We start from the raw sequence: 57,671 nt of genomic DNA, 5'->3' as shown, positions 1-57,671 counted from the left end.
AGGAAGATTTCGGCAAACCGTTCATTGCGGTATGTAACTCCTATATTGATATTATTCCAGGTCATGTTCATTTGCAGGAATTCGGTAAACTTGTGAAGGAAGCAATTCGCGAAGCGGGTGGGGTTCCTTTTGAATTCAATACAATTGGTGTCGATGATGGCATTGCGATGGGACACATTGGTATGCGTTACTCGCTTCCAAGCCGTGAGATTATTGCAGATTCTGTCGAAACGGTAGTGAATGCTCACTGGTTCGATGGTATGGTCTGTATCCCGAACTGTGACAAGATTACACCGGGAATGATCATGGGTGCACTTCGTGTGAACATCCCAACAATGCTTGTGTCTGGTGGTCCCATGAAAGCAGGTAAGACGAAAGACGGTCGTTCAATTTCTCTATCCTCCGTATTCGAAGGCGTTGGCGCGCACCAAGCAGGTAAAATCGATGATGATGCGTTACTTGAACTTGAACAATTTGGTTGTCCGACGTGCGGTTCTTGCTCCGGTATGTTCACAGCGAACTCGATGAACTGTTTGGCAGAAGGTCTTGGTCTTGCACTACCTGGTAATGGTACAATTCTAGCTGTATCTGAAGAGCGCAAAGAGTTCGTGAAGCGTGCAGCAAGACAATTAATTGAATTGATAGAAAAAGACATCAAGCCACGTGATATCGTGACGATGGAAGCGATTGATAATGCCTTCGCACTCGACATGGCTATGGGTGGTTCGACAAATACTGTGCTTCACACGCTTGCGATTGCACATGAAGCTGGTCTTGAATATCCGATTGAGCGCATTAATGAAATTGCTTCTCGCGTACCGCATTTGGCGAAAATTGCACCAGCTTCCGACTATCACATTGAAGATGTTCACGACGCAGGCGGCGTGAGCGCAGTAATCCATGAGCTTTTGAAAAAGCCAGGTGCATTCGATGGCAGCCGTATTACAGTAACAGGTAAGACTCTTAGTGAGAATGTTGCGGGTTGCGAGATTCAGAATAAGGACGTCATTCGTCCAATTGATAACCCACATAGTGAACGTGGTGGTCTAGCGGTTCTATTCGGTAACTTGGCACCAGAAGGCTCGATCATTAAAGTAGGAGCTGTTGATGCTTCTGTAGGTGGTCGCCATGTGGGTCCAGCAATCTGCTTCGACTCTCAAGATGAGGCACTTTATGGCATTGCTAACGGGAAAGTAAAAGAAGGACACGTTGTGGTCATTCGTTACGAAGGACCTAAGGGTGGTCCTGGTATGCCAGAGATGCTTGCTCCTACTTCACAAATCGTAGGTATGGGCCTAGGTGCTAAGGTTGGACTCATTACAGATGGTCGTTTCTCCGGTGCATCCCGTGGTATTTCCATCGGTCATATTTCTCCAGAGGCAGCAGAAGGTGGTCCTCTTGCTTTCGTAGAAGATGGGGACATTATCGATCTTGACCTAGAGAATCGCAAGATTGAACTTCAAATTTCCGATGAGGAAATGGAGCGTCGTCGCGCGAACTTTAAAGGTTTCGAACCGAAAATTAAGTCTGGGTACCTAGCTCGTTATTCCAAATTGGTAACGAATGCGTCTATGGGTGGAATTTTAAAAATTTAACCATTTTTTTCAAATATTACAAAAAAGCCTTTACCTTGATGGTAAAGGCTTTTTTGTATGTTTGGAGTCAAAAATCAAACAGGTAATGTCCATAATCGGACAATAAGACGATTTCTGTCTAACAAATAAGCGTTTACACTCCCTATTAGTTGGCGGTAAGTTGATGATAGTTACACATCTGAAAGACGAAAGGGAGAATAGGATGCAAGCGAATAAGAAATGGCTTAAACCGTTTACCGTAACATTCTCAAGCCTATGTTTACTTTGCAGCTCAGTGGCACCTGTGTTCGCAGCTGAAGAACAAGTCACATATGCAAATGTGCTATCGTCTACTGCAAGAATGGTTCAAGGACTTGACCCGGCAGGTAAGCAAGGTGGTCAAGACACGACCGAAAACCATGTAAGTGCATCACAGGATACTTCGAACCCGTTTAAAAATCTTCAGCATGTTGTGAATCCTCCATGGATGAAACAAGAAACAACAGAAATTCACTCTGCTCAAGCTTCGCGCTCAGTTAGTACACTCGCAGACCAGACCTATACGATGGCTTACCTAAACACATTAAGCTATCCAGCACTTATCGATCTTATTTCCAGTGTAAATTGGTGGCAAATCCCGGAACTTTTTAATTACAATAACGATACGTATGCCTTTTACAATGATCAGAACCGGATGCAAGCCTTGATTAATGCTCTCGCAACTAAAGGCGCTCAGTATACGGCAAATGACGACAAAGGTATTCCGACACTTGTTGAAGTACTGCGTTCTGCATTCTACTTGGGCTATTACAATACACAGCTTAATTATTTGAACAATAACACTTACAAAGCCAAGCTCTTCCCAGCACTTAAAGCAATTGCTAGTAACTCCGCATTCAAATTCGGTACGACGAAACAAGAAGGGGTAATTGCATCGTTTGGAATGATGGTTGGTAACTCCTCTGTTAACACAGAAATCATTCAATTGTCTGTTCCGATTCTCGTGAATTATAACCAGAACATTGCACAATACGCACAAGATCGCAATAAGAGTGGAGCTTTCTATGAAGTAATTAAAGGAATTGGCTACGATCTCATGTGGACATTCAATAACACAGAGAAGGCAGCTTTTAAGAAAAAGATCGATCCGTACTTGGCTGAAATTGAGAAGCTCGCACTACTTGGAAATCCGAATGCCAACAATAGCTGGCTCATTAATAACGGCTTGTATTACATGGGTTATCTAGGTGAGTATCATACTAATCCGCAAAAAGGAAATGTTGTCCTCACCCAAGCGATGAGTTTGTATCCTTACCTCAGTGAGCAGCATTTAACTGCGGCGAGCTTTATTGATTACTTGTTTGGTGGTGTGAATGCCAATGGCGTGAACATTAACTTCCAGCAATTGATTGCAGCAGGTAAGGCAAAATATTTGCCGAACACGTACTCCTTCGATGATGGAGCTTACATTTTCCGAACGGGTAGTAACGTAACAACAGAGAAAATTCAGCGTCTATATTGGGCTTCCAAGGAAGTGAAAGCGCAATTCCATCGGATGAATGGTTCTGATCGTGAGCTTGAATTAGGTAATCCAGATGATATCTTGACAGTTGTGATCTACAATAGTCCTGCTGAATATACGATGAATAGCATCTTGTACGGCTATGACACGAACAATGGCGGTATGTATATCGAGGGTGATGGCACTTTCTTTACATACGAACGGACAACACAGGAGAGCATCTACAGCTTAGAGGAATTGTTCAGACATGAGTACACGCACTATTTGCAAGGACGTTATGCGGTGCCTGGACCTTGGGGTAGTGGACCGATTTATCAGAACGAGCGTCTGACTTGGTTTGAAGAAGGGAATGCGGAGCTGATGGCAGGGGCTACGCGTTTAACGAATATTTTGCCAAGAAAATCGGTTGTAAGCAACATCGCGAACACGCCATCAAGCAGCTGGTATACGGCCAATCAGACGTTGCATTCCAAATACGGTTCATTCGATTTCTACCACTACTCCTTCGCATTGCAATACATGATGCATGGGAAGAAGTGGGATAAGTACAACAATTTATTCAAAGCTTTACGTAGCAACAATGTAACTGGATATGATAGCTTGATCAGTGCTTGGAGCAATGATACTCAGTTCAATACGGATTATCAAAGTGAGATTCAATCGCTTGTAAATGCATATCCGAACTTAACGACACCGCAAGTGGCAGATGATTATTTGTTACAGCCAGAAGCGAAGAACAACTCGGAGATTTATAGTGAGATTACGACGGCTACAGGACTTACGAATGTGGAGACGGCTACACATAAATCCCCTTATTTCGATACGTTTACTCTGCATGGAACTTACACAGGTTCCGCATCTCAGGGAGAAGTGGCAGACTGGAAAACGATGAATAACATTGCGAACGGCTTCTTAACGACGATGAATGGGTATGCGTGGAGCGGGTACAAGACATTAACTAGCTACTTTACGAATTATCGCGTGAATGCTGCAGGCAAGTTCGAGTATGATGTGGTGTTCCACGGTAAATCAAGTACGGCTAATGCTGTGAATCAACCTCCTGTATCGAAAGTGAATGGTCCATACAGCGGTCAAGCGGGGCAAACAATCAATTTCAGCAGTCAAGGTTCGACTGACCCAGATGGTACGATTACATCCTATTTATGGGATTTCGGTGATGGCACTACAAGCACAGCTGCAAATCCAACTCACGCTTATCAAGCAGCAGGCAATTTCAATGTGAAATTGACCGTGACAGATAACGGTGGGCTGACGAATGTACAGCAGACGACAGCAACGATTACAACTGTTCCTGTTAACCAGCCACCGCAAGCGAATGTGAATGGACCTTACTCAGGTAAGGCAGGTACTGCAATTGCATTCAGCAGTCAAGGTTCCGTTGATCCTGATGGTACAATTGCATCTTACTCTTGGAATTTTGGAGATGGAACGCCGACGAATAGTAATGCGAATCCAAATCATACGTATCAACAAGCAGGTACGTATACAGTGACCTTAACCGTGACAGATAATAAAGGATTGACGAATTCGCAAAGTGTTGCAGTTACTGTAGCGCCACCAGATCCAGTAGGTGACATTACGACTGAGAGTGAGCCGAATAATTCGTTTAATCAAGCCAATGGGCCAGTCGCGATGCATAAGCTTGTATCTGGAACAAGTGCAAATGGTAGTGATGTCGATATCTTCTACTTTGATGTGACGACAGCAGCTAACTTAACGATTACGTTAGATGAGTTCGGCAAGCAAGGTCTGAACTGGCTTCTTTACAAAGATAGTGACCTGCAAAATTATGTTTCTTATCCGAATGTAAGCTCACCTGATAAATTAGTCGGAACGTACAATGCAGGCGTCGGCAGATACTATATCTACATTTATAATTTCTCATCACTGCAGATTCCTTATACAATTCAAATTGATTAATTCTACGGTGTGAAAAAGAAAAGAGGATCGCCTAGCTGTACATTAAGCGGCGATCCTCTTTTTGCATGAAAAAGTTAATTACTTGTGTTCAATATTTAGCAATACATCAAGCTCAAGCGTTTGGTTAGGCTTAATGGATTGTAGACCAGTAACCTCAGGCGGTAGGTTGAGATTAGGTGCGTTCGTTACCCAAGTATAAGGTTCTAGGCAGACAAAGTTGTCAGCAACCCCTTGTGTGTAAAGAACCCAGTGCTTCATAAGCGGGGATTCTGATGAATATGTGAGCTTACAAGTATTGTTCTCAAGTACCGCGATACAAGGGTTGTCCCCGATCTGGAATACACCGTCAATATCAAAGCCTTCAAGAGTCGAACCATTTAAGAGGGATTCATATTTACCTAGTGGTACGATTTCACCCGTCGGCAATGCATTCTCAAGTTCCCATAGACCGATCATCGGTATCGTAAGATTCCAATCTCCTGGCTTGTTATCTAGCAGGAACCAAGTATGAAGACCATAACCGAATGGAGCGTTTAACTCGCTATGATTCGTAAACTTGTATTTGTGATTCACTTTGGAACCGATTAATTCGTACGTAATCTCCATTTCCACATCGTGTGGATACTGCTCCATCACCTCAGGGAAGTCAGTTGAACGGAATGTAGAAGTAATGGAAATTACGCCATTATCTTCACTTGTGGATTTCACTGTCCAAGGTAGATTCTGTAAAATACCATGATTATGCATGTTATTCGCACGATTTACAGCGAATTGGTATGGACGACCCTCGAATGTAAATTGACCTCCACCAATACGGTTTGGTGGCATAAGCACGGGTGTGCCAAAGTGTGCAGGCTTTTCCTTCAGAATATCTGGATTTTCTGGTACACGAAGTACTTCACGGTTTAATTTTTTGTCCCAAATTCGAATGAGGTTATTATTAATCGATGGACATAAGCTAATGCTTAAATGTTCATTTTCCAAAATATATAACGTTTCGCCTTGCCATTCTTGTTGTGTAATCAATCCTATCCATCCTCTCTGACTGGAAAAATATTATTATGCATTAATTGTAACAAACAGGGTGGGGCTTGTCACATTTCTGTCAATTGAGTATAATATGTTCCAAATAGTTAATTGCAATGAGAGGAATTAGTAGTTCGCACACGTGATTTCAGAGAGCCGGTGGTTGGTGTGAATCGGTAGAACAGGCGAATGAATGGATCCTTGAGCTTGAGGTGGAACGCGTGAGTGCGTAAGAGTACTCATGTTCAGTATACGGATCGGCAGCTCACCGTTATCAGAGCTTATGAAGGTCTTACTTGAAAAAGGCATTGTTGTCTATTCATGCAAGACGAATTAGGGTGGCACCACGGTCTCTCGTCCCTTTGCGGAGAGAGGCCTTTTTTGCGTTCAATCAGCGCGCTCGAAAAGTAGGTAACTGCAGATAAAAGAAGCACTTCCGGTCTCCGGTGAAATCGTGAAATTTGAATTGATTTTAAGGTGTTTTCACTCTTTCAAAGTCGAACGCTCCGCTCCTCCAGTGCTTCTTTTCTCCTTCGTTCACTTTTCGTTCACGCTTCATTTCATTTACAATAGGAGGTAATAACAATGGCAACTGTACTTTCAGGTATTCAATCAAGTGGTCAATTAACAATTGGGAACTACATCGGGGCTTTGCGTAACTATACGAAGCTTCAGCATGTGCATGACTGTCACTTCATGGTGGTGGACTTGCATTCCATTACAGTACCGCAAGATCCAGCAACACTTCGCGAGAATATAGAGTCCGCGGTAGCGCTATTCATTGCATCCGGTATTGATCCAAACAAAGCGGCAGTGTTCTTGCAATCTCATGTACCTGCGCACGCTGAGCTTGGCTGGTTGATGACGACACTCACATATATGGGTGAGCTAGAGCGTATGACACAGTTCAAAGATAAATCCGAAGGAAAAGATTCCATCGGTGCGGGTTTATTCACATACCCTTCACTAATGGCAGCAGACATTTTACTATATAAAGCAACGATGGTTCCTGTTGGAGATGATCAGAAGCAGCACTTGGAGCTGACTCGTGACTTAGCGAATCGCTTTAACAATCGATTTGGCGAAACGTTCCCAATTCCACAGCCTTACATCCCAGAAGTGGGTGCACGCATTATGTCTCTTGATGATGCATCTAAGAAAATGAGCAAGAGCAGCACGAACGCAGCAAGCTTCATTCTTATGTTGGATGAGCCAGCAGTTATTCGCAAGAAAATCTCTCGTGCCGTAACGGATTCAGGTCGCGAAGTGAAATATGATCCACAGAACAAACCGGAAGTGAGCAACTTGATGAGCATCTATTCCGAGTGCTCCAATATGACAATCGCTGAGATCGAAGCGAAGTATGAAGGTCAAGGTTATGGTCCATTTAAGAAGGATCTAGCAGAGGTTGTAGTCGCACTACTTGAGCCAATTCAAGAGCGTTATCGTCAAATTCGGGCTTCTGGTGAAATTGCGAAGATTTTACGTGAGGGTGCGGAGCGGGCATCTGCTACAGCAAATGCCACACTACGTGAAGTGAAAGAGAAGATGGGCTTCATTCTAGATTAAGTGATTCAGGACTGTGCTTGTTCAGCTTGACGACGTTTACGAGCTTTGTAGGCGAAGCTGAATCCAAGAAAGCCAATATTAACGAGGATGGCAAGCACTAACAACCAAGGCTCTCGTGCAGCGATAAAGTAAGCAATGGATGCGAGTAGTAAGGTTCCGATAACTGCGAAAAGTAAAGCCATGGATTTTTTCAAAAAGTTCATCTCCTAGCATGAATATTATTTAATCTGTTTCACATACTATGTTTGCAAGCTTGCAAAATACATCAAAACAATCATGAGTTGAAAGGATGTTGATTTATTATGGCAGGTCGCAATACACTAGTAGTACCACAGGCAAACAAAGCACTTGATCAAATGAAGTATGAAGTAGCACAAGAGCTTGGTATTTCATTCTCTAAAGACGGATACCACGGCAACATGACTTCCCGTGATACTGGTTCGATCGGTGGAGGAATTACAAAGCGTTTGGTTCAAATGGCTGAACAATCACTTTCCGGTGGTCAAGGCCGCTAGTCATTTTTGAATACCAGATATTAAAGCTCAAGGGAATATTCCCTTGAGCTTTGTTTGTGTATAAATTTAACGAGGTTCGGGATGCAATCTTTTCTCTAGCTTAGAGTCGCTTAGCCAACCTACATAGGAGCTGATTGTCTGATATTCCTTGTCCATCAATAATACAGCAACGAAAGGATATTGCTTGCGGTGACGATAGCGAATATCTGCCCATCGTACTTCATATCCCCACGGGTGGACGGTTAGCTCAGCAGCCGTGTATGATGAGAAATAAAGCAATGCCTGTACATCTGGATGCTGTTTCGATACTTCAACAGCTTTGTGGGTATCAGACTCCACTTTCTCAATCCAGCGCAGTAAACCACCACGAAGTTCACCAACTTCATATGTACCATCCATTAGAATCTTAACGATATTCCAGTGAGCGGGATGGATCGTTGGAATCGCTATATAACGATCACCTTGCCCAAATGAAAGGTCTTTGCGCGGCAATGATTTCATGACGTCAGCGTGTACATACGTACGCCATATATAGTATAACGCAATCAGCGCGTAAAGTGTCGGAAAAATTAGTTTAGGGTCAATTAGGTGAAATGCCCATAACCCAATTGCAATCACGTGACTTGTAAAAATAAACACGTCGAAGATGTGGATGATGTTCCACGAAATCCACTTGTTGGATAAAGGCCATACACCTTGCGTACCATAGGTGTTAAACAGATCCATGAACACGTGCAAAAAGACGGCGATACTGACCCATAGTAGCACATGTCCTAGCGGTAGAGGTCCAAATAACACCGTGAGGAGCAAAGTAATGGAGCTAATCCAAAAAGCGATAAACGGCAGAGAGTGGGAAATTCCGCGATGGTTGCGGACGTACAGCGCATTGCCTTTTAATCGGGTTAACGTATCCAGATCAGGTGCTTGTGAACCAAGCACAGTGCCGATAAGGACAGCTGTCATAACAGTAGGATCAGATGCTACGACTGGATCGATATGAGCAAGTCCGGCAAGTCCGAATCCAACGACAAGATGGGTGCCTGTATCCAATGGAGTACCTCCTCATGCTGGTAGTAGAGTTCTGAAAGCTTAGATGCTTGGACAACAGATTGACTAGCTTTAGTTTACCATGTTTAATCGATTTCATTAAATTTTGAGCGGGGGCTAATTGTACATGTATAAAGTATGGGTTGAATATCACATTATGCCGGAGAGCCGAGAAAGTTACTTGCGCTTTATGGAAAAAAAGCTGAGAGACTATAAGCATCTCGAATTGTACGAAGGAACGGATCAACCCGGTTTGTTCGTCGAACAATGGGATGCGCTGGACCATGAAGAATATTTGCTTTTAAAAGGAAGAAGAAAAGATGAAGACGAGGAAGAATGGGCTGAATTTACGGGATATGTAAAAGGTGGTATTTCCAAAATAAATATTTGGCATTTCACCCAGATTTAAACCAGCTAGTAATCGACAATATCATGACATCTAGTGCCATTTTATTGTCAAACATGAATTGCATTGATATGATGAGGAAATAGATTTTTTATAAGGGGGTTTCAAAGTGGATAAGCAACTAAGCTTTGAGGAATCCGCGACTATTTCCCATCAATCTGAACATATTGCAATTTCAGATGATACTGTAAAAAGACGTGCGACGATCAAAGATTATTTTAGACTCATAAAGCCAGGTATTATTTATTCTAATTCTCTAGCAACATTAGCAGGTTTCTGGGTTGCTTCGGGTTGGGATATTAATTGGATATTACTTTTCTACACGTTAATCGGTACAGCGTTCGTCATGGCATCAGGTACTGTAATTAATAACTACTTGGACCGTGATATGGATGCGAAGATGGAACGTACGGCTAAACGTGCGCTGCCAAGTGGGCTTATGACGCCGGCTACTGTTATGACGTTCGGGATAATCTTGGGTGTGATCGGGATCGCGATTCTTGCTTTTGGTACAACACACGTAGCAGCTTTGCTCGGCGTACTTGGATTTGTCCTATACGTTGGTTTGTACACAGCATGGTTTAAGCGTACATCCGTATGGAGCACATTCGTAGGTGCATTCTCAGGTGCGGTTCCTCCGGTTATCGGCTTCTGCGCGGTAGAGACTACGGATGCAATCGGTGCACTCATCCTATTCGGATTCATGTTCCTATGGCAGCCGCCGCACTTCTGGGCACTTGGTATTCGTCGTAGAGAAGATTATGCAGCAGCAGGATTCCCACTACTACCTGTCGTTAAAGGTGTGGAAGTAACCAAGCACGCGATGATGCGTTATGTCGTTCTGCTTGTTCCAGTATCGATCTTACTTTCTGTATTCGGTTATGTAGGTAAGATTTATTTGATCGGGGCAACGGTACTTGGTCTTATATGGGTATACCAATGCTTCAAAGGCTTCAGTACGAAAGATGATATGAAGTGGGCGAAGGGGAACTTTATGTTCTCGATTAACTACTTGATGATCCTTCTAATCCTTATGATTATTGATACGGTGCACAAAGGGAGCTAAGTAATTATGGCGTCATTGTCGAAGAATTGGTTTAAAATTGCAACAGTCGTTATTTTATTAGCTATTATTGGAACTTTTGCTTATAAATTATGGTTCAAAGATGAGACAGCAAGCGCACTTAAAGTGCTGCAACAAGCACCAGAGTTCGAATTGCAAAGCACAGATAGCAAGCAAATGAAGTTTTCAGAGTATGATGATAAAGTTAGACTTGTGTATTTCTTCTTCGCATCTTGTCCGGATGTATGTCCGCCCACCACTCAATATTTGAGCAAAGTGCAGTTAGCACTGAAAGATAAAGATTTGTTTGGAACGAAGGCGCACATGTTCTCCATTACGATGGATCCAGAGAAAGACACACTAGCTAAATTAACTCAATATTCACAAGGGTATGGTGTTGATCCAACGGGTTGGTCGTTCCTTCGCGGTGATGAAGAGGGGACACGTGTAATCGGGGAAAAGTTCGGAGTGGCGATCATTCATGATAAGAAGAAAGATACGTTCATTCATACGAATGTCATTGTTCTTGTCGATAAGAAAGGTCAAGTACGTAATTACTATGACCCGAACGATGAGAAAAACACACCAGAGCAAATTGCTAAGGATGTAGCGGCGTTGGCTAAAGAAAAGTAAGACGAATGAAGCAGGATCTCGGGTTATGGATACATGATGTATTCATCGAGACCTGCTTTTTCTAATTGAGTTAGCAAATATTCATCAGGGGTTCCTTCAACGCCTGCATATCCTTTGCGTGTATACATGTGTACGGCATCTGAGAAAATGTCGCGCAGGAGTGAGCGGATCTTTTTGCCAGCAGGATCATTGTCCATAAAAAGATACACTTCATCGTGAAAGCAAGTTCGACGTAATTGATCTAGGGTTTCATTACTTGGAGTTCCGTATGTACAGTGAATATGGACTTCTGGATGAAGAAGTCGCTTTAGCCTAGCACGATCATTCTTTCCTTCAACAATTATAGAGATTGTCATGTAACGGCTTGTCCACCTTATATGTAGGAATTAATATCTTCATTAAACAAACCACAATTGCCCGGGAAATGTCAAATCATGACGAAAAGGAGGCAGACTGCATAGAGCAGCTGCCTCGTCTATCATGCCTAAATATTAATTCCAGCCTCTGCAAAAAGTACATGAAATAATTACTAATAGAATAAATAATACGAGTACTGTACTAGTTGTCGAACGACGGCCTTCGCCACAACCTAGTCCTCCTTCAATTACTCCCATTCCCAGTCACTCCTTTTTTATCGATGTCATTGACACTAGTTATACTATGTCTAATGAAGATAAATGTCTCTGCATGTACCTATAAGAAAGTGGAAATGGGTTATAAATTACAATTTATTAATGTAAAATTGGGCTGAGTTTCGATGTGCGAGGTGGAAGTAATGCAAGTGCCAACATCAAGATGAAGAACGCGATGAAATATGGAGAGATGATCCCGCGGACTTGTCCGGCAACAATTGGCCCAATGAATGAACCGATTGAATAGGCAATGGACAGTACGGAGAAGGATCGACCATAACGGGTACTTGGTGTGATCGATGCTAATAATGAAGCGATAGCAGGGAATATGATCCCTTTGGCCATTCCAATTAAGAATAAAGAGACATGGATGGATAGTCCCCAATGGACAGCAATTCCAAAAAATATGATTGCAAGCGCTAAAGAACCGAATAATGTTCGAATATAAGGCGATACTCGATTAATAAAGAGTAAGGAAAGACTGACTAAAGCTCCGATTGATACGAGTGTAAATAGAATCCCCGACGTAAGCACAGCATCTTTTCCCGTATTCATCAGCGGAAGTTCAAAGAATAAGATCCCTTGGGAGCATGAAATGGCAAGTGGAATAAGGTAGAATAGCCATGGGATCGATGGAGTAGATTCCTCGCTGCTAGTGGATTGGACTTTAAGATTAACTGACGTAAATAAAGGGACACGCTGATCTTTGATCCCAAAAATTGCAATGATCCCCGTAAGAATTAGGATCCAGCCTAGTATCTCGAAGGACCGACTAAACCCAACTTGCAAAACCAAATAGGCACCAGCAGCAGGAGAAACAACAGAAGCTAAAGTGTGCATAAGACCGTTACCAGCCATTAGTTTACTTTGGTGCGTTCGATCTCTAGCGAGTTTAGCAAGCAGTGCTAGACAAGCAGGGGATAGGAATGCGAGAACGAAACCGGAGATGGATCGTATGATGAGAAGCTCCCAAGGATCATCTACCTGAGATTGGAAAATGAGTACAATTCCTGCTACAATCAAGGAGCAAATAATGAAGATCTTGCTGCCGAACTTGTCTACGCCATATCCTGCTAACAGGTTTCCTGGTAGATGAGTGAGTGCATACATGCCCATGATATAGCCGATAAAAGAAGGAGCAGCACCGAGGGAAAGTGCAAAAGGAGATAAAATGGGATATTGGGCATGTAAATCAAAAAAAGCGATAAACATGAACAAATAGAGCCAAAGTGTTGTTTTCATTCTCACCACCGCCTTTATATGTACATACTCTACATGGTTACGCGACTTGTCCCTCACATATGCCACATTTGCATACAGGAAGGAGTGTAAGTGATGGACTACCTTTGGATGGTAATGGCCTTATTAATTGTTATGATTCTACTTCGTGTACGCCACGCACGCAGGAAAACTCGTATGAACTGGAACAAAGGGGAAGAAATACAACATAAATTAAAACAATTACGTCAAAAAAGGGATGATGATAACGAAGGTGTATAGTATGATGAGAGATGAATTGGGAAAATTGGGGGAGTGGAACATGGATCAGTGGATTTCTTTCTTACAAGACCGATGGTTGTTATTGTTAGCAGCAGTGATTATCTTGATCATTGTGATTAATATTGTCAAAACGGTCTTGAAATGGGTGATCGTATTTGCTGTCATTGCAGGTGTTGTCATCTATGGCGTACAATATACCGATACACTCACCACAGTCGGTACAAGTGTAGTGAATGAGATTAAATCCCAAGCGGTTAAAGCACTTGGTGATGATTTAAAAGATGCGAAGTATGTAGCGAACAAAGACGGATCGTTTGAAGTTTCCACGAAAAATTTGAAAATAGAGGGTAAAGCTGGTTCCAATGAGCTCCAGGTTACTTTTCTAGGACAAACCTTTAAAATGGAAGCAGATACTGCCGTTAAAGCTCTAATTGAACAAGCGCAAGCTAACGCTAAATAATGAACTCAAGGAAGGATTGATGAGCAATGGCACCTTATTTAAATGTCGTATCGCTGTTGCTTATTGCAATCCTTGTTTTCTCTGCGATACAAGGAGGAAGGCGAGGGGCAACTGGATCTGTCCGTCATCTAGCTGTAATGATGAGCTCGGGCGTACTCTCGATCCTTGCAATTGTAGCGTCGTGGTACATCGTACAGGCTATCTCTCCATGGTTTTATGGGTGGTTAGTGGCTAAGAACGTGCAAATTCCAGTTGGCGAAGTTGGTGTATGGAAGCAAGTTTACTATACATTCGTTACAGGACTACGGGATTTCTCGCTGTTCCGATTCTCGATCTTATTTATTATTTCGTATTTGATTATAAAGCAAATTCTGTTCTTTATAGCAGGTCCGATGCTGGAACGTTGGCATCATAGCAGAGGGCGTTCGATACAAGGTTCACCGACTACTTTCAGTACAATGACGGGTGGTTTGGTAGGTATACTTGGTGGCGCTGTACGTGCGCTGATCGTACTTTTTGTTCTATTTATGTTCGTCACACTTTTCCCTCAGAATCAAGTGACAAGTTACATCCAAAGCTCGACTTTGTATCAAAAAGGTGCAGAGCAGATCATTCAGCCTTTTACAGGAAAAATGATTACGGAAAGACTACCTGTGATTACAAGGGCGATGGAGCAAGACTTTAAAGGACTGTTACAGCGTAAGTATGAAGTACTCGATGCAAACATTTCACCGGATATTGTGCAGGCGGCTAAAGATGTAACATCCAAGGGCGATACCGATGAGGAAAAAGCGAAGCTTTTGTATCAGTGGGTAGGTTCGCGTGTACAGTATGACTGGGACAAAGTGAAGCTGTATGAGGATCAGAAGATATGGAAAGAGCAGACACCGGAAGATACATTCAGTTCCCGCAAAGGAGTTTGTATCGACTATTCGAGACTGTATGCAGCCATGGCAAGAGTCGTTGGACTTGATGCGAAGGTGATCACAGGGCTTGGTTCGGATGGTAAAGGCGGTTATGGCGCACACGCGTGGAATGAAGTGTATTTGAAAGAAAACAAGGCATGGATACCACTGGATTCCACATGGGTATCATCAGGCGGTAATTGGTTTAACCCACCTAACTTTGAGAAAACACACATTGCAGATGCTTAAATGAACTTGAAGAGTTTTTTCTGTGAAATGGAAAAAGCTCTTTTTTTGATTGTCGCTTGTATGTGTTATAAAATAGAAAGTAAGAAGTGTTACTGGAAAGGAATTGTATAATTGTGAGAAAGAAAACATTGCATACGGATAATGATCCACAAAAAAAGGAACTCACGAAGAAACGTCACTTCTCGTTTCGGATTAATTTATTTTTCTTCTTAACGTTTGTTTTGTTTTCCATTTTAATCGTGAAACTTGCCATTTTACAATTTGTACAAGGAAAGCAGCTAACAGCAGAAGCACAGCGAATTAACAACCGAGATACACAGATCTCGCCGATTCGAGGCAATATTTACGATAAAGATGGCTATCCGATTGCGTACTCGATTTCGGTACAGTCTCTATTCTTCCGTCTTGAGACAGGTCTGCCACAGAAGCCAAAACCGGAGTATGTAGAACTTGCTTATAAATTGGAAGAAGTGTTCCAGAAGTATGGCAAAGAAGGCTCGAAGAAGCCGACAGCTGATGAAATTATTAAAGACATGGATGTCGGTTATGACATCAATATGAAGGAAACAAAACCACCAGGTTTGTATTATATCGCTCGTCGGATTAAGGAGGACTTATCCAAGGAAGAGATCGCGTATATTCTAGAGCATCGTGATGAGTTTAAATTGCTTGAGGTAAATGAAGAGAGCAGTCGACGTTATGATACGAATTCGATTGCAGCTCATCTTGTGGGCTACATGCGTCCTTACAAGGCGACAAGAACTTCCAAACTGCCACAATATCAAGAAACGGAAGGAAATAAGAAGAAATATCAGGAAGAAGAATATGTAGGATACGATGGTCTTGAGTATATGTATCAAGATGAGCTTCGCGGGGAAAGCGGCACGAAGTCGTATCCCGTTAACTTGAAAGATACAATTGTTGGCGCGCCGACGATAAAGAAGCCGGAGAAGGGACATAATCTTCATCTCACGATTCAGAAGGATGTTCAGCTTGCTACCGAGCAAGCAATCACCGATCAGATTAAAACGATGCAGACCTCAAGCGGTAACAAATATGCGAGTGCGCCGAATGCAAGAACAGGTTATGCGGTCGGAATTGAAGTGGAGACAGGTAAAGTGATCTCGATGGCGTCCATGCCTGATTATGATACGAACAAATGGGTCGGTGGACTGAATACAGCAGAATATAATGAAATTGGTCCAATTGTAAATAACGGAACTATCCGTTACTCTTTCCCTCAATTGCCAGAGGAACAACGGAAGAACCGATTGAATTCGATCGTCTATATGGGCTCGGTTATTAAGCCCTTAACTATATTGGTTGGACTAAACGAAAAGCTCTTTACTACGACGCAAACATACAACGATACGGGTAGGTTTACATGGGGCTTAAAGGGAAAAGAAGCGTCATTGTCCAACTCTGATGGTGTTGCACATGGACCCATTAATGCAACCGCCGCGATTCAATACTCTTCTAATACGTTCATGTCCGAAATGATAGGTAATAAGTTGTACTCGAAGTATACAACCAACGAGACGCCCAACAAAGGACTTGATATTTGGGATAATTATTTGAAACAATTCGGTCTGGGTACATTAACAGGCTCCGGATTGCCTTATGAATCAGAAGGAAGCAGTGAGTATTACAATGATAAGAATGGTGAACCGATTCAGTCTCGTCTGATTCGTGCTTCATGGGGACAGAATGAGAAGTATACGACACTACAGCTAGCACAATTTGCAGCAACTCTTGCGTCCAAGGGTAAGCGAATGAAGCCGCAGTTTGTCGATAAGATCACGACTGTGGATGGCGATCTTGTTAAAGGCTTTACACCAGAGATGTTGAATGAAGCAAAGTTCCCGAATGAATATTGGAAAGTAATTGTTGATGGTATGAAGTTAGTGCGTGTACAAGGATTCGAAGGCTTCCCGTATTCGATGGCTTCTAAGACAGGTACATCTACGCAAACGCTTAGAGGGAAAGACGTCGATAACGCCGTATTTATCGCATTCGCACCAGCAGAAAATCCAAAGTTTGCAGTAGCAGTTGTCGTACCAGAAGGTGGGTACGGGGCATGGAACGCAGCGCCAATCGCGCGTAAGATGTTCGATGCGTATGACCAACAAATTGGTTTGACGGGTACGCCGAAACCACCGGCAACACCGACTCCGCCGGCTAATACGACGCCGTAGTAGCTATAACATTCTTTCATCCTTAAAGCCTGCCGCATCCGATATGGACGTGGCAGGTTTTTTACTTGCCAATCGTCACTTTTGGTAGACAGGTGCATATACTGCGGGTAAAGGGTCTCTTTTTTACCCTAAAAGTTGCGTTAGGTAAACAATATGTCATCTAGGCAAATGGGGGGATCAAGATGAAAAAGAGTCGTCTGACCGCTTCGCTCAAACGCTTAATTATTACGATGATTTTTCTATAACATTTTTCGTTCTTCGCCAAGGTGTGCTATACTAACGTATCAGACATCAAGCTGTCAGTTACTTATACGGAGGTGTATTTCACCGTGTGCGGAATCACTGGTGTACTATATTTTGAAGATCGGGAACCTTCCCAACACATGTTACAAGCAATGACGGATGTGATCGAGCATCGTGGTCCGAATGACAGTGGATTTTGGACAGAAAATCGAATCGGATTAGGTTTCCGTCGATTATCGATTATTGATTTAGCAGCGGGACATCAGCCTTTATGCAATGAAGATGAAACCGTATGGATTGTGTTTAATGGAGAGATTTACAATTATAAAAGCTTGCGCAGCATGCTGACGGATCGTGGACATATTTTCCGTACCTCTAGTGACACGGAAGTCATTGTCCATCTGTACGAAGAGTTTGGAGAAGATTGTGTAAAACATCTTCGCGGAATGTTTGGCTTTGTTATCTGGGATCGCAAGAAAAAGCAGCTATTCGGTGCGCGCGATCACTTTGGTATCAAGCCATTCTACTACCATCTCTCGGGCCGTCAGTTTTTATTTGGTTCAGAAATTAAGAGTATCCTGTCTGCCGAGGGCATGAATCGCTTGATTCATACAGATAGCTTAATGAATTACTTAACGTTCCAATACGTACCTGAGCCGAACACGATGTTCGAAGGGATTCAGAAGTTGCCTCCAGGTCATTTTGTCAAAGTGACGTATGATGGGGATATGACGATTGAACGTTATTGGGATCCGATGTTCGATCCTATTGATCGTCCATTCGATGAATATGTAGAGCAAATTCGTGCTGCACTTGAGGATTCCGTGAAGCATCACTTGGTAAGTGACGTAGAGCGTGGTTGTTTCTTATCTAGTGGTATTGATTCCACAGCAATTGCAGCTCAAATGAAACGTATCGAACCAATTCGTACATTCTCTGTTGGTTTTGAAGGCGCGAATAACGAGACGATTATTGCAAGACAAACAGCTGAAGCGCTTGGAACGGAGCATTACGAGAAGGTCATCACGAAAGATGATTACTTTGCATCCTTGCCGAAAGCGATCTGGCATCAAGATGAACCTATCGCTGACCCTTCAGCAATTGCCCTATATCATGTAGCTGAACTTGCGCGTAAGCATGTAACGGTAACATTGTCTGGTGAAGGTGCCGATGAGTTGTTCGGCGGCTATCGCATTTATAATGAACCGAATTCTCTTCGTTCACTTGAACGATTGCCATTGCCACTACGTCGCATGATTAATCGTATGGCACGTATGCTACCAAGCAGCATGTACGGCCGTAACTTCTTGCTTCGCGGTACGACACCGCTTGAGGAGCGCTTCTTAGGAAATGCGAAGATATTCACAGAATCAATGAAGTCTGAGATTCTTCGTTTGGATGATGAGATGCTTCGCCAGTATAAGAACCCACAGCAAATTGCGAGTGAGTTCTATGCGAAGACGAAACATCAAGACCCTGTTACACGTATGCAATATATCGATATGAATTTGTGGATGCCAGGCGATATTCTGATGAAAGCTGATAAGATGACGATGGCGCATTCCTTAGAGCTTCGTGTTCCATTCTTGGACAAGGAGTTATTTGAAGTCGCACGTCGTATACCAGCGAAGTACCGAATTGCCGGCGGCACGACGAAATATATTTTCCGAAAAGCGATGGAAGGTATTGTTCCAGACCCTATTCTAAATCGTCCTAAGCTTGGATTCCCTGTACCGCTTCGGGATTGGATGAAAGACAATACGGGTACGATGATTATGGAACAGATTCAAGCAAGTGGCATTGAAGATTACATTAATATCAAAGCGGTTGAAGAGATGCTTCATAAGCATCGCAATGGTCAAGGCGACTATGCGCGCCGGATTTGGACAATTTATATTTTTGCATTGTGGCACGTAACGTATATGGAAGATGTTCCACAAAAGGCAGTTCTGACGCACTAGAATAGGGAGGTTTTTAACAACTATGTCAACCACTTATAAACTCGTTGCTCTGGATATGGATGGAACCGTTTTGAATGAAGAAAAAGAGGTTTCTGCAAGAAACCGCAAGGCAATTGCAAATGCGATTGACGCAGGTGTCACTGTGATGTTCTCTACAGGACGCGGTGTGCAAAGTGCTCGCCCTTATATCGAAGAGTTGGGTCTACAAGCTCCAATCGTATCGGTAAACGGCAGTGAAGTATGGAAATCACCTGATGTACTCCACAAGCGTGTGCTTGTACCTGCAGATACGATTCGAAAGCTTCATGCGATGGCGCTTGAATACGGGTCATGGTATTGGGCGTATGCAGTTGAAGGTTTATTTAACAAAGATAAATGGCTGGATGATGTCGATTCTGTGGAATGGCTGAAATTCGGTTTCTTTGAAGAAGATGCGGATAAATTAGCTGAGATTCGTCGTACAGTTGAGTCATGGGATTTGTTTGAAATTACGAATTCCCACCTAAGCAACATTGAATTGAATCCAAAAGGCATTTCCAAAGGTAGTGGTATGATTGAAGTGTGTCAACTGCTAGGAATTACGATGGATCAAGTGATCGCGATGGGGGATTCCCAGAATGACCTTGCAATGATTCGTGCGGCAGGTCTTGGTGTAGCAATGGGTAATGCGCAAGATGAAGTGAAAGCGGCAGCTGATCTAGTTACAGTTACGAATGATGAAGATGGCGTAGCTGCGATCATCGAGGAGTATGTACTGGGTCAGAAGCGCTAATTAAATAACGTTGGGGTGGAACCTATACATGGACATTCTAGGCTGGGTGCTCATTGTAGCATTGTTCATTATCGGTATGCTCGGGACAGTGTTCCCGATCTTGCCAGGTGTGTTTGCAGTATATGCTGCATTTTTCGTCTACGGATGGTTTTTCAGCTTTGAGCCTTTTGGCTTCTGGTTCTGGACGATTCAAACCCTCATTGTTGTTATTGTATTCGTAGCTGATTACGCAGTTTCGGCAATGGGGGTTAAGAAGTTCGGGGGTTCGCGAGCATCTGTCATTGGCTCTACAATTGGTCTGATATTTGGACCGTTCGTTATTCCAGCCTTTGGACTTATCTTGGGGCCGTTTATCGGGGCTGTTATCGGAGAAATCATTATCGGCAAAAGTATCGAACAAGCACTAAAGTCAGGTGTAGGATCCGTTCTCGGGTTCTTCTCTAGCGTTGTTGTCAAAGTGATCTTGCAGCTTGCGATGATCATCGTGTTTATTATCTGGATATAAGAGATTACGCTCTCTAAGGAAGAAGGAAGTTACTTTGTCCAAAGATTCACTTGTAAAAGGAACAATTATTCTAACCGTCGCCGCACTTGTGGCGCGGTTTCTTGGTGTGTTTCAACGTATCCCGCTTGTCTACTTGTTAGGCGATGAGGGGATGGGGTCTTATTCAATTGCTTTTAACTTATATTCAGTACTTCTCGTCGTTGCAACAGCAGGTATTCCGAGTGCACTTAGCAAAATGATCTCTGAGCGTATCGCGCTTGGTAGACATGAAGAAGCAGATCGAATTTATCGGGCAGCGATTTTGTTTGCAGTAGTTGCTGGGATTATCGCGGCAGGCGTACTGTTCGCTCTATCGGAATGGTTCGCTGCGGGCGTGTCGAAAGATCCGATGGCGATTCTAGCTACACAGGCTGTTGCGCCGGGATTATTGTTATTCCCAATCATTGCAGTGATGAGGGGATATTTCCAAGGTCGCCAACATATGATGCCTAACGGTGTCTCTCAAGTTGTGGAGCAAATTTTCCGTCTAGTTGTTGCGGTAGGTCTTGCTTATGCACTACTAAGTGTATCGCATGAATGGGCGATTGCAGGTGCATCATTCGGTGGTGTAGCAGGTGGTGTGGCAGCTCTTGGTGTCATGATCTACTACACATTGAAGCTGAAACGTAAGGATGCGGGAGAAGCAAGTTCTAGTGCGAAGTCTGTAACGGCGGATACTAAGAAAGGTGCTAAGCAGCCTGCTTCGAATACACCTGTGCTTACAAGCTACGGCAGTATTTATGGGGCACTTCTCAAGCTATCGATCCCAATCGTTATCTTCTCTATTACGGTAACACTTGTGTACAGCATTGATTCTTCATCAGTAATCCCATTGTTGCAGGATAAATTCACGACAGATGGTGCTAGAGAGTTGCTTGGTATTTTGGGTGGGCGTGCCCAATCGCTTGCGGGTATTCCAATCATTCTGGCGATTGCACTTAGTCAATCCGTTGTACCTCTAATCTCTTCTTCATTCTCGCGTGGAGAGATGGATCATGTGAAGCATCATACTTCACGTGTGCTCCAGCTATCGATCTTGACAGGCTTGCCAATGGTATTGTTAATCGTACTTGCTGCAAGACCGCTGGATGGATTTATTTTTGGATATGAAAAGAGTGTGTACGGCTATGAGAACGCGCCATACATCATTGGTTTACTCACAATTAGTGCGATGTTCCAGATCATCATGCAAACCTCAGGAGCTGTGCTGATGGGAATGGGACGAATGAAACCACTTATGCTTGCCGTAGTTGTCGGTGTCGGAGCTAAGGTAGCACTTAATTATATCCTTGCGCCTTCCCTTGATATTTATGGGATTGTGCTTGCGACGATGACGTGCTTTATCATCATGTCATTCATGAACATTCGCGTGCTTCACAAAGCAGTGCCGTTTAAAGTGTTCTCTAGTCGCAGATGGATCGGACTTATCGTCTCAACGATCGTCATTTGTGCTGTAGGCTTTGGACTTGAGTATGTGACACATACTTACTTGCATCCATTTGGTATTGATCGTCTGAACGAAGGTTTGAATGCATCTATCGTAAGTATCGTTGTCATCGCGATGTATCCGCTTATGCTTATGCTGACTAAAGTTGTGACGAAGGAAGATGTACGTAATCTACCAGGTCCGATTCAGAAGATCATCGGCAAAGTGTCTCGAATTACAAAGCGTGGACAAGCATCATCTTAACTGTAAATGTAAAATAAACCAGAAGGGCAATGTGCTCTTCTGGTTTTTTGGTATTCGCCTAGTAACGACAAGTAACATCCTCCCGATACTTCGTCGGAACATCCCCAATAATAGCCTTGAACTGCCGGTTGAACGTCTTAACAGAATCGAATCCCGCTCTATAGGCAATATCACTGATGGGCAGATTGGTTGCACCTAGATAAGCTCTCGCGTACGCGATCCGTAGCCATGTTAACAATTCGGCAAAGCTTTGACCGAAATAACCGGAAATGAGCTTTGTTAGCTTTGTTTCATTCATTCCAAGTGCTTCGGCTACACTTTTCGTAGATAGAGGTTCTTCAATATGTAGTGAGATATAGCTATAAATGCAATACGCATTATCATTGTCTGGCGCAGGTAATGTGGTGGTGCGAACCTCCTTCTGGCTCCGATAATCCCCAGGGGCTACTCCAATATATTTTTCAAATGCACGATAGAAAGCAATCATCGTAGAGTACCCGACACTTTGCGCTATATATTGAATCGTTAATCCTTCAAAATGCAGGAGCGCGCGTGCCGTTCGAATTCGTACTTGATGGACGTTGTCTGTGAAATTATAGCCTGTGGCAAGCCGCAGTGTACGATTCAGTGCATCAGCACTCATGCTGAATTTTCGTGCGATCCCTGCTGCACTTAGTGGTTCGTGGAAATGCAGGTGAATATGCTGCAAGATTTTCCACACCTGTGAATGTGATTGTTGCTCTATTACGGTGTAAGCTTGTTCGGCTTTTCGTGTAAAGTGGACATAGAGCTGCATCGCAAGCAGTACTATCATGTTCGTCTGCATGAACGACTCTCGACTTACTTCTTGCTGCAACGATTGCAGGATTGCAGCAATTTCTTGCTGTTCCTGCTCCTCACAATCAACAACGACAGGTCCTTCCATAATTGCCTCATAGGCAATATTTCGATCATTGCTGCTAATGTCCATCCAGATCATAATGCTGAGGTCGATCGTAATCACATACTGCTCAATTGGTTCATCTACAATAATTTCGTGAAAATGAAATGGGAACAGCATCGCGAAGCTCCCTGCACAAAGCTTATGTTCTACACCGTTCACAACAAGTCGCCCCGTACCAGCCGTCACATAGAGCAGTTCCACATGCTCATGCTTATGGAGTGGAAAATGATGATTGATTTGCTGTTTCTCTATGGTGACATAAGATCCTTGAGGTTGATCCGTTGAAAAATAATGTTTTCCCGCGTGTAAACTGAACTTGGAGTTGAGAAAAGTTTGTTTGGACATATGGAATGTTGCTCCTTCACCAAAGCTTTATTTTCAAAAAAATGATAGGGATTTACATAAAAATGTCTAGCTTTATGTATGAAGTTATCACTTAAGCAAGTAGTAAGATGTGTGATAATTCACGAATTTGACCTTAAAAAACGAAAGTTTTGTGGACGAAATAGACTTTGTTCCAAAATGCACAATGTTATACTGTCGGTATCAAGTCAAACATTAGATTCCTAAGATCGAAGGGAGACAGATCGATATGAAATTCAAACAGTTATTTAGCAAAATTCAATTAAAAGGGTTAGAGCTTAAGAACCGCGTAATTTTTCCAGCAATGGGAACGAAGATGGCAGATACGCAAGGGTATGTGACGCAGCAGCTGATCGATTACCATGTTGCTCGCGTAAAAGGTGGTTGTGGACTCAATATTGTAGAGGTTTGCAGTGTGCATGCTCCAAGTGCGCCGGCGAAATTTTTAAATATATCAGATGATAAATTCATTCCTGGTCTTCGTAAAATGGCAGATGCAATTCGCGAAGCAGGCGGGAAATCGTCTTTGCAATTATGGCAGGGTGGACTTGCGGTTAGTGGTGACTCATCAGCGATGGTGATTTTGCCAAGTGATATGCCAGTAAGTCCAGAGTACACGATTCCTGGGGCATCGATCGAAGTGATTGATGAGGTTGTACAAGCTTTTGGTGCGGCGGCTAGACGGGCAGTTGAAGCAGGTTTTGATTGTGTGGAGATTCATAGTGCCCATAACTATATGCTGCATTCGTTCCTAAGCCCAGCGCTGAATCATCGACAAGATGAGTATGGGGGATCTTTTGAAAATCGATGCCGATTTCCGCTTGCTGTAATACGTGAAATTCGTAACAATGTACCGGGTGAGATGCCAATCTTCATGCGTGTCGATGCACATGATGACTATCTAGAGGGTGGTCTTACGATTGAAGACACAATCGCCTACTGCAAGTTGGCGAAAGAAGCAGGTGTTGATGTGCTAGACGTATCGCGTGGCAATATCATCACAGCAGCGATTAAATATGAAGTGCCTCCAGTGGACATTCCACAAGGTTTTAACGTAGATAATGCTGCGCAAATCCGTGCGGAAGTAGGGCTGCCGACGATTGCTGTAGGTCGCATTAACGAACCTCAGTTAGCAGAGGACATTCTAGCAGCAGATAAAGCAGACATGGTGGTCATTGGTCGTGCACAGCTTGCTGACCCTGAATTCTGCAACAAGGCGATGGCAGGGCTTGAAGATGAGATTGTTCGCTGTGTAGGGTGCAACCAAGGATGCTTTGATGGATTCTGTGATCCGAACCAGCCGTACATTACATGTCTCCGCAATCCTGCTCTTGGACGCGAACGCGAGATGGAATTACAGAAGACGACAGCACCGAAGAAGGTGCTCATCGCAGGTGGTGGCATGGGTGGATTACATGCAGCAATTACCCTTAAACATCGTGGGCATCATCCGATTCTATGTGAAGCAACCGATACGCTTGGTGGTCAGTTCCTGCTCGCAGGTGTAGCTCCTCGTAAGGAAGAGATGACAGCTGCAGCCGTATGGGAAGGTGGAGAAGCACGCCGAGTAGGTGTGGAAATTCGTCTGAATACGCCTGTAACGCCAGCTTTAATTGAAGAGATCAAGCCAGATGCAGCGATTATTGCAATTGGTGCAGAGTCGATCATTCCTGCAATTCCAGGTGTAAATCTGCCGCATGTCAGCAATTCGCATGATGTGCTTAAAGGCAAAGTGAAGCCTAAGGGGCATGTTGTTGTTGTAGGTGGTGGACTCGTTGGACTTGAAGTTGCAGAACTTCTTGCTGAGAAAGAGCACCAGAAAGTAACAGTTGTCGAGATGAATCGTGAAGTCGCTGCTGATCTAGGTCAACTTCGCAAAATCTGTGTGATGGAGAACATCTACATGGCAGGCATCACTCCGATGGTTGAGGCGAAATGTATATCGATTGAAGAGGGCAAAGTTGTAGTCGAGCATGGCGGTAAGCTTCAGGAGATTGCATGTGACTCGGTTGTTATTGCGATTGGTGTAAGATCGACTCCGACGAAGGCATTAGAAGAGCAGTGTGAGGCTATGGGCATACCCTGTCATGTTGTGGGCGATGCACTTAAGGCAAGACGTGCGCTCAATGCAATTGCAGAAGCAGATCATGCAGCTAGAGCGCTTTAAATATTGTGTTTTTACGAAGACGGCGCTGGAATTTGATTCGGTGTCGATTTTAATTGTAAAGATCAATTTACAATTTTGTGCGACTATTCTCGTATTCTTACGTATAAACATTTGTAGAGTTATGACTATTAACTCAATACATACATAGGGAGTGGTAAGATGTTGTTGAAAAAATGGAAATTGCTTCTAAGCGCGAGTCTAGCAGTAATGCTCTTGGTGCTTACAGGCTGCTCAAGTTTGGCGGGATTTGATGCAAGTAAAGTAATGGTAAATGGGATGAAAGTAACATCTTCTGAGTCCAATTCAACGATTGCAATTGAAGTTGTTCCTGGTGACAATTCTTCATTGCCTGCGGAAGATAAAGCAATGTTTGAACTTATTAAATCTATTAAACTTACTTTTGACAATACAAAGCAGCAAGATGAGAATGTATCTACAACTGGTAAGTTAAGTATTGGAACACGTACGGTTCCGTTTAAATTTGCAGTAGACAAGAACGCAATGACCATTCAAATCGAAGGTGCGAAGAAGCCAATCGTCTTGGATCTAAAAGGACAAGATGATGCAACGCTAATGTTATTTGCACAAAGTGGTTTAAACCAGAAAGAACTTCAAGACAAGATTAAAGAATTAGCACCTACATTTGCAGACTTCTTCGTGAAGAACGCAACAACACCTAAAGGTGTTTCCGTTAAATCTGTTACTGAGAAAATTAATGGCGAAAGCGTAAGCTTAGTGAATTTGCATGGTGAGCTAAATGGCGCTGACATCATTCAATTCGTGAAGGAACTATTAACGAACATCTCTAAAGACGAGAAAGGTTTGAAAGACCTAATCGGCAGCTTATATGATGTGGGTCTTCCAATTGTAAAAGAAGCAATGAAACAAGCGCCAGAAGCAGGAGAGCTTCCAGCGATGTTCGAGAAGAAAGAGCTTGCAGTAGGTTTCATCTACCAAGCAATCGTTGCTGAACTTCCAAAAGTTATCGAAGGTTTAGATAGCCTTGCGAAAGAAGATGCATTCTCTACAAGCCTACTTAAAGATTCCGGCATTAAATTCGACGTTGCTGTGGACAGTTCACTTAATATCCGCAAGCAAAACGTCGAGTTTAACGTAAAAATGCCTGAGGGTATCGATAAATCAGCACCTAAATCGATTAATGTTAAAGTAACGAATGAATATTGGAACGTAAATAAGCCAGTGAAAGTGGATACAATTGATACATCTGCTGGCGCGATCGTAGTTAATCCTGCAGATCCAAACGGAGCAGATTCACTATCTCTTCCGAAAATGTTGAAAAACTTGGATACGCAATCTGATGTGTATAAGCTTCTTGTGAACGACTTCAAAGTAACGAAGAAGAACATTAACTTGTTCGTTGAAGATGAAGCAGACGCAGAGGATTATGGTTTCCCAACACCTTATAAAGCAAACAGTGACACAACGATGGTACCTGCTCGTTTTGTTGCACAAAGCTTGGACGGTTTAGTAAAATGGGATGAAGCTGCAAACAAAATTACAATTACTGATGAGTGGACAGGTAAAGTCATTGTTTTAACAATTGATTCTAAAACTGCGCTTGTGGATGGTAAATCCGTGGATATGGACGCAGCTGCAACACTCAAAAATGGTTCTACTTTTGTTCCACTTCGCTTCATTGCTGACCAATTTGGCGCAAAAGTAGCATGGAACGAAGAAGCGCAGCTAGTGACGATTACTCGTGACTAACACATTGTAGGAAAGCTTGAGGGGATCAACATGCAAAAAGTAAATCAAGAGCAGCAATTCCGTGATATTATCGCAGGTGATAAATTGACGATTGCGGTATTTAAAGCGGTATGGTGCAAGGATTGTCATTTCATCGATCCTTTTATGCCGGATTTAGAGAAACAATATGCAGATCAAGTAACTTTCATTGAGCTTGATCGTGATGAGGTACTGGATTTGTGTGATGAGCTTAACATCCTTGGTATCCCAAGCTTTATTGCATTCCGTAACGGCCAAGAAGTTGTTCGTTTCGTAAGTAAATTACGTAAGACACGTGAAGAAATCGAGCAATTCGTTGATCGTGCGATTGCAGTTTCCACAGAGTTAAGCAAGTAAGGCTAGACGCAAAGAGACATGTTATCAGATTTAATCTGAAACATGTCTTTTTTTGCATTTGCCCTTCAATCGTTTGTCACAATTGTGAATAGCATTGCTTTCAGAATATCGCTATAATTAAGGGTGGAATCAATCGAGACAGGGCGTGTTTATTTTTGGAAAAACGTATAAAAACCTTATCTTTCCTTACAACACTCATGATGTTATTCGTACTTATTGGCGGCGCCATCGTAACGAAGACCGATTCAGGTAAAGCTTGCGGTGATACATGGCCGCTATGTCATGGAGAGTTTATTCCAGCATTTACGATTTCGAAATTTATTGAGTATAGTCATCGTTATGTGTCAGGAGCGGCAGGACTACTACTGCTTGCTACGACTATATTGGTCTGGATTTATATTAAGCGTAAAGATGCGAAGTGGTTCTCAGCAGGTGCAGGATTGTTCACGATTATTCAAGCTTATCTAGGCGCAATGGCAGCGCTATCTGAACCAACTTCAATCGTTAAAGCCTTACATTTTGGTATATCACTTATTGCATTTGCTTTCACCTTATTATTATGGCTTGTGTTTACAAAATGGGGGAATTACAACACAGCGGAAGCCGCACAGTCTCTTCGCAAAATGTCCCTTGGCTTTGCAGCTATGATTTGGGGAACACTAATTTTTACATATGTAGCTGTATACTTTGGCGCTTATGTGCGTCATACAGAATCATCAGGCGGTTGCTCAGGTTGGCCGCTCTGTAATGGGGAAATCATTCCCGAATTAACAGGTGCAACAGGTGTTATATTCACCCATCGTGTGATTGCACTTGCCTTATTGCTATACACGATCGTTGTCGTAAGGATTGCGGTAACTCGTTTCCGTGATATTGAGCAAGTTCGTATTGGCGCTTGGTGGGCACTTGGACTGCTCGTTGCACAAATTTTCAGTGGTGCATCTGTGACATTCACCTTACAAAGTGATTGGTATTTGGTAACAGCGTTAATTCATGCAGTGTTAATTTCAGGATTGTTTGCGATTCTAAGCTATTTGTGCGTACTTACGATCTATGCACATTTTGCACAACAATTAAATGTCTCGAAGAAGAATAACTTCCGTTCCTAATCTTGTGTATCCGAGGTGAGAGTTATGCTGCGTTTTCTATTCGATGAATCGCCAAGAGTGAATAATGAAGAGCTACAACATGTGTTTGATGCGATTCGTGATGTGGAGCATGGCCTGTCCGAAGGACGGACGAACCTCACTGTTCCTCTTGAGAAAATGCGCTTGCTTGAACTTTGGTGCGCAGCTTTTGTGGATGGCGTCAATGAGCTGGAGCAGAGCACTTACTGTGCTAGGCGATTTGCTGAGAAAGTGAGCAAGCCACTGCTTGAAGAGATGACAGAGCAAGAGAAGATGGACTATTATCGCTTTGTTTATTTTTATAAAAATGGTCTGATCCGCGTGTTCTCACTTCTTGATAAATTGGGTTACTTCATGAACGAGTCGTTAGGACTGCAAACCGAGAAGATGAAGATCAAGTATTCGTTCTTTACGGTTCTTCGTAATATGTATCAGAATCATCTGCATGTGAAGTTAAATGATGATTTATTTATGTTGAAGCAAGACCATAAGGATGTACTTGCGAAATTACGCAAGCAGCGCAATATGGAAATTCACTACATCAATATGGATATGATGGACGATTTGGCTCTTTCGCGTCTTGTAGAAGGACAAGATGACGATCGAATCCGCATTGAGAACGCGAAAGAACATGCACAGAACTTGCATGCTGCGTATGAGATGGTATGTCGCTGCCTACTAACCGTATTTACTTATATTCGAAAATAGCATCAGATGGCATGGAGGGGAGACCATGATAGAACAGCGTAAAGTTGCGCTCATAACGGGCAGCAGCTCAGGACTTGGTCGTACAACTGCGATGGCACTAGCCCATCAAGGCTATGATATTGCAGTGAACTATGTACATAGTGTTAACGAAGCACATCTCCTCGTGAGCCAAATTCAAGAGGTAGGCGTTCAGGCAGTTGCGATTCAAGCAGATGTATCTATTACGGCAGATGTTCATCGACTAGTCGATGAGACGCAGCGACTTCTTGGTGGCATTGATATTCTAGTAAACAATGCAGGTCCGTTCGTACGTGAACGCAGACTATTTGCAGACTACAGTTTAGAAGAGATTGACTACTTGGTTCGGGGAAATTTGCTTAGTGTTATGCAACTCGATGCACTTGTATTGCCGCATATGCGAACATCTGGATGGGGACGTATTATTCACTTTGGGTTTGGACGAGCAAGTGAAGCGAGAGGTTGGCCGCATCGAGCTGTATATGCAGCTGCGAAGGTCGGACTCGTTTCTTTTACAAAGACACTCGCAGAAGAAGAAGCAGCAAATGGTATTACAGTCAATATGATCGCACCGGGTGACATTCGAGGCGCAAACAAAGAGAAGATGATTGCAGAGGCCCTACATATCATTGATGAAGAAACACCGCGAGGACGACCAGGTACAGGTGAAGATGTGTCACGAATGATCGCCTTCCTATGCTTGCCACAGTCTGACTTCATTACGGGGAATGTCATTGATATTACGGGCGGGTTAGACCCGATTAAGACGATTCCTGTAAAGAAGAAGGCGACATCTTTAGAATAATGAAGGGCGTGTAAGAAGTTGTTAGCTATCGTACTATTTATTGTAGCAGGCTTAGCTGAGATTGGCGGGGGTTATCTCGTCTGGTTGTGGCTTAGAGAATCGAAGCCGTATTGGTACGGCATTGTTGGAAGTGTAATTCTAATCGCCTATGGCATCATACCTACCTTACAGAACTTCCCTTCATTTGGCCGCGTTTACGCTGCTTATGGAGGAGTTTTTGTCATATTGGCTGTATTCTGGGGCTGGTTAGTCGATAAGAAAACACCGGATATGTATGACTGGATCGGGGCTGCTGTCTGTCTAGTTGGAGTTAGCATCATGTTGTGGGCACCTCGGAATTAATGCAAGGATGGAAGAGGGGGCAAGGAACGAATGAAGTTACTTGGAATTGATGTAGGCACAACGAATATTAAGGCAGGTTTGTTTGCGGGCAACGGTTCAACGATTCGAATTGCCAGTAGACCCACACCGACGCAGCAGACAAGTGAAGGGCACTATTATTACGAACCGGAAACATTGTGGCGCACCGTAGCAGAAGTTATTCAAGAAGCGGCTCAAGCTGCCAAGCCTAGTGAAATTTCCGGTATCGGTATTACGAGCATGGCGGAGGCGGGACTCGTACTGGATGTACAATCCGATAAACCGCGCTCCGTTATTATCCCTTGGTTCGATACACGAACGAAGGATCAAGCGGAGCGAATCGGTCGTGAGTGCGATCCACTTGATCGCTTTGCCAAATCTGGACTACGCGCTAGTTACAAGCAGGGTTTAGCTAAGCTACTGTGGCTTCGTGAACATGAACAAGTGAATTTGACGAATGCGAAGTGGCTATCCATGGCTGACTACATTACATATCGCTTAACAGGTAAGATGGCAACAGACTACACACTGGCAGCTCGTACATTTGCTTATCGGATCGATACGAAGAGTTGGGATGTAGATTGGATTCGCCATTTCGGATTGGAGTCGGACTTGTTCCCTGATGTGGTGCCTGCAGGTACTTCGATTGGAACGGTGAAGAATGAACTTGCGGCAGAGCTCGGTGTACATGGATCTACAACTGTTGCAATCGGTGGACATGATCATGTATGCGCGGCATTGTCTGTAGGCGCTATTCATCCGGGTATTGTGTTTGATTCAATGGGAACGGCTGAAACATTGATTGGTGTACTGCCAGATCGTCCATTAGGTAAAGTGGAATTTGATACGGGACTTTCATACGGATGCCATGTGGCAGGCGGTAATCGCAACTTCTGGATGGGCGGCATTAATGCTTCTGGCGGGTCAGTGGAATGGCTTCGAACGAAACTTGCGGATCAAGAGCTGACTTATGAGCAGATGGCGCAGTTATTATCTCGCACGAAGTTAGGTCCGACAGGTATTCTGTACTATCCGTATTTGTCAGGCAGCGGTGCGCCGCAATCAGACCCATCTGCTAAAGCAGCATTTATCGGACTTGCGAAGCAGCATGATAAAGGCGATATGCTCAAGGCTGTGCTCGAAGGACTTGCTTATGAGATGGAATCGATTCGTCGTGTGGCTGAAAAAGTTGCCGGTGAGACGATTGATCGAGTAATTGCTGTAGGCGGAGGAACGCGTAATTTGCACCTGATGCAAGCTAAAGCTGACGTATCTGGATGTACAATGGTAATCTCGAACGTTTCAGAGGCAGGACTGCTGGGTGCGGCGATGATTGGTGGAATGGGAGCGGGTCTATTTGCAAGTACGGATGAAGCAGTGAGACATATTGGGTCCGAACAGTCACGACTAGCGCTAGATCGTGTCATAGAGCCGAATATACAGCATCATCAACAGTATCAACAAATATATCAAGATGGATATATGGTGCTGCAGAAACCATTGCGACAGTTCTATCAACAAAAATTGTTATAAATTGGCACTCATTATTAGTTAATCTTTACAAAAAATAAAGACATGAAAACAGGGGATAAACCTGTTATCGTGCCTTTATTTTTTTTGAAAAAGGCTGTCGTGTCAGTGGTTTGATAGTGGTTGTACAAAAGTCTGTGATTTTTTATACATAGGCTGTTTGTGAAACGTGTTACAATGTTTTTGAATTAAAAAGCGGGGGGACATTACACAATGAGAAAACTATCAACGATTTTAGCAGCAGTATTGATTGTTGGTTTACTTGCAGGTTGCGGCGGCAATGCTAACAAAAATGCAGCTTCACCATCTCCAGCAGCGGGACAAAATGCTGAACAAGGTAAATACAAAGATGGCGCATATTATGCTGAAAGTGAATATGACGAAAAAGGCATGAAGGGCGCTGTAGTCCTTAATGTTAAAGACGGCAAAATCACTGACGTTAACTGGACTGAAGTAAGTAAAGCTGCAGGTCCTGATAAAAAAGAACTTTCCAAAACTGGTAAGTACGGTATGAAAGAAAAAGGTAAAGCTCAATCTGAATGGCACGAGCAAGCTGAAAAGGTTGAAAAGTTCTTAGTTGAAAAACAAGACCTTGCAGCGCTCGCTTTGAAAGATGAAGAAGGTCACACAGATGCAGTATCTGGTGTATCCATCAAAGTTAAAGGTTTCACAACGTTAGTTACTAAAGCACTAGCAGCTGGTCCAGTTGAAGCTGGTCCTTACAAAGATGGTGCTTACCATGCAGAGCAAGCAGCATTCGCTGATTCTGGCTGGAAGTACAAAGTTGACCTTACAGTATTGAACGGTAAAATCGTTGCAGTGAACTGGAACGGTGTGAATAAAGATGGCGGCGACGACAAGAAGACGCTTGATAAAGCTGGTAAGTACGGCATGAAAGAAAAAGCTAAAGCTCAAGGTGAATGGTATGAAGAAGCTGAAAAAGCTGAAGCATTCTTGATCGAGAAACAAGATCCCAAAGCTGCAACACTTAAAGATGATGGTACAACAGATGCAATCACTGGCGTTTCCATCAACGTTAAAGATTTCTTCCAATTAGTTGAAGAAGCATTGAAAAATGCGAAGAAGTAATTAAATCTAAACATGTAAGTTTGGGTTACAACATCACAAGCGCAAATGCGATCTAATCGTGTTTGCGCTTGCGGTTTGCTACAAGGAATATCCTAAATAAACCCAAGAGGTGAAAAATTGTGAAAAATATCATAGTATTAGGCGGCGGATACGGCGGTATCCTAACGGCTAAAAAACTAGCTAAGAAATTTAAAAAAGATGCGGGATTCAAAATCACGCTTATCGATAAAAAACCTTATCACACTTTACTGACTGAGCTTCATGAAGTAGCGGCGTGCCGTGTTGAAGAAGATTCAATTAAAGTTGATTTGAAAAAAGTGTTTGCTGGCCGCGGTGTGGACGTTGTTCTTGATGATATCGACAACATCGACTTCAAAGGCAATAAGCTTCACTCGAAATCGAGCAAGACTTATGACTACGATTACCTCGTAATCGGTACAGGTAGCAAGCCATCCTTCTTCGGTATCCCAGGTGCAGAAGAGCATGCATTCTCCCTATGGTCATTTGAGAATGCAGTAACATTGAAGCATCAAATCCGTAACATGTTCGAGCAAGCAACGAAAGAAACGGACCCTAAAGCTCGCGCAGAAATGCTTACTTTCGTTGTTGTAGGTGCAGGTTTCACAGGTATTGAGATGATCGGTGAGCTTGGCGAGTATAGAGAGCAGCTATGCCAAGAGTTCTACGTAGATCCATCTGAAGTAAGACTTGTAGTTGCAGATATGGCACCGAAAATTTTGCCAATTTTACCAGATAAACTGATCCAAAAAGCTCAAAAGCGCCTAGACAAAATGGGTATCGAAGTGATCACAGGTACACAAATTAGTGGTGTAACTCCGAACTCTGTTATCCTTGGTGATAAAGGTGAGCTTAACTCCAGAACTGTTGTTTGGACAGCGGGTGTTGAAGGTTCAGACCTAGTGGGTAACCTAGATGTATCTCAACAAGGTAGAAAACGTATCTTAACAAACGACAAGCTTCAAAGCGTTGACCACAACAATGTATTCGTTGTTGGGGATAACATCTTCTATATTCCAGAAGGTGAAGAAAGACCAGTTCCACAAATGGTTGAGAATGCGGAACTTGCGGCACCGCTAGTTGCGCACAACATTCATGCAGATGTATACAACTTACAGAAAAAATCATACAAGCCTACGTTCCACGGTACGATGGTATGTATCGGTGGTCGTTACGGGGTTGCTAACATCGGTTCTGGTAACAAAATGTTCATGTTCAGCGGCTTCATGGCGATGTTCTTCAAGCACTTTATTAACTTGTTCTACCTATGCCAAGTTGCTGGCTTTAACAAATGTTATTCTTACATGAAGCATGAGTTTTTCCACATAAAGAACAACCGTACAATGGTGGGTGGCTTGCTATCCAAGCGTACACCGAACTTCTGGCTCGTTCCACTGCGTATCTTCGTCGGTGCAATGTGGTTTACTGAGGGTTGGAAGAAGATTGGTAAGGTAATCGAAGATCCGAACAATATCTTCTTGATTCCTGCTAAAGTTGTTGATGGTGCTTCCGCGGCTTCTCAAGCAGCTGAAGGTGCAGCGGGAGAAGCGGCTAACGCAGTTGCAGCTCTTCCAGTTCCAGATTTCATCGCAAGTATGGTTAATGGTTCGATGGACCTCTTCTTCTACAATGCAGATGGTGGCTTTACGGCACTTGCTTCTATCTTCCAGACAGGTATGGTTGTCGGTGAGATCGTGTTCGGCTTGATGTTAATCGCAGGCTTGTTCACTCCACTTGCTGCACTTGGAACTATTGCAATGGGGCTTATGATTTATACATCCGGTATGGCTCCATACGAAATGCTATGGTACATCTTCGCAGCAATCGCACTTATTGGCGGTTCCGGTAGCGTATTGTCCCTAGACTACTATGTAATCCCACGCCTTAAGCGTATTTGGAAGAAGATTCCTTTGGTTAAAAAATGGTACCTGTTTGCTGATTAATTCAGCTTCATAATTGAATAGACTTTGTTGATCGGGAAGGAGTAATGTGGACGGTGTTCAGCTGTACATTACTCCTTTCTATTCCTAAGGGAGGATAAACAAAATGAAATCATTAAACCATCCATTGCTTCTGGATACGATTCAAATGCTGCAAGATTCACTTTCTCAAGAAGCAAAAGTTACTTTAACACCTGATTATCGTGCTCTACACAATATGGTTCAATTAATTGAGTCGTACCAAATGGAAGGTTTGCAGCGTCAACACGTACTTGGTTGCTATATTTTACTTCATATGTCTTTAATGAAGCATCAAGGATTAAGCTTGGCTGACGGGCAGCTAACGAAACACATCTTGGATGGCGATTATTTGTGCAGCATGTACTATGATTTAGCAATGAAGTGGGAGCTCTTTGGTTTGCTCACATTCCTCGCTCCTGTACACAAGCAAATTCAAATTTCGCGGGTACAAGGCGATAAGAAGGACTTTTTATTAACACAACGATTCCAGCAATATTTAAATAAAAATTATGCGAGGGTCAGCGATGAAGCTATCTAATGCTTTACATATCGACATCGCTCGAATTGATAAAGAAATGCTCCGTATTGTGAAGTATGACCGTGATGTACCAAGGCATTCCATTATTCAAAAAAGTGTGGAGAACCTTGTCGCATCAGGTGGCAAAAGGCTTCGACCGATGATGGTTATCGTCGGTAGCAGGTTTGGAGATAAGGCTAGTAAGACACAAGTGTTGCAGCTTGCTGCAGCAGCAGAACTCATCCACGTCGCCTCTCTCATCCATGACGATATTATTGATGAGTCTGACACGCGTCGAGGGCAACAAGCCCTACATAAAGCAACAGATGTGAACAAAGCCGTGCATGTGGCGAACTACTTAATGGCGCGCGTGGTGGAACTTCTAACCCAATTCGGTGAGGATGGACAGCAATTCATTCGTGAATTATCCGGTTTTACAACAAGCAAGTTGTGCTTGGGTGAATACCAACAGCTGAATAACCAATATAATTATGATATTCCGATGGAAACATATTTAGATAAAAGCAATAACAAAACCGCTGTGCTCATGGCAGCTTGTCTACAAGTTGGGGCTCAGATCGCAAAGGCGAAGCAGCCGGTCATTGAACAATTGTATGCTTTCGGTGAATACGTGGGCATGGCTTTTCAGATCAGAGATGATGTCCTCGATTTCACGCAATCCTCGGAGCAATTAGGTAAACCTGCCGGTATGGATCTGATTAACGGCCAAGTGACCCTACCCGTGCTTTATGCGCTGCAAGATCCTGATCTTGCCCCGCGTATTCGTGCGATACATGCAGACACACCTGCTGAGGAAGCTGCAGACGTCGTAGAAGCGATTCGCAAGAGCGGCGTAATGGCTCAGGTCTTGAATCAGAGCGAAGCTTATATGGACAAAGCACGCGACATCGTAAGGCAGTTAGAAGCATATGAGGCACACGAGGATTTAGAGCAAATATGGCGATACTTCGCCGCACGCGATCACTAGAGAAGATGCTTGAACCTGAGAGAAAGGTTTAAAGCATCTTTTTTAAGCTCGAATAATCATATATTTCCTTTTTTGAATGTGCTCAAAAAGTTAAACGAAGAAGAAAAGAATCAACTATAGGACAAAGTGATCCCCTTTGAAATCGTGAAATTACCATGATATAAATTCAATATTCACGATTGGAGCAGCGACCAGAAGTGATTCTTTTGAACACAGTCTGTTAGAATGGAGGTGGATAAAGATGAAGATGAATTTTTGAAGGAAGAACTGGATGCGTTTTGTGCTTTTCGGAGTGAGTGTCGTAGCTATATTGATCATGATAAAAAGGATGTTAAAAAGCGCTTGAATAGTGAAAATGTGTTAAAAAAAGTATAAGAATGATTTATGGAATTACGTTTTATTACATATGGAAACAGGCGCGGTTGCTGAATTTGGAATCTATGGAACGGTTGCATAAAGAGCATCAGATATTTTCATCATGGCTTTATATTCAAAACAATTTGCTTACTACTACTAAACTCTTTTAGTATTTTGCTCGAATTACTTAATTCTAAGGTTCCAAATGAATTGAATTTGAATTTTCTTATATCATAAATAAAATCATAAATGAATTTTCCATCTTTTATAAAGACGATTCTTCTATTAATATCGGACTCCAATCTTTGTAGGTTGCATTCAACTCCTACGAGCGTATTAATATTTTTAGTATCAGTAAAGGGGTCTTCTATAATAAATGCTTTATCCCAAACAAACGGAGTGATTTTAGAAAATTCAATTTCTTCTTCGCTCTTTAGTTCATTGATATTGGTTTCAATAATTTCACTTTTTGTGGGAGGAGTATTAGCAAAGTAATAGCTAATTAACCCTAATGAAATAAATACTAATATTATTACAATAGTAACTATTTTTTTTTTCATATTTTCTCCTATAAATTTTATAAGGAAGATCGTTCCCTGCACATACTCCCCACAAGTTCGATCTTCCTTATATTAATTATTTTATTATTGATTATGAATTCATTCTAACTTATTTTTTTAAAATAATCATTTCACCATTATTAATTTTTGTTTGAACTCTTTCTGCAAGATCAGTATTTGATACTGCATAAGGGATTTCATACCAACTAACACAATCTCTGCCTTTTCCGTTATTATGTAAATCCATCGCTCTATGTTGTAATCCATTAAACCCATTCCAAACCTCTGCCCTATATTGATCGTCAGTTAATCCATGATTTTCATGTGCAGTTGCGAATTTTTCTGCCAAATTCTTTGTAATATTTAAAGCCATTATCGCATTCCATAAAGCATGTCTAAATGCGTTCCCTTTATCACCATCTTTCCAACCTGGATAATAAGAGTTTGTGAGTGCATCTGTGTTATTCTTTGCCGCATTCACAATTAAAGCTTCCGCAGGATACATAGCAACTAACCACTTTTCATCTGTTGTTAAGTTATTCCAACTCTGTCCCGCTTCGCTTAATAAGCCTCTAGTCTGTACATTATCGTGATTTGTAAATACCATTCCTACAATTTCTTCTGGTGTTAATTGAGGCTTTTCTTTTTTTAATTCAATGATATGGTGAATAAATTCAATGTCTCCTGGACTTACAAATTTACTCATTTCGTCAAAGTTTCGAGATGAACCCTCAAGATTTTCCTCTAACAAATTTTTAATGTCATTTTTCATAAGTTCAAGTTCATTACTTGAACTTCGTGAAGAAGCCATTTCATAACTTGCATAGGATGAGGTTCCGTTTGTTACATTGGCATAAGCATATGAAGTACCTGGCAGTAGTAGAGATAAAGAAAGAATTGATAAGGTTGTTGCTTTAGCTAAAAATTGTTTTTTCAATAGATTGATCTCCTTTCATATTTAACTACAAAATGAGAATATCATAGCGAATATGTCGAAGTAAGGGGAAAAATGTAAAAAATATAATTTAATACTTTAATGGTTTTAACGTCCATGTTTTTATACAACGGATTGTAAATGTGAAGTGCGACATCTAAAATAAAGAAGCGGTAGCACGGTGAATTGCTATGAAGCTATGAATGCACAGAAAGCTAGCTGACAGGTAAGATCATATCAGAGGTAGCTCAGAGCTGTGTGAGAAACTAGAGAAGATTTATCTCCGGAGCAAATAGTAGGGAAGCGTCGTTGCGGAAGGAAAGACATTGGTATGTTTTAAGACACTAACTCTGGTTCTATGACGGCAAGCTCTCTTAAAGGGAAACGAAGCAAACCTCTGGAAACGAGGGGGATGTTTCTTGTAGGCATACTCATTCGTCAACGCCTCAAGGAGGTCCACATTAGTAAGAAATTTGGTCATCACGATACAGTCGTGACTAGCTGAGGAGTTCTACGATTTAGCGAAAGTAATGGATGAAGAACTCACGCTTGTAGTATCCCTTATTAATCACCGTCTTCGTAAATGTTTGGGATGGAAGTCTGCTCATGATGTATTTATGGATAAGCTGTCAACCTTAGTTTGATAAATCGTTATTTATTGAGGGAAGAATTTTTTCCCGAGGCGAGTGGTATTTGAACAAATTTGTATTCTTTTTGTACTTTCAGTGAAAGGCTTGTACAGCAGTATTCGTATGGTCTATAATAAAAGTTCATCTTTCATGTAAGCGCAAACAATATTTCTTTATACGAAGGAGACCTCAATTAAGATGAATCCAAAGAAAATGATCACAAAATTCTTAAGTCTGGGACTAGCTGTAACGATGGTTGGAGCTGCATTTACAAGCATTCCAGCACCAGCTAAGGCGGCGGAAGCTGCAAAGAATGATGAAGTGAAAATTACGCTTCTAGGTACATCAGATATTCATGGACGTTTCATGCCTTGGGACTATTCCACGGATGCAGCGAATAATACGGGCAGTTTAACACAATTGCTTACGATCATTAAGAAAGTTCGTGCAGAGAATCCGAATACAATCTTGCTTGATGCAGGGGACAGTATTCAAGGCAACTCAGCTGAGCTATTCAATGACCAACCACAATCACCAATGATGGTTGCAATGAATGAAATGGGCTATGACGCATGGGCGCTAGGTAACCATGAGTTTAACTTCGGACTTGATACACTTGAGAAGATTAGCAGCCAGTACAAGGGGCCAATCTTAGCAGGTAACATTTATAAAGAGAACGGTGAGCGTTTCTTGCCAGCTTCCACGGTTATTGAGCGTGCAGGCGTGAAAATCGGGGTAATTGGTATGGATACACCGATGACTGCAGAGTTTGAAAAAGGTACAGATCACGTTAACGGTATCGTATTCACGAATCCAGTTGATGAAACGAAAAAAGCAATTAAAGAGCTTGAAGGCAAAGTCGATGCAACTATCGGTCTTATGCATATGGGCTTGGAAAATGAAAATGGCAGACCAGGTACAGGTGTAGCGGATATTGCCAATGGCAACCCTGAGCTTACTGCTATTTTTGCAGGTCACATGCACAAGCTTGTGAAGAAGGAAGAAGTAAATGGTGTTCTAATTACTGAACCAGACAAATACGGTACACATATTTCCCGTATTGACCTTACTTTTGTAAAAGAGAACGGCAAGATGGTTCTGAAAAGTAAAGAAGCTACTGCACTTCCAGTTAAACAAGCGGATGGCAGTTTCACAACTTCTGATGCTGATCTTGAGAAAAAGCTTCACCCGTTCCACGAGCATGCTCGTGCAGATGCGAACATCGTAGTTGCTGAGCTTAAAGGCATGAACCTTGTTCCTAAGAACGAGATTGAAGGTATTCCACAAGTTCAAATTCAAGAAACGCGCCTTGCGGACTTCTTCAATGACGTGATGCTGCATTACAGTAAAGCAGACGTTGTTGCGCATCAGATCGACAATGACAAAGCACGTTTAGACATTGGTGCGATTAAGAAGAAAGATATTGCTTATAACTATCAATACGCGTTAGGTGAAATTACGAACTATAGAGTAACAGGTAAAGACCTGAAAGATTATATGGAATGGTCTGCTGGCTACTTCAATTCCACGCGTCCGGGCGATGTAACGATCAGCTTTGACAATAAGCGTCGTGCATCCAAGTACAGCACGAATGATTTCTTCGGCGGTGTGAAGTACGAGATCGATTTAACGAAGCCTTACGGTGACCGAATTACGAATGTACGCAAGCATGATGGAACACCGATTAAACCAGAAGACAAGTTGACTCTAGGTATGAATGCATACCGTATGGAATTTCTTCAAGCGAAAGGCGGCGCACTTGAAGGTCGTAAGTTCGAACAATTGTGGTCTTCCAAAGATGAGAGTGCTTACGGCGAGACAGAAGGTATTATTCGTAACCTTGCGATTAAATACCTGAAAGAAGAAAAGAATGGCGTATACGAGCCAAAAGTTCAAGATAACTGGAAAGTACTCGGTATCGATACAGCAGCACCTGAGCGTGCAGATGTTGTAGAACTGATCAATAAAGGCATTCTAGGGGTTCCAAAAACAGAAGATGGCAAGTTCACGAATGTGGCTTCCATTAACATTAAAGATGCAGTAACGAAAGAAATGATCGAAGAACTTGCGAAGAATGCAAAACTTGCTCCAGAGCAATTTGCAGGTGTACAAACAACTGGTGAGTTGTACAGCAAAGTGAATGCGGCTCTTAAGGCAGCAGGAACGGGTACAGAGGACAAGAAGCCGGTTGACGATAAGAAACCTGTTGAAGAAACTAAGCCTGTTGAGAAGCCAGTTACGGAGCCTGTAGTAGAGAAGCCGGAAGCTTCCAAACAAGGTGTTGTAACGGCATCCTTCCTTAACGTTCGTGCTGGTGCATCTTATGATGCAAAAGTTTTCGCGTCCGTACCTAAGGGAACAGTACTTGAAGTACTAGGCATGGAAAAAGGCTGGTTGAAAATTTCCTTCAATGGAAAAATTGCTTACGTGGGTCCATCTCATGTAACAGTTCAGTAATCATAATTAATAATAATAAAAGCGCATGCCCCTCAAAGGCATGCGCTTCTTTATTTCCTATCCACGTAACAAAAAGTAATCCGCCATCGTGAATACTAAGATCACCATGCTAATCACTTGATTAAGCTTATAAGACGCCAGCTTCATCAGCTTCGGGTTGCTCGGTTTAATAACGCGGTGCTCGGCTAGGAGCAGGATGAGTGCAATACCAAGTCCGACTAAGTACAGCCATCCCATATGTTGAATCCAGTATAAGCACACGAGGAGGAGCATCATAATCAGGTGGAAGCTTCTTGCGATAAAGAGTGCGTCTTCGAGTCCGAAGATGCTAGGTACAGACCATAGACCATTCTTCCGATCAAATTCAATGTCTTGGGTCGCGTACACAATATCGAAGCCAGCAATCCACAGCATAATAATCGTCCCTAAGATAAACGGTGTGAAGGCGAACTGACCGGTCACAGCGAACCAAGCGCCAACAGGTGCAGATGCAATTGTAAATCCTAAGTACAAGTGACATAACCATGTGAATCGCTTCGTGTACGAATAGGAGGAGATCAGAATGATCGCCACGGGCGACAAGGCGAAGCAGAGTGGATTCAGCATGTATGCCGCGAATATAAATAACAAGTAATTCAATATGATGAAGACCGCAACTTCTTTATCTTGAAGCAGCATTCTTGGCAAGTGGCGGTGAGCGGTACGTGGATTCAGCGCATCGAACTGCTTGTCGACAAGCCGATTAAACGCGTTAGCGCCGTTCCTCGCACCGATGAGCGCAATGAGTGACCACATCATGACATATAGTGGCGGGACGCCTCCAGCAGCCCATACAATGGATATAATCGCAAATGGAAGCGAGAATAACGTATGCGAGAACATAACAAGCTCTCCGAACATCCGTGTTTTATGATAAATTTTACTTAACAAAACCATATGCAGCCCATCTTTCGTCTACTTTCGTCTTGATCGAATCTGGCATGACAACATCATCTGGCCAATTACGTGTATGACCTTCACTAGCCCATTTCTTCGTCGCATCAATACCGAGCCTATGCCCATAATGCGCCGTATTCGATGCACAATCGAGCAGATCCAGCGGCCCTTCTGAGAGGACCAAATCGCGTTTCGGATCAATATTGTTAAACACCTTCCACATCACTTTGGAGACATCATGCGGACTCACTTGTTCATCTACAACGATAAGCATCTTCGTATACATCATGTGCTTAAGTCCCCATAATCCATACATAACTTTCTGGGCATGCTTCGGATACGCCTTCTTGATTGAGACGATCGCACAATTGTTAAAGATACCTTCAAGCGGTAAGTGTATGTCTACAATCTCAGGTAGTAAGCTGCGAAGGACAGGAACCATCGTTCGTTCCGTCGCTTTGGCGATATAACAGTTCTCTTGTGGTGGTTGCCCAACAATCGTCGTCGGATACACAGGTTTCATCTTCCGCGTCACCTTCTCAATATGAAAGACCGGAAAGTCATCCACAGCCGAGTAATACCCCGTGTGATTCGCATATGGGCCTTCCGCACGCATTTCATCCAGTTCCACATAGCCCTCAAGCACAAATTCCGCATCAGCTGGTACTAGGATATCACTGGTCACACATTTCACAACGCGGATAGGTTCTTTACGCAAAAATCCTGCAAACAACATCTCATCAATCTCTTTAGGCAGTGGTGCAGTGGCCGAATAAATGAGAGCAGGATCGCCGCCAAGTGCGACTGCCACAGGCATCCGTTTATGTCCCATTCTCCGATACTTCTCGTACGCTTCTCGTCCGTCTTTATGCCAATGCCAGTGAATGCCTGTCGTTCGCTGATCGAATACATGCAAGCGATACATCCCGACATTCTGCTGTCCCGTCTCCGGGTCTTGTGTGATGACAAGGGGAAGTGTGATCGCTCGTCCGCCATCCTGCGGCCAACTATGGAGAATCGGTAGTTCATCCAGATTCGGTTCTTCGATCACTTCTTGGCATGGCGCCATAACATCAATATCTATCTTTCTCGGAAAATAGTCCTTCAGCGCCTGACCATCACCAGCATTCGACTTCCATAAGCTCATAAACGCCTGCATGACCTCTGCAATGTCATCAAGCTTATTAAGTCCCAATGCAAGCGCCATACGCTCGTAAGACCCCATACTATTCATCAGCACGGGGTAGTTCGAGTTTTTCACTTTTGTAAAAAGGAGTGCGTTCCCGCGCTGCTTCACAACGCGGTCTGCAATCTCCGTCATTTCGAGGTAGCTGTCGACTTCCACATCAATAGAGTGGAGTAGTCCCCGCTTATTTAAATCTTGGATGAAGTGTTGCAAGTCCTGATAAGCCATAAGCTACACAAGTGCAGCTATTGCCACATCAAGCGCGGATAGCATCTTGTTGATATCGTCTTCCGTCACGACAAGCGGCGGTTGGAACGCAATTACATTGCGATTTACGCCATTCTTACCAATGATGAAGCCGCGGTCTTTCATGATCTCTAGAACTTGATCGACCACTACAGCACCCTTCGCTGGGTCTTCCGCACACATTTCCATGCCAAGCATCAGTCCAAGTCCACGTACGTCAGAGATCAAGCTGCTATATTTACTTTGTAACTCAACTAGATGATCTTTCAACATCTTGCCTAAATCCGCTGCACGATTTGCCAGCTTCTCCTGCTCAATGTAGTCCAGTACCGCTAGGGCTGTCACAGCTGATACAGGGTTACCGCCGAATGTTGAAGCGGAAGGCTTCGTGAATGCGGAAGCAATCTCATCGGTTGAAGCGAAGCAAGAGATCGGAACACCGTTCCCAAGCGCTTTCGCCATTGACATGATGTCGGGAACAATACCGAAGTGTTCCATCGCGAACATTTTGCCCGTACGACCGAATCCAGTTTGAATCTCATCCGAGATTAACAAGACGTTATATTGCTCTAGCAGTTTCTTCACTTCTTGGAAGTACCAAGGAACAGGAACGATCATCCCGCCATTGCCCTGAATCGGCTCAACGATCATTGCAGCAATCTGATCGCCTTTCTCTTCAAGCACTTTCTTCAGTGCATCCAGTGAGCGCGTAGCCGCTTCATCTGGCGTAAGCTTCGTATCATAAGGTCTTGGAATGAAAGATACATCTACATCATCCAAGTTGCTGTCTGCACGCCACATCGGAATGCCAGTGACTGCCATCGTCAGGTACGTACGACCATGAAGTCCATTCTCCAGCGCGATAAAACCACTCTTGCCCGTATATAATCGAGCAAGCAGCATCGCCCCTTCATTCGCTTCTGAACCGCTGTTGCAGAAGAACGTGCGGTTTAGCTTCCCAGGTAAGACAGATGCCATTTTTTCCGACAAATCAACCATCGGCTGTGTGAGGTAAATGGTCGTTGTATGCTGCAATTGTTGCAGTTGTTTGATTGTGGCAGTCGTAATTTGCTCATTACAATGCCCACATGCGACAACGGAAACACCTGCGAAGAAATCTACATATTGCTGATCCAGTTCATCGTACAAATATTGCATGCTACCGCGAACAAGCTGCGGTGGATTTTTGTAAAAATGCGCGGTACACGGGTAGAAGTAAGCTTTTCGTTTGGCAAGAATGCCTTCAGGACCGATGTAAGTCATGCGTTCAACTCCTCAATACCAAGATTAAAACTGCAAAGTACCTAACGTGTAACCTGCATACACAGGCTCCATCTCTGCGTAGATTTGATCACATTTTTCGATTGAACCAAGTGCCTTCATATAAGCTTGAACAACTGTACGCAGCTGCTCCGTCTTATACGTACAGCCTTCAATACGGAAGTGGGTAGCACCAACTTGATTCAATTCACGCAAGAGTGGGAGGTAGTTCAATTCTTTTGCAAGGGTAAGATGATTCTTCCCATGATGATCGCGATAAACTGGGTTTTCGCCTTTATCGGTTAGAAGGACAAGGTAGTCGTTATCCACGAACTTGTTGTCTTCTTCTGCGATCGCCTGCATCACTTCAGTATTCTCATATAGATCATGCTCCAAGTACATCGTAACCGGAGAGCCATGAACAACCATTTCAAGTGGAACGGTACTACTTTCAAGCAATGCCTTTAGGTTGTCTGTCGGTAACTCTAGAGAGGTAACAAGACGCTCGACACCGAATTCGGCATATTGCTCCGCTGCGAGATGATTAAAGATATTCAAGTTAAAGTCACCAACAAGCGGGTAACCGTATTTTTTAAATTTGCGAACAGCACCACTGTTGGTCACAAGTAATCCATCCAGATCAAGCTTGTTATTCGCAAGCAGTTGATCGTATTGATCAAATTGCAATTCGTTCATCATGCGTGGCATGCCGAGATAAATCTTGGAGCCAGCTTTCATTGCAGTAAGTTCTTCAACATCTTTCTTTGTAAAAGGAAGATCTGGCAGGAACACATCACCAGACAAGTAAATGTGATGAACCCCTTCTTCAATCGCCATCTTCGCTTGTTCCATGTTGTTCACGCGAACGCTAAGCTCTGCTGCTTTCACATCACGTTTACTAGTATTCTCGCTGAGGATTTCTTTGACTTTCGCAATGCGATCTTCGGAAATCTCACGTTCTTCCGTAGGTGTACTGAACACTTTACCTGTACTATAAAATTTACCTGTCCCTTCATAGCGACGGTTGATATTAGATAGACCAGGCTTACCAAATGCAAATGCAGTAGAGAAGTCGCGCTTGCGATTTTCTGTTAATAGGTCACGATCTTGAATGCGGTTATATCCGATTGGATCTTCAATGTAACGGTCAATGGCTTCACCATAGCTATTCACAAGCATCGTTAAGAATTCTTTGTCACGCATGCGACCTTCGATTTTGAAAGAAGTAATATGAGCATCAATAAGTTCAGGAATATGTTCGTACATGTACATATCTTTTGCTGCAAGCGGGTATTCGGTTGGATATACATAACCGTCGCGTTTAATGCGGTATTCCCATCTGCATGGCTTGAGGCACTTGCCGCGGTTACTACTAAACCCGAACATCATCGAGCTTGTGAAGCAGTTCGAACCGTTAACGGTACACATGTCACCATGTACGAAGTATTCAATCTCCATACCTGTAGCTTGTTGAAGTGTCTTAATCGTCTGAAGATCAAGTTCCCGCGAAGTTACGACGCGTGTAACACCAAGCTCTTTCAGAAGCTCAATCATCTCTAAATTATGAACGTTCATCATGACAGAAGAGTGGACATTAATATTAAGGTTCATTTCTTTGATCAGCTTAAATACGGCGAAATCTTGTGAAATAATAGCATCAGGCTGAACCCGATCAAGGAACTGGAAGTATGTTTGTGCTTCATCAAGATCACATTCATTCAATAGGTTGTTAACCGTTATATAGACTCTCTTATCCAGACCATGAGCAATTTCAATTGCCTTCTCGATCTCTTCATACGAGAAATTATAGCCTTTGCGCATCATACGCATGTTCAGACTCGGTCCACCTAGGTAAACCGCATCACAATTCGTATGAATAATTGTTTCAAAAATATCGAATGTACCGACTGGAGCGAGGAGTTCAACTTCTTTTCCATTAAAATAACGTGCCAAGTGAGGTTCCCCCTTGTTGTTTCTGGATTTTTATCGAATGTGATTATTATCATAGAGTATCTTTAAAAGCAAATGATCCCGACCATCGCAAGGAACATAATGCCAATAAAGGCGGTGTCTTGCAGATGCCAAGTTAATGTATAATAGCTCGATCTTGGAGCACCTAGTTGGAAGCCTCGCGACTCCATTGAATAAAGCAAATCCTCTGCCCTCTTAAAGGCACTGACCATGACGGGAACGAGCAGGGAAATTGCCATCTTCCCTTTGTCTTTCCAAGGTAATTCTTTCATATCCGCACCGCGTGAAGCTTGGGCTTTTACGATCTTCTGGGCTTCATCTAAGATCGTCGGAATGAAGCGCAGTGCAATGCTGATCATGAGTGCAATTTTTTGAGGTGATACGCCGATGATTGTAAACGGACGAAGAATACCTTCCAGTCCTTGTGTAAGCTTAATCGGTGTTGTCGTGAACGTAAGAATAGCGGTGAACGTCACGAATAGAATCATCCGCCCTGCCGCCAGCATGCCGCGTGTAATGCCTTGGTCGTAAACATGAATAAATCCCCAAGAAAATAGTAGTTCTCCTTCTTTTATAAAAAAGAATTGAAACAGCATCATGAATATAATGAGCGGAGCAAGCGGCTTAATTCCTCGCATAAACAGCTTGAGCGGAATTTTCGTGCTGATCATCACAGCAAGAGAAATGATCGCAAGCCACAATAAACCTTGCCACGTGTCGATGAGAATAACGCTGGCTGCATAGATCATCATCGCAGTCATTTTGGCGCGGGGATCAAGGTGATGCACCCATGAAGCGGTGTTGATAAATCTGCCGATGATAAGTCGTTGCTGCATCATGTGGAACCTCCTTTACCGTTAACAAGTTGACTGATTCGGTCTGCAAGGTGAGCGGCTGAATAATGATTCACTTGACTTGAAATTGCGAATTGCTCCTCTAGCTTCTGCCAGAACCGAAGCGGTTTAGGCAGGGCAACATCTAGCTTATCGCCCCCTTGCTTAGATACTTCATACATCCCTTGTATATTTCCTTGATAGACGACAGTCCCTTGTTTCATGACGATCCATTCATCGGCGTAGTCAATAATCTCTTCTGTCCGGTGGGTTACGATAACGATCGTCTTGCCTTGATCTTTGCATAAGTGATGAAGCATCTGAATAAGTTCCTCACGGCTTTGCGGATCAAGGGTCGCTGTCGGCTCATCAAGTAGGAGAATATCTGGATTCATAACGAGTACAGATGCAATTGCGACTTTACGCATCTGTCCGCCGCTTAACTGAAGCGGGTTGCGACTCAGCAGGGAAAGAGGAAGGCCCATTGCATGTAAGGCTTGTTCTGCCTGCTTCTTGGCTTGTTCCTCGGATACGCCAAAGTTACGTGGTCCGAACATCAATTCTTTCTCTACCGTCTCTTCGAATATTTGCTGCTCAGGAAATTGGAATACGAGACCAATGCGCCTGCGCAGCCCCTGCAATGATTGTAGTTTCTGCCCAGAGCGTATTTCATAATCTAAGATTTGAATCGTTCCATCTGTTGGCAGTAGAATACCGTTGCAATGCTGGAGTAGGGTGGATTTCCCGCATCCCGACGCACCGATAATACCGACGAATTGTCCTTCTTGTATGTGTATATTCACATCTTGTAGTCCTAAATAGTTGTGAAGCGGGTCAGTCTTATAAGTATGAGTTACGTGCTGGAATGTAATTGCCATAGTGCTTTCACCAATTCTTCTTCATTAGTGGGATTACTGTTAATTCGTACGCCGCGTCTGTGCAATTGTTCGATCAAATCATGGATAAAAGGCTTCTTTAAGCGACAGCGATGCATCACATGATCTTGTTTAAACAGTTCTTGCGGAGATGCATCTGCGATAATCGAGCCTCTTTCCATCGCAAGTACACGATCTGATGCTGCAATCTCGTCCATATCATGTGTAATCGAGATTAACGTATATTGCCCGCTAGCCTGCATTTCTTGCATAATCGCAATCATATCTTGCGTTGCGAGTTCATCGAGCATCGAGGTTGCTTCATCGAACACAATAATGTTCGGTTCCATCGCCAAGATGGACGCAATGGCTGCTCGCTGCTTCTGACCGCCTGACAACTGCCCAGGATGCTTCTCCAACAGGTGGGTAATGTTCATTCTACCTGCGTACTTATGGATGCGCTTATCCATCTCAATTTGCGATAGACCCAAATTTTCTAATCCGAAGATGATGTCATCTTTGACGGATTGTCCAATAAACTGATTATCTGGATTTTGAAAAATAAAACCGATCTGCTTGCGGATGTCATACTTGCTGCTGGAATCAAGTTCTATTCCGGCAATGTGAATTCGACCTTCTTTTTTGGATAAGAGAGCATTTAACAATTTTACTAGTGTTGATTTTCCGCTGCCGTTCGCCCCGACAATCGTGACCCACTGTCCTTTTGGAATATCAAACGTTACATCTTGGATCAGGGGCTCTTCAGCGCGATAAGCGAAAGATACATGCTCCATTTGAATGATGGGCTGCTCCATGAAAGTCCCCCTTTGGCTATTCAGGTTTAAACGCCTCGAACAGCGACAATTTGGATAGCGAATTGACTAAATATTTCACGGCAATCCCGACAAAAATACCAGTCGCAATGCCTGTCAGCATAAGCGCTGGCAAATAGTAGAAGATCGCACTGCTTTTTAAGACAATCATGGCTGCTGCTAATTGACCCGTGTTGTGGGCAAGACCACCAGCAATACTAATTCCGATCAGGCTAAGCTGATTACGTCCAAGTTTCATCAGGACATACATCACAACGAAGCTTGCCATTGCCCCGAAGAAACTGAATAGGAAGCTGGAGAATGTTCCGAATATGAACGATGTCAGGATCGTCTTGAGTACAACTAGGGTTAGCGTATCTTTGCCATTTAAGAAGTATAGACAAGTCAGTACCATGATGTTCGCAAGACCGAGCTTTGCACCGGGAATGGAGAAACTCACAGGAATCATTGCTTCCACAATGCTTAGCACAACGGCAACAGCAGCGAAGATAGCGAGAATGATGACTTTCTTGAGTGCCGTAGTAGAATCATTATTGGACGATGGCATCCGTATCATCTCCTCCCTTGCTCTCTCCGATAATCTCGACTAGAACACGATTGGGGAGACAGACGATGGTCTGACCGGGTTTCGTAATATGACCGAAGGTAAAGCACACATCATCGGGACAGTCGGCTTCTGCCATCTCAATGCCACGATTATGTATGCGCAGCTTATTGTATCCGCGTTCCGTCTTTACTTCGACGAATTGCTCTTCCTCAGTCAGTTCAACTGTCTTAAACGGCTTACCATCGACTGATATTTTGGCAAAAGTATTCATGTTTTGTAATTTTTCGCTATCATCACCAGCAAAAAACCGGGGTACCATAAAGATCAATGCTCCTATGAGTACAACCGCGATGAGGATCATATCGCCACGTTTAAGTTTCATGTAAGTACCTCTAGTTTCTAAAAAGTTTCTAAAAATTATAGATTTCCAAATAATATGTGAAAAAATGTACATACTTTTAACATTCAACATTATACACCAATATTTTTAAACTCGCTAGGAAGTATGGCATAGCGAAGACTAAAAACATGATTTTGGCTGTGACATCTTTCATAACGACTATCAAGTAATGTTTGTTAAAATGACCCCAAATATGAGAACGTCGGAGGAAATGTATGGGTATGCTAACTAAGAAACAAGTACTGAGCGTGATCGTATGTCTGTCATTGTTGCTTCTAACTGCCTGTGGCGGCAAGAGTGCGAGCGATAAAACCGATCAGCCGAAGGTTGAATCGTATTTTATTTTTGATACATTAGTGACGTTAAAGGTATACAGTAAGAAAGTCACGGACCAGCATTTTAAAGAAATGCATGAACTGATGAAAGATATCGACCTGAAGATGAACCGCGAGCATGCAGGCGGCGAATTGAATAAGGTGAATGCACAAGCAGGTAAGGAAGCTGTTCAAGTATCCAAGGAAACATTCGATGTGGTGAAGAAAGCATTCAATTATTCCGAACTGTCGAAAGGCTATTTCGATTTTGCTATTGGGCCGCTTGTCGACTTGTGGCAGATCGGTAAAGAAGGCGCGCATGTTCCCGCGAAGAATGAGATTGCGCATGCCGCAACACTGGTGAACTATAAAGAAGTGACGCTTGATGAAGCGAATCACACGATTAAATTAAATAAAGAAGGCATGAGCATTGACCTTGGCGGTATTGGCAAAGGTTATGCAGCTGACAAGCTCGCAGATTACTTACGAGATCATGGCATGGATAGTGCTATTATTGATTTAGGTGGAAATATTTATGCAGTTGGATCGAAAGTAGAGGACAGACCTTGGAACATTGGTATCCAAGATCCGAATCAAGCACGCGGCAATCAGATTGGAAAGATGAAAATTACCGATCAAACGGTTGTGACATCAGGTGTCTATGAGCGATTTTTCGTGGAAAATGGGGTTCATTATCATCATATCTTAGACCCACATACGGGTTATCCTGTGAAAAATAACATTAACAGCGTCACGATTGTGACGAAGCATTCAACCGATGCAGACGCCTTATCGACGACCGCATTCGCTCTTGGGATTGAAGAGGGACTCAAACTAATGAATTCACTCGAAGGTGTAGAGGCGTTATTCATTACGAATGAGAACAAAATTTATGCGACAACGGGAATTAAAGAGAAGTTTGAACTTACCGATAAGAAGTTCCAGTGGGCGAATTAATACGAAAAAAAGGAGTGCATAAGCTGTCGCCAGCTTGCACTCCTTTTTAACATAAAGAACAAGTATTAGAATACTTGAACGACCTCGTGAATACCTTCAACCTCTTCAACAAGTGCGCGTTCGATACCTGCTTTAAGAGTAATCGTTGAGCTTGGGCATGATCCGCAAGCACCCATAAGGCGAAGCTTAACGATACCATCTTCTACGTCAACAAGTTCAACGTCACCGCCATCGCGTTGCAAGAACGGACGTAATTTATCAAGAACCTCAAGCACTTCATCATATTGACTTACGCTTTGTGTGTTTTCAGACATATTTTCCAACTCCCTTCTTAATCCTTATTATATTACATTCATCTGCCAATTGAAAATAACTGTTGTCCTATGCGATACTTAATTATTATTTCCTTGAAGGTGGACGAGTTATGAGACCGATTATCGAATTTTGTGCTTCCAATATGCATCATGGCACAGATAAAGTGATGAAGAAGTTAGAAGAAAATCCGGACTATGATGTCCTTGAATACGGTTGTCTTGGCAATTGCGGGGGCTGTTACTTGAGCCCATACGCATTAGTAAATGGTGAAACGGTTGTCGCTGTGACAGCGGATGAGTTATATGACTTGATTATTCATAAAATTAAAGAAATTGAAGAGATGGATAACTTATTCGATTTCTAGGCGCGATGCTATAAACTTAGCCGAAGTGGTTCTTGGATTTCCAAAGTACACCATTCTTCAGTACGCGAGGCACCATACCTGTCATAACCGTACGTTTACCCATAATACCGAACCCCGTTTTCTTACCTAAGGAGCCGAGCACGCCTTTAAGCTTGATCTTGCCGATGCGCGGCTTCTCATTTCTCCATATCGCATCCATAATATCTGCAATTTGCTTGCCTTGTGCACCTGCAGCTTGACCGCTAGGGGAGAAAGGAAGCGATGCGCAGTCCCCAACCACGAACACCTCTGGGTATTCGGGAATCTGATGGAGATCGTTAAGAACGACTCGACCTTGCTTATCCTTCGCTACATCCAATGCCTCGACAATTGGACTTGGCTTAATGCCTGCTGTCCATATCGTTGTATCCGCAAGAATGATTTCGTCTCCATTGTATAGTTCACAGCCTTCAACGCGGCACAAGGAAACATGTGAACGCATTTCGATATCGTGCTGAAGCATCCAACTGCGAACAAATTCCTGGAGCTTATTCGGGAATGCGGACAAGATACTTGCTCCGCGATCCAAGATGCGGATATTTAAGTCAGGACGACTTTCACGAAGTTCAGCAGCGACTTCAACGCCGCTGAGTCCGCCGCCCACAATGGTTACTGTACCATAAGGGTTTACATCATTTACATTCTGGTATGTTTTTCGAGCTTGTGAGAACGATTGAAGAGAATTGGTGTACAGATCTGCACCAATAATACCGTGGTAATTATCTGTACAACCAAGTCCAATCGTGAGCCAATCATAATCAAGCGGTTCTTTACCTGCGAAAAGTATCTTCTTATTCTCAAGATCTACACCCGTTACTTCTCCAAAGCTCAAAATGAGTCTAGGATCATCTGGGAAAGGTGTGCGAAGACTCGTCTCAGCAACGGTTCCTGCTACAAGTGCGTAGTACTCGGTTTTAAGCCCCTGAAATGGCATGCGGTCAACAAGGACGATCACCGCATCATCAGGCAAATCTTTTTCCAGCAGTTGGTGTGCAATAGCAAGTCCCCCGTAACCTCCGCCGAGAATAACAAACTTCTTCATATGTTGTATCCTTCCCCAATCTTGAATCGTGTTGAACCTGCGCTTACGCAGGCTTAGTATGTTTGGATTTCGTTATAAAACGTATCTCGTTCTACTGGGACACGGTCTGCACCTTTAATTAGATAAATAAGCTCATCTTTAGTAAGACCTTCTGGGGATGTTGCTCCTGCTGCGTGAGAAATACGTTCTTGAACAATCGTTCCGTGTACGTCGGAAGCGCCGAACGCAAGGGAAATTTGAGTAATCTTCGTACCCATGTTAATGAAATATGCTTTGATATGCTGAATGTTGTCACACATGAGGCGAGAGATCGCAATGGTCTTAAGCTCATCCCATGCAGATACGCGGCGCTTAATGCCTGCATTCACTGACGCAGGTTGGACAGAGTTCGGAATGAACACTAGGAAACCACCGGTTTCGTCTTGCAGTTCACGCAATTGAATCATATGCTCAATGCGCTCTTCCATCGTCTCAATAGAACCATATAGCATCGTTGCATGTGTTTTCATGCCAAGGCTGTGGGCTACGCGCTGTACTTCAAGCCATTGCTCAGTCGTTGCTTTACCTACACCCATTTTCTTGCGATAACGCTCTGATAAAATTTCTGCGCCTCCACCAGTCAGTGTTCCAAGTCCTGCTTCAATCAGGGTTTCTAACACTTCTTTGTAGCTAAGACCAGAAATGCGGGAGAAGAATTCGATCTCAGCAGCCGTATGCGCTTTGATCTCTACATTCGGATACTGCTTTTTGAGTCCGCGAATGCAGTCCACATAGTATTCAAAGTTGACGTTCGGATTGTGTCCGCCTGTAATGTGGAATTCTCTCATGTCTGGGTGATAATGTTGATCAATGAACGGGAAAATTTCTTCCGCAGAAAGTGTGTAAGCACCTTCTTCACCTTCATCACGGCGGAAATGACAGAACGCACAATGTGCTTCACATACGTTGGTGAAATAAAGGCTCATATTTTCAATGAAATAGACCTTCTTTCCATTCATACGTAAGTTCACCATATTCGCTAATTGTCCAATCGTCAGCAAGTCATCAGATTGATACAGGTATAGGCCGTCCTCTTTCGTTAGACGTTCACCACGTTGTACTTTTTCAGAAATCTCGGTCATTCTCTGGTCAGGGCTGCTTAGGATTACATTCATCACATAGCCTCCTTCATTTGTATTCAATCAAACTATCCATTGGTTAAACGTACATAAATAATCCATCCTATTATAAACCTATCAATAAAGTGGGGCAATACAGAACTGTTGACATTTTATTAGTAGGTTGTGTGCGCCATGCGTCAAATATTAGGGAAAAAATATGAAAAAAGTGGAATTCTGGATTCCAAATCAATCGAATTTCCTGTATACTTTGACATTATGTAGGAGGCTTCGGACTTTATTTTAGTATGAAAGGTGATGGAGAGTGTTAGCGATTGTCGATCAGAAGGAATTGCTGATTGATCTGAATAGACAGATTGAAGCAATGCGTAGTCACATGGTTTCGCTTGGAACGAAATATGATTTCTTGCATCCGGAAGTTCAAATTTGCAGTAAAAGATTAGATCGACTACTTATGGAGTACTATATCGCCTCTTTACACTTACAGAAGTACTGAGATGGATGTTCTGCCTGCTTGAGCCCCTTATTATTTCGGGGTATACTAGAGTAGGTAAGATGAAAAGTGTGATAGGAGGCTTTTTCTATGATTCAAATTAGTGAAGCAGCAGCTGATAAAATAAAGGAAATGCTTGCCGCAGAAGAAGTACCTAACTTGTTCTTACGTCTAGGCGTAACTGCAGGGGGTTGCAGCGGTTTTTCTTATGGAATGGGATTTGATGATGCGCAAGCACCGTCAGATAAAGAATTCGAATTGCATGGCTTGAAGGTCGTTGTTGACAAGGAAAGTGCGAAGTACTTGTACGGCGTTGAGATTGACTTTAAGGACCAAGGAATGGGTGGAGGCTTTACGATTGACAATCCGAATGCGGTAGCATCTTGTGGTTGTGGACAGTCCTTCAAACATAAAGAAGAAGAAGGCGCACCAGAGAAGTGTGATGATTAATTTTGAAGTGTGACGTCTTATTGGAACGGCTTATATCGAACCTTCTGTGTTTGTGCCCGGTAAGCGGCATGAATGCAGGAGGTTTTTTTATACGGTATAGAGTGTTCGAAAAGTTAAATGGAGAAGAAAAGGATCGCTGGAGGAGCCAAGCGTTCGCCTTTGAAATCGTGAAATAACCATAAAATAAATTCAAAATCCACGATTGAGACTCACAGGGTTTCCGAAGGAAAGCCACTTCGTAAGCATTTAAGTGATTCTTTTATTCGCAGTGTCCCACTTTTTGAACATGCTCTTCGTTTATCGTATTTAATAAATAATACGATTCAGTACATGTTTTCAAATTATATTTTTTAATCGCAAAAACAATTCACAACCTGTGTATAATAGTTATCCACATAACCCCAAGCAGAGTAACAAGCGTTACGACATTTATCAACATTTAATCAACAAAATATTCACAATATTCTGTGGATAAGCCCAGCTTGTTCTATTTTTTTGTCCATGATAGTATGATGATACTTTAAATGGAAAAAGGTGGTTAAATTGAGAATTATAAGCGATGAAATGCTTCTCAGTTCCTTTTATCAGGCTGTTGATTTAAGGCTTGAGCATGAGTTTATTGACCTTCTGCTTAGAGAAATCAAACGACGTAAATTAAAACTAGTAAGAACGTACATATACAGATAACTGGAAGGTATGGTCGCAAAGTGGACAACTCATCATGTGCAGACACGTATGCTGCGATAAGTCGGTCAAGCCATTGGAGAACGACAACACATCCATGGACCGATAAGGAGAGTAGGGACCTAAGTAATCATTATAGGGACCGAAGTCTTGTGCTTCTGCATGACAATGCGGGCAATTTGCGGTGAGTTGCTGAAGACCATTACATACTTCACAAAAATAAGACAAAGGGTATTCCTCCTTGTAATCGATTCTTACATCGAACAAGGCTAGAATACCCTTTTTTATTGAAAGCTATTTGTTACAATTGAATTAGAACTTGAGGTTCGAGCTGTGTCCTGGGGATAACTTCGCTTTAGGATCGATGTACACTTTTGCATTGTTGATCGCAGTAGGTGCTTCACCAAATCCAACAGCAATAAGTTTCAGCTTACCAGGGTAAGTTGTAATATCGCCTGCTGCAAAAATACCAGGGATATTCGTCTCCATGCGAGAATCAACGACGATAGATCCGCTTTCAATCTCAAGACCCCACTCTGCAATTGGGCCAAGGGAAGATACGAAACCGAAGTTAACGATGACCGCATCGACATCAAGTGTCATTTCCTCACCTGATTTGCAATCCGTAAGAGTGACTTGCTCGATGAAGTCTCCACCATGAAGCTTCGTAATTTCTTTAGGTGTTACGACATTCACTTTGGAGTTCATTAAGTTCTCTACACTGTGC

At 43.0% G+C, this 57,671-nt stretch carries 56 protein-coding genes and 1 other annotated feature (2 of these 57 running past the window's edge); of the genes, 34 read left to right on the top strand and 22 right to left on the bottom strand.

Annotated elements, in window-relative coordinates; all coding sequences use genetic code 11:
• Nucleotides 1-1,595, top strand: the 3' portion of a protein-coding gene (ilvD, locus tag NV379_RS21915) for a dihydroxy-acid dehydratase (protein ID WP_258209479.1). 91 nt of this gene lie to the left of the window's left edge; only the last 1,595 of its 1,686 coding nucleotides appear in the window; its start codon lies off the left edge, out of view; its stop codon occupies nt 1,593-1,595.
• A 202-nt stretch (nt 1,596-1,797) separates the two neighbouring features.
• Nucleotides 1,798-5,037, top strand: coding sequence for a collagenase (locus tag NV379_RS21910; RefSeq protein ID WP_258209478.1), 3,240 nt, complete (start codon nt 1,798-1,800; stop codon nt 5,035-5,037).
• A gap of 78 nt (nt 5,038-5,115) precedes the next feature.
• Here the strand turns inward: NV379_RS21910 and NV379_RS21905 are convergent, their stop codons facing one another.
• The gene (locus NV379_RS21905; RefSeq protein ID WP_258209477.1) at nt 5,116-6,063 is read right to left on the bottom strand and encodes an aldose 1-epimerase; all 948 of its coding nucleotides are present in this window, start codon (nt 6,061-6,063) and stop codon (nt 5,116-5,118) included.
• A 107-nt stretch (nt 6,064-6,170) separates the two neighbouring features.
• Nucleotides 6,171-6,428 (top strand) — a binding site (T-box leader).
• A gap of 220 nt (nt 6,429-6,648) precedes the next feature.
• Here NV379_RS21905 and trpS point away from each other — a divergent pair.
• The gene (gene trpS, locus NV379_RS21900) at nt 6,649-7,632 is read left to right on the top strand and encodes a tryptophan--tRNA ligase (protein WP_258209476.1); all 984 of its coding nucleotides are present in this window, start codon (nt 6,649-6,651) and stop codon (nt 7,630-7,632) included.
• Nucleotides 7,633-7,637: 5 nt separating this feature from the next.
• On the opposite strand, the gene NV379_RS21895 is transcribed toward trpS, so the two are convergent.
• On the bottom strand, nt 7,638-7,826 hold the full coding sequence (locus NV379_RS21895; protein ID WP_258209475.1) for a DUF5325 family protein: 189 nt from the start codon (nt 7,824-7,826) through the stop codon (nt 7,638-7,640).
• 108 nt (nt 7,827-7,934) lie between these two features.
• Between NV379_RS21895 and NV379_RS21890 the strand changes: the two genes are divergently transcribed.
• Nucleotides 7,935-8,147 carry an alpha/beta-type small acid-soluble spore protein gene (locus NV379_RS21890; RefSeq protein ID WP_258209474.1) on the top strand — a complete coding sequence of 71 codons (213 nt, stop codon included), beginning with the start codon at nt 7,935-7,937 and terminating at the stop codon, nt 8,145-8,147.
• A 66-nt stretch (nt 8,148-8,213) separates the two neighbouring features.
• Here the strand turns inward: NV379_RS21890 and NV379_RS21885 are convergent, their stop codons facing one another.
• Complete coding sequence (locus NV379_RS21885; protein ID WP_258209473.1) at nt 8,214-9,197, bottom strand: metal-dependent hydrolase; 984 nt, start codon at nt 9,195-9,197, stop codon at nt 8,214-8,216.
• A 124-nt stretch (nt 9,198-9,321) separates the two neighbouring features.
• On the opposite strand from NV379_RS21885, the gene NV379_RS21880 reads away from it, so the two are divergent.
• The 3 genes from NV379_RS21880 (at nt 9,322) to NV379_RS21870 (ending at nt 11,296) form a co-directional block, all read left to right on the top strand.
• Entirely contained in the window at nt 9,322-9,603 is a 282-nt protein-coding gene (locus NV379_RS21880; RefSeq protein WP_258209472.1) for a hypothetical protein, read from the top strand.
• Nucleotides 9,604-9,709: 106 nt separating this feature from the next.
• The gene (gene cyoE / locus NV379_RS21875) at nt 9,710-10,666 is read left to right on the top strand and encodes a heme o synthase (protein WP_258209471.1); all 957 of its coding nucleotides are present in this window, start codon (nt 9,710-9,712) and stop codon (nt 10,664-10,666) included.
• Between the two features lie 6 nt (nt 10,667-10,672).
• Nucleotides 10,673-11,296 (top strand): SCO family protein, encoded by a 624-nt coding sequence (locus tag NV379_RS21870; RefSeq protein ID WP_258209470.1) that lies wholly within the window; start codon nt 10,673-10,675, stop codon nt 11,294-11,296.
• A gap of 23 nt (nt 11,297-11,319) precedes the next feature.
• Here NV379_RS21870 and NV379_RS21865 read toward each other — a convergent pair whose 3' ends face one another.
• Both NV379_RS21865 and NV379_RS21860 read right to left on the bottom strand, forming a co-directional pair.
• Nucleotides 11,320-11,652, bottom strand: a complete 333-nt coding sequence (locus NV379_RS21865; protein WP_258209469.1) for a toprim domain-containing protein — start codon at nt 11,650-11,652, stop codon at nt 11,320-11,322.
• Nucleotides 11,653-12,027: 375 nt separating this feature from the next.
• Nucleotides 12,028-13,170, bottom strand: coding sequence for an MFS transporter (locus NV379_RS21860; RefSeq protein WP_258209468.1), 1,143 nt, complete (start codon nt 13,168-13,170; stop codon nt 12,028-12,030).
• A gap of 93 nt (nt 13,171-13,263) precedes the next feature.
• Here NV379_RS21860 and NV379_RS21855 point away from each other — a divergent pair, with 93 nt between their 5' ends.
• The 8 genes from NV379_RS21855 (at nt 13,264) to NV379_RS21820 (ending at nt 22,447) form a co-directional block, all read left to right on the top strand.
• A complete protein-coding gene (locus NV379_RS21855) occupies nt 13,264-13,428 on the top strand; it encodes a hypothetical protein (RefSeq protein WP_258209467.1) in 165 nt (54 codons plus the stop codon).
• Nucleotides 13,429-13,468: 40 nt separating this feature from the next.
• A complete protein-coding gene (locus tag NV379_RS21850) occupies nt 13,469-13,888 on the top strand; it encodes a hypothetical protein (protein ID WP_258209466.1) in 420 nt (139 codons plus the stop codon).
• A gap of 26 nt (nt 13,889-13,914) precedes the next feature.
• On the top strand, nt 13,915-15,042 hold the full coding sequence (locus tag NV379_RS21845; RefSeq protein WP_258209465.1) for a transglutaminase domain-containing protein: 1,128 nt from the start codon (nt 13,915-13,917) through the stop codon (nt 15,040-15,042).
• A gap of 113 nt (nt 15,043-15,155) precedes the next feature.
• Nucleotides 15,156-17,237: a peptidoglycan D,D-transpeptidase FtsI family protein gene (locus tag NV379_RS21840; RefSeq protein ID WP_258209464.1), complete on the top strand. Its 2,082-nt coding sequence runs from the start codon at nt 15,156-15,158 to the stop codon at nt 17,235-17,237.
• Nucleotides 17,238-17,566: 329 nt separating this feature from the next.
• Entirely contained in the window at nt 17,567-19,441 is a 1,875-nt protein-coding gene (gene asnB / locus NV379_RS21835; RefSeq protein WP_258209463.1) for an asparagine synthase (glutamine-hydrolyzing), read from the top strand.
• 22 nt (nt 19,442-19,463) lie between these two features.
• Nucleotides 19,464-20,213, top strand: a complete 750-nt coding sequence (locus tag NV379_RS21830; protein WP_258209462.1) for a Cof-type HAD-IIB family hydrolase — start codon at nt 19,464-19,466, stop codon at nt 20,211-20,213.
• A 28-nt stretch (nt 20,214-20,241) separates the two neighbouring features.
• Complete coding sequence (locus NV379_RS21825) at nt 20,242-20,718, top strand: DUF456 domain-containing protein (protein ID WP_258209461.1); 477 nt, start codon at nt 20,242-20,244, stop codon at nt 20,716-20,718.
• A gap of 34 nt (nt 20,719-20,752) precedes the next feature.
• Nucleotides 20,753-22,447 (top strand): putative polysaccharide biosynthesis protein, encoded by a 1,695-nt coding sequence (locus NV379_RS21820; protein ID WP_258209460.1) that lies wholly within the window; start codon nt 20,753-20,755, stop codon nt 22,445-22,447.
• Between the two features lie 58 nt (nt 22,448-22,505).
• On the opposite strand, the gene NV379_RS21815 is transcribed toward NV379_RS21820, so the two are convergent.
• Complete coding sequence (locus NV379_RS21815) at nt 22,506-23,735, bottom strand: AraC family transcriptional regulator (protein ID WP_258209459.1); 1,230 nt, start codon at nt 23,733-23,735, stop codon at nt 22,506-22,508.
• Nucleotides 23,736-23,982: 247 nt separating this feature from the next.
• On the opposite strand from NV379_RS21815, the gene baiCD reads away from it, so the two are divergent.
• The 13 genes from baiCD (at nt 23,983) to NV379_RS21750 (ending at nt 37,519) form a co-directional block, all read left to right on the top strand.
• Nucleotides 23,983-25,920 (top strand): bile acid Fe-S flavoenzyme BaiCD, encoded by a 1,938-nt coding sequence (baiCD, locus tag NV379_RS21810; RefSeq protein WP_258209458.1) that lies wholly within the window; start codon nt 23,983-23,985, stop codon nt 25,918-25,920.
• Nucleotides 25,921-26,079: 159 nt separating this feature from the next.
• On the top strand, nt 26,080-27,648 hold the full coding sequence (locus NV379_RS21805) for a copper amine oxidase N-terminal domain-containing protein (RefSeq protein WP_258209457.1): 1,569 nt from the start codon (nt 26,080-26,082) through the stop codon (nt 27,646-27,648).
• Nucleotides 27,649-27,678: 30 nt separating this feature from the next.
• The gene (locus NV379_RS21800) at nt 27,679-28,023 is read left to right on the top strand and encodes a thioredoxin family protein (protein ID WP_258209456.1); all 345 of its coding nucleotides are present in this window, start codon (nt 27,679-27,681) and stop codon (nt 28,021-28,023) included.
• Nucleotides 28,024-28,178: 155 nt separating this feature from the next.
• On the top strand, nt 28,179-29,132 hold the full coding sequence (locus tag NV379_RS21795) for a COX15/CtaA family protein (protein WP_258209455.1): 954 nt from the start codon (nt 28,179-28,181) through the stop codon (nt 29,130-29,132).
• A 24-nt stretch (nt 29,133-29,156) separates the two neighbouring features.
• Entirely contained in the window at nt 29,157-29,858 is a 702-nt protein-coding gene (locus NV379_RS21790; RefSeq protein ID WP_258209531.1) for a Cthe_2314 family HEPN domain-containing protein, read from the top strand.
• Nucleotides 29,859-29,883: 25 nt separating this feature from the next.
• A complete protein-coding gene (locus tag NV379_RS21785; RefSeq protein WP_258209454.1) occupies nt 29,884-30,681 on the top strand; it encodes an SDR family oxidoreductase in 798 nt (265 codons plus the stop codon).
• Nucleotides 30,682-30,699: 18 nt separating this feature from the next.
• Nucleotides 30,700-31,023, top strand: a complete 324-nt coding sequence (locus NV379_RS21780; RefSeq protein ID WP_258209453.1) for a YnfA family protein — start codon at nt 30,700-30,702, stop codon at nt 31,021-31,023.
• A 30-nt stretch (nt 31,024-31,053) separates the two neighbouring features.
• Nucleotides 31,054-32,574, top strand: a complete 1,521-nt coding sequence (locus NV379_RS21775) for an FGGY-family carbohydrate kinase (RefSeq protein ID WP_258209452.1) — start codon at nt 31,054-31,056, stop codon at nt 32,572-32,574.
• Between the two features lie 210 nt (nt 32,575-32,784).
• Nucleotides 32,785-33,660 (top strand): FMN-binding protein, encoded by an 876-nt coding sequence (locus NV379_RS21770; protein ID WP_258209451.1) that lies wholly within the window; start codon nt 32,785-32,787, stop codon nt 33,658-33,660.
• A gap of 119 nt (nt 33,661-33,779) precedes the next feature.
• The gene (locus tag NV379_RS21765) at nt 33,780-35,621 is read left to right on the top strand and encodes an FAD-dependent oxidoreductase (RefSeq protein ID WP_258209450.1); all 1,842 of its coding nucleotides are present in this window, start codon (nt 33,780-33,782) and stop codon (nt 35,619-35,621) included.
• A gap of 103 nt (nt 35,622-35,724) precedes the next feature.
• Complete coding sequence (locus tag NV379_RS21760; RefSeq protein WP_258209449.1) at nt 35,725-36,177, top strand: hypothetical protein; 453 nt, start codon at nt 35,725-35,727, stop codon at nt 36,175-36,177.
• The gene (locus NV379_RS21755; protein ID WP_258209448.1) at nt 36,164-37,144 is read left to right on the top strand and encodes a polyprenyl synthetase family protein; all 981 of its coding nucleotides are present in this window, start codon (nt 36,164-36,166) and stop codon (nt 37,142-37,144) included. Before NV379_RS21760 ends, NV379_RS21755 begins: the two co-directional genes overlap by 14 nt.
• A gap of 231 nt (nt 37,145-37,375) precedes the next feature.
• A complete protein-coding gene (locus NV379_RS21750; RefSeq protein WP_258209447.1) occupies nt 37,376-37,519 on the top strand; it encodes a hypothetical protein in 144 nt (47 codons plus the stop codon).
• A gap of 101 nt (nt 37,520-37,620) precedes the next feature.
• Here the strand turns inward: NV379_RS21750 and NV379_RS21745 are convergent, their stop codons facing one another.
• The gene (locus tag NV379_RS21745; RefSeq protein ID WP_258209446.1) at nt 37,621-38,061 is read right to left on the bottom strand and encodes a hypothetical protein; all 441 of its coding nucleotides are present in this window, start codon (nt 38,059-38,061) and stop codon (nt 37,621-37,623) included.
• Nucleotides 38,062-38,170: 109 nt separating this feature from the next.
• Nucleotides 38,171-38,998, bottom strand: coding sequence for a DUF6973 domain-containing protein (locus NV379_RS21740; RefSeq protein WP_258209445.1), 828 nt, complete (start codon nt 38,996-38,998; stop codon nt 38,171-38,173).
• 824 nt (nt 38,999-39,822) lie between these two features.
• Between NV379_RS21740 and NV379_RS21735 the strand changes: the two genes are divergently transcribed.
• Entirely contained in the window at nt 39,823-42,081 is a 2,259-nt protein-coding gene (locus NV379_RS21735; RefSeq protein ID WP_373426146.1) for a 5'-nucleotidase C-terminal domain-containing protein, read from the top strand.
• A gap of 57 nt (nt 42,082-42,138) precedes the next feature.
• On the opposite strand, the gene NV379_RS21730 is transcribed toward NV379_RS21735, so the two are convergent.
• The 9 genes from NV379_RS21730 to NV379_RS21690 all read right to left on the bottom strand — a co-directional run bounded on the left by NV379_RS21730 (nt 42,139) and on the right by NV379_RS21690 (nt 51,150).
• The gene (locus NV379_RS21730) at nt 42,139-43,017 is read right to left on the bottom strand and encodes a UbiA-like polyprenyltransferase (protein WP_258209444.1); all 879 of its coding nucleotides are present in this window, start codon (nt 43,015-43,017) and stop codon (nt 42,139-42,141) included.
• The gene (locus NV379_RS21725; protein WP_258209443.1) at nt 43,001-44,431 is read right to left on the bottom strand and encodes a menaquinone biosynthesis decarboxylase; all 1,431 of its coding nucleotides are present in this window, start codon (nt 44,429-44,431) and stop codon (nt 43,001-43,003) included. Before NV379_RS21725 ends, NV379_RS21730 begins: the two co-directional genes overlap by 17 nt.
• A gap of 3 nt (nt 44,432-44,434) precedes the next feature.
• Nucleotides 44,435-45,712 carry an aspartate aminotransferase family protein gene (locus tag NV379_RS21720; RefSeq protein ID WP_258209442.1) on the bottom strand — a complete coding sequence of 426 codons (1,278 nt, stop codon included), beginning with the start codon at nt 45,710-45,712 and terminating at the stop codon, nt 44,435-44,437.
• 24 nt (nt 45,713-45,736) lie between these two features.
• Nucleotides 45,737-47,662 (bottom strand): peptidase U32 family protein, encoded by a 1,926-nt coding sequence (locus tag NV379_RS21715; protein WP_258209441.1) that lies wholly within the window; start codon nt 47,660-47,662, stop codon nt 45,737-45,739.
• A gap of 62 nt (nt 47,663-47,724) precedes the next feature.
• Nucleotides 47,725-48,516: an energy-coupling factor transporter transmembrane component T family protein gene (locus NV379_RS21710; protein ID WP_258209440.1), complete on the bottom strand. Its 792-nt coding sequence runs from the start codon at nt 48,514-48,516 to the stop codon at nt 47,725-47,727.
• Nucleotides 48,516-49,391, bottom strand: a complete 876-nt coding sequence (locus NV379_RS21705) for an ATP-binding cassette domain-containing protein (protein WP_258209439.1) — start codon at nt 49,389-49,391, stop codon at nt 48,516-48,518. The genes NV379_RS21710 and NV379_RS21705 overlap by 1 nt, the downstream gene beginning before the upstream one ends.
• Nucleotides 49,367-50,203 (bottom strand): energy-coupling factor transporter ATPase, encoded by an 837-nt coding sequence (locus NV379_RS21700; RefSeq protein WP_258209438.1) that lies wholly within the window; start codon nt 50,201-50,203, stop codon nt 49,367-49,369. Before NV379_RS21700 ends, NV379_RS21705 begins: the two co-directional genes overlap by 25 nt.
• 16 nt (nt 50,204-50,219) lie before the next feature.
• Complete coding sequence (locus NV379_RS21695; protein WP_258209437.1) at nt 50,220-50,768, bottom strand: Gx transporter family protein; 549 nt, start codon at nt 50,766-50,768, stop codon at nt 50,220-50,222.
• Nucleotides 50,752-51,150: a NusG domain II-containing protein gene (locus NV379_RS21690; RefSeq protein WP_258209436.1), complete on the bottom strand. Its 399-nt coding sequence runs from the start codon at nt 51,148-51,150 to the stop codon at nt 50,752-50,754. Before NV379_RS21690 ends, NV379_RS21695 begins: the two co-directional genes overlap by 17 nt.
• Before the next feature lie 233 nt (nt 51,151-51,383).
• On the opposite strand from NV379_RS21690, the gene NV379_RS21685 reads away from it, so the two are divergent.
• Nucleotides 51,384-52,439, top strand: coding sequence for an FAD:protein FMN transferase (locus NV379_RS21685; protein ID WP_258209435.1), 1,056 nt, complete (start codon nt 51,384-51,386; stop codon nt 52,437-52,439).
• A gap of 65 nt (nt 52,440-52,504) precedes the next feature.
• On the opposite strand, the gene NV379_RS21680 is transcribed toward NV379_RS21685, so the two are convergent.
• Nucleotides 52,505-52,753: a NifU family protein gene (locus tag NV379_RS21680; RefSeq protein WP_258209434.1), complete on the bottom strand. Its 249-nt coding sequence runs from the start codon at nt 52,751-52,753 to the stop codon at nt 52,505-52,507.
• Nucleotides 52,754-52,863: 110 nt separating this feature from the next.
• Here NV379_RS21680 and NV379_RS21675 point away from each other — a divergent pair, with 110 nt between their 5' ends.
• Nucleotides 52,864-53,118 (top strand): YuzB family protein, encoded by a 255-nt coding sequence (locus NV379_RS21675; protein WP_258209433.1) that lies wholly within the window; start codon nt 52,864-52,866, stop codon nt 53,116-53,118.
• A 16-nt stretch (nt 53,119-53,134) separates the two neighbouring features.
• Here NV379_RS21675 and NV379_RS21670 read toward each other — a convergent pair whose 3' ends face one another.
• Nucleotides 53,135-54,199, bottom strand: coding sequence for an NAD(P)/FAD-dependent oxidoreductase (locus NV379_RS21670; protein WP_258209432.1), 1,065 nt, complete (start codon nt 54,197-54,199; stop codon nt 53,135-53,137).
• 53 nt (nt 54,200-54,252) lie between these two features.
• Complete coding sequence (mqnE, locus tag NV379_RS21665) at nt 54,253-55,353, bottom strand: aminofutalosine synthase MqnE (RefSeq protein ID WP_258209431.1); 1,101 nt, start codon at nt 55,351-55,353, stop codon at nt 54,253-54,255.
• 268 nt (nt 55,354-55,621) lie between these two features.
• Here mqnE and NV379_RS21660 point away from each other — a divergent pair, with 268 nt between their 5' ends.
• The 3 genes from NV379_RS21660 to sda all read left to right on the top strand — a co-directional run bounded on the left by NV379_RS21660 (nt 55,622) and on the right by sda (nt 56,947).
• Complete coding sequence (locus NV379_RS21660; protein WP_258209430.1) at nt 55,622-55,813, top strand: aspartyl-phosphate phosphatase Spo0E family protein; 192 nt, start codon at nt 55,622-55,624, stop codon at nt 55,811-55,813.
• 87 nt (nt 55,814-55,900) lie between these two features.
• Nucleotides 55,901-56,260, top strand: coding sequence for a HesB/IscA family protein (locus NV379_RS21655; protein WP_258209429.1), 360 nt, complete (start codon nt 55,901-55,903; stop codon nt 56,258-56,260).
• A gap of 564 nt (nt 56,261-56,824) precedes the next feature.
• Nucleotides 56,825-56,947 carry a sporulation histidine kinase inhibitor Sda gene (gene sda / locus NV379_RS21650; RefSeq protein WP_308860319.1) on the top strand — a complete coding sequence of 41 codons (123 nt, stop codon included), beginning with the start codon at nt 56,825-56,827 and terminating at the stop codon, nt 56,945-56,947.
• Here sda and NV379_RS21645 read toward each other — a convergent pair.
• Entirely contained in the window at nt 56,921-57,172 is a 252-nt protein-coding gene (locus NV379_RS21645) for a hypothetical protein (RefSeq protein ID WP_258209427.1), read from the bottom strand. The two genes, sda and NV379_RS21645, sit on opposite strands and share 27 nt — an antisense overlap.
• Before the next feature lie 84 nt (nt 57,173-57,256).
• Nucleotides 57,257-57,671, bottom strand: the 3' portion of a protein-coding gene (locus NV379_RS21640) for an NAD(P)/FAD-dependent oxidoreductase (protein WP_308860318.1). The gene runs 593 nt beyond the window's last position; the window shows 415 of its 1,008 coding nt (coding positions 594-1,008); its start codon lies off the right edge, out of view; the stop codon is at nt 57,257-57,259.

Source organism: Paenibacillus radicibacter, assembly GCF_024721995.1.
GTDB classification, from domain to species: Bacteria; Bacillota; Bacilli; order Paenibacillales; family NBRC-103111; genus Paenibacillus_AM; species Paenibacillus_AM radicibacter.
The sequence above is the reverse complement of the archived record's forward strand: the minus strand, read 5'-3'. Positions and strand labels throughout refer to the sequence as shown.

What these genes read in the sequence shown, in the direction of transcription:
- NV379_RS21680 (WP_258209434.1), bottom strand. Translation starts at nt 52,753, where the DNA reads ATGTCTGAAAACACACAAAGCGTAAGTCAATATGATGAAGTGCTTGAG.
- NV379_RS21815 (WP_258209459.1), bottom strand. Translation starts at nt 23,735, where the DNA reads ATGTCCAAACAAACTTTTCTCAACTCCAAGTTCAGTTTACACGCGGGA.
- NV379_RS21855 (WP_258209467.1), top strand. Translation starts at nt 13,264, where the DNA reads ATGGACTACCTTTGGATGGTAATGGCCTTATTAATTGTTATGATTCTA.
- NV379_RS21720 (WP_258209442.1), bottom strand. Translation starts at nt 45,712, where the DNA reads ATGACTTACATCGGTCCTGAAGGCATTCTTGCCAAACGAAAAGCTTAC.
- NV379_RS21800 (WP_258209456.1), top strand. Translation starts at nt 27,679, where the DNA reads ATGCAAAAAGTAAATCAAGAGCAGCAATTCCGTGATATTATCGCAGGT.
- NV379_RS21700 (WP_258209438.1), bottom strand. Translation starts at nt 50,203, where the DNA reads ATGGAGCAGCCCATCATTCAAATGGAGCATGTATCTTTCGCTTATCGC.
- NV379_RS21655 (WP_258209429.1), top strand. Translation starts at nt 55,901, where the DNA reads ATGATTCAAATTAGTGAAGCAGCAGCTGATAAAATAAAGGAAATGCTT.
- NV379_RS21710 (WP_258209440.1), bottom strand. Translation starts at nt 48,516, where the DNA reads ATGCAGCAACGACTTATCATCGGCAGATTTATCAACACCGCTTCATGG.
- NV379_RS21785 (WP_258209454.1), top strand. Translation starts at nt 29,884, where the DNA reads ATGATAGAACAGCGTAAAGTTGCGCTCATAACGGGCAGCAGCTCAGGA.
- NV379_RS21690 (WP_258209436.1), bottom strand. Translation starts at nt 51,150, where the DNA reads ATGAAACTTAAACGTGGCGATATGATCCTCATCGCGGTTGTACTCATA.
- NV379_RS21790 (WP_258209531.1), top strand. Translation starts at nt 29,157, where the DNA reads ATGCTGCGTTTTCTATTCGATGAATCGCCAAGAGTGAATAATGAAGAG.
- NV379_RS21730 (WP_258209444.1), bottom strand. Translation starts at nt 43,017, where the DNA reads ATGGTTTTGTTAAGTAAAATTTATCATAAAACACGGATGTTCGGAGAG.
- NV379_RS21770 (WP_258209451.1), top strand. Translation starts at nt 32,785, where the DNA reads ATGAGAAAACTATCAACGATTTTAGCAGCAGTATTGATTGTTGGTTTA.
- NV379_RS21755 (WP_258209448.1), top strand. Translation starts at nt 36,164, where the DNA reads ATGAAGCTATCTAATGCTTTACATATCGACATCGCTCGAATTGATAAA.
- NV379_RS21705 (WP_258209439.1), bottom strand. Translation starts at nt 49,391, where the DNA reads ATGGCAATTACATTCCAGCACGTAACTCATACTTATAAGACTGACCCG.
- NV379_RS21870 (WP_258209470.1), top strand. Translation starts at nt 10,673, where the DNA reads ATGGCGTCATTGTCGAAGAATTGGTTTAAAATTGCAACAGTCGTTATT.
- NV379_RS21735 (WP_373426146.1), top strand. Translation starts at nt 39,823, where the DNA reads ATGAATCCAAAGAAAATGATCACAAAATTCTTAAGTCTGGGACTAGCT.
- NV379_RS21880 (WP_258209472.1), top strand. Translation starts at nt 9,322, where the DNA reads ATGTATAAAGTATGGGTTGAATATCACATTATGCCGGAGAGCCGAGAA.
- NV379_RS21725 (WP_258209443.1), bottom strand. Translation starts at nt 44,431, where the DNA reads ATGGCTTATCAGGACTTGCAACACTTCATCCAAGATTTAAATAAGCGG.
- NV379_RS21890 (WP_258209474.1), top strand. Translation starts at nt 7,935, where the DNA reads ATGGCAGGTCGCAATACACTAGTAGTACCACAGGCAAACAAAGCACTT.
- NV379_RS21805 (WP_258209457.1), top strand. Translation starts at nt 26,080, where the DNA reads ATGTTGTTGAAAAAATGGAAATTGCTTCTAAGCGCGAGTCTAGCAGTA.
- mqnE (WP_258209431.1), bottom strand. Translation starts at nt 55,353, where the DNA reads ATGAATGTAATCCTAAGCAGCCCTGACCAGAGAATGACCGAGATTTCT.
- NV379_RS21850 (WP_258209466.1), top strand. Translation starts at nt 13,469, where the DNA reads ATGGATCAGTGGATTTCTTTCTTACAAGACCGATGGTTGTTATTGTTA.
- baiCD (WP_258209458.1), top strand. Translation starts at nt 23,983, where the DNA reads ATGAAATTCAAACAGTTATTTAGCAAAATTCAATTAAAAGGGTTAGAG.
- sda (WP_308860319.1), top strand. Translation starts at nt 56,825, where the DNA reads ATGCTTCTCAGTTCCTTTTATCAGGCTGTTGATTTAAGGCTTGAGCAT.
- NV379_RS21685 (WP_258209435.1), top strand. Translation starts at nt 51,384, where the DNA reads ATGGGTATGCTAACTAAGAAACAAGTACTGAGCGTGATCGTATGTCTG.
- NV379_RS21860 (WP_258209468.1), bottom strand. Translation starts at nt 13,170, where the DNA reads ATGAAAACAACACTTTGGCTCTATTTGTTCATGTTTATCGCTTTTTTT.
- NV379_RS21675 (WP_258209433.1), top strand. Translation starts at nt 52,864, where the DNA reads ATGAGACCGATTATCGAATTTTGTGCTTCCAATATGCATCATGGCACA.
- NV379_RS21760 (WP_258209449.1), top strand. Translation starts at nt 35,725, where the DNA reads ATGAAATCATTAAACCATCCATTGCTTCTGGATACGATTCAAATGCTG.
- NV379_RS21825 (WP_258209461.1), top strand. Translation starts at nt 20,242, where the DNA reads ATGGACATTCTAGGCTGGGTGCTCATTGTAGCATTGTTCATTATCGGT.
- NV379_RS21865 (WP_258209469.1), bottom strand. Translation starts at nt 11,652, where the DNA reads ATGACAATCTCTATAATTGTTGAAGGAAAGAATGATCGTGCTAGGCTA.
- trpS (WP_258209476.1), top strand. Translation starts at nt 6,649, where the DNA reads ATGGCAACTGTACTTTCAGGTATTCAATCAAGTGGTCAATTAACAATT.
- NV379_RS21775 (WP_258209452.1), top strand. Translation starts at nt 31,054, where the DNA reads ATGAAGTTACTTGGAATTGATGTAGGCACAACGAATATTAAGGCAGGT.
- NV379_RS21910 (WP_258209478.1), top strand. Translation starts at nt 1,798, where the DNA reads ATGCAAGCGAATAAGAAATGGCTTAAACCGTTTACCGTAACATTCTCA.
- NV379_RS21830 (WP_258209462.1), top strand. Translation starts at nt 19,464, where the DNA reads ATGTCAACCACTTATAAACTCGTTGCTCTGGATATGGATGGAACCGTT.
- NV379_RS21670 (WP_258209432.1), bottom strand. Translation starts at nt 54,199, where the DNA reads ATGAAGAAGTTTGTTATTCTCGGCGGAGGTTACGGGGGACTTGCTATT.
- NV379_RS21845 (WP_258209465.1), top strand. Translation starts at nt 13,915, where the DNA reads ATGGCACCTTATTTAAATGTCGTATCGCTGTTGCTTATTGCAATCCTT.
- NV379_RS21745 (WP_258209446.1), bottom strand. Translation starts at nt 38,061, where the DNA reads ATGAAAAAAAAAATAGTTACTATTGTAATAATATTAGTATTTATTTCA.
- NV379_RS21695 (WP_258209437.1), bottom strand. Translation starts at nt 50,768, where the DNA reads ATGCCATCGTCCAATAATGATTCTACTACGGCACTCAAGAAAGTCATC.